This is a genomic window from Nonomuraea purpurea, from assembly GCF_042650645.1.
GTDB lineage: Bacteria > Actinomycetota > Actinomycetes > Streptosporangiales > Streptosporangiaceae > Nonomuraea > Nonomuraea purpurea.
The window spans coordinates 1-57,671 of record NZ_JBHSBI010000012.1 but is presented as its reverse complement, the minus strand read 5'-3'; the positions used below and the strand labels follow the sequence as shown (position 1 = coordinate 57,671).

Annotated in this window: 50 protein-coding genes and 1 pseudogene (1 of these 51 running past the window's edge); 16 read left to right on the top strand and 35 right to left on the bottom strand. The window is 69.2% G+C overall.

All coding sequences use genetic code 11. The features are described from left to right. The 6 genes in view from tkt to pgl are tightly spaced (at most 55 nt apart) and all read left to right on the top strand, a layout consistent with a single transcriptional unit that may run on beyond the window. Positions 1–1,492 carry the 3' portion of a transketolase gene (gene tkt, locus ACFOY2_RS23875; protein WP_379530300.1) on the top strand. 617 nt of this gene lie to the left of the window's left edge, so the window shows 1,492 of its 2,109 coding nt (coding positions 618–2,109); its start codon lies beyond the left edge, outside the window; the stop codon is at positions 1,490–1,492. Between the two features lie 5 nt (positions 1,493–1,497). Next, positions 1,498–2,589 (top strand): transaldolase, encoded by a 1,092-nt coding sequence (gene tal, locus ACFOY2_RS23870; protein WP_379530299.1) that lies wholly within the window; start codon positions 1,498–1,500, stop codon positions 2,587–2,589. Beyond that, the gene (locus ACFOY2_RS23865) at positions 2,589–4,202 is read left to right on the top strand and encodes a glucose-6-phosphate isomerase (protein ID WP_379530529.1); all 1,614 of its coding nucleotides are present in this window, start codon (positions 2,589–2,591) and stop codon (positions 4,200–4,202) included. Before tal ends, ACFOY2_RS23865 begins: the two co-directional genes overlap by 1 nt. Positions 4,203–4,257: 55 nt before the next feature. Next, positions 4,258–5,835: a glucose-6-phosphate dehydrogenase gene (zwf, locus tag ACFOY2_RS23860; protein ID WP_379530528.1), complete on the top strand. Its 1,578-nt coding sequence runs from the start codon at positions 4,258–4,260 to the stop codon at positions 5,833–5,835. Next, positions 5,835–6,749, top strand: a complete 915-nt coding sequence (locus tag ACFOY2_RS23855; RefSeq protein ID WP_379530298.1) for a glucose-6-phosphate dehydrogenase assembly protein OpcA — start codon at positions 5,835–5,837, stop codon at positions 6,747–6,749. Before zwf ends, ACFOY2_RS23855 begins: the two co-directional genes overlap by 1 nt. A 33-nt stretch (positions 6,750–6,782) precedes the next feature. Then, the gene (gene pgl / locus ACFOY2_RS23850; RefSeq protein ID WP_379530297.1) at positions 6,783–7,556 is read left to right on the top strand and encodes a 6-phosphogluconolactonase; all 774 of its coding nucleotides are present in this window, start codon (positions 6,783–6,785) and stop codon (positions 7,554–7,556) included. A gap of 292 nt (positions 7,557–7,848) precedes the next feature. On the opposite strand, the gene add is transcribed toward pgl, so the two are convergent. After that, positions 7,849–8,877, bottom strand: coding sequence for an adenosine deaminase (gene add, locus ACFOY2_RS23845; protein WP_379530296.1), 1,029 nt, complete (start codon positions 8,875–8,877; stop codon positions 7,849–7,851). Positions 8,878–8,976: 99 nt separating this feature from the next. Between add and ACFOY2_RS23840 the strand changes: the two genes are divergently transcribed. Further along, complete coding sequence (locus ACFOY2_RS23840; protein WP_379530295.1) at positions 8,977–9,708, top strand: class I SAM-dependent methyltransferase; 732 nt, start codon at positions 8,977–8,979, stop codon at positions 9,706–9,708. 86 nt (positions 9,709–9,794) lie between these two features. Here the strand turns inward: ACFOY2_RS23840 and ACFOY2_RS23835 are convergent, their stop codons facing one another. The 3 genes from ACFOY2_RS23835 to ACFOY2_RS23825 are packed head-to-tail and all read right to left on the bottom strand — an operon-like array spanning position 9,795 to position 12,080. Next, entirely contained in the window at positions 9,795–10,370 is a 576-nt protein-coding gene (locus tag ACFOY2_RS23835; RefSeq protein ID WP_379530294.1) for a TetR/AcrR family transcriptional regulator, read from the bottom strand. A gap of 11 nt (positions 10,371–10,381) precedes the next feature. Then, positions 10,382–11,254 carry an oxidoreductase gene (locus tag ACFOY2_RS23830; RefSeq protein ID WP_379530293.1) on the bottom strand — a complete coding sequence of 291 codons (873 nt, stop codon included), beginning with the start codon at positions 11,252–11,254 and terminating at the stop codon, positions 10,382–10,384. A gap of 40 nt (positions 11,255–11,294) precedes the next feature. After that, the gene (locus ACFOY2_RS23825) at positions 11,295–12,080 is read right to left on the bottom strand and encodes a hypothetical protein (RefSeq protein ID WP_379530292.1); all 786 of its coding nucleotides are present in this window, start codon (positions 12,078–12,080) and stop codon (positions 11,295–11,297) included. A 73-nt stretch (positions 12,081–12,153) separates the two neighbouring features. Between ACFOY2_RS23825 and ACFOY2_RS23820 the strand changes: the two are divergent. After that, a pseudogene (locus tag ACFOY2_RS23820) lies at positions 12,154–12,570 on the top strand (Clp protease N-terminal domain-containing protein); the annotation flags it as partial. Between the two features lie 180 nt (positions 12,571–12,750). On the opposite strand, the gene ACFOY2_RS23815 reads toward ACFOY2_RS23820, so the two are convergent. Next, complete coding sequence (locus ACFOY2_RS23815) at positions 12,751–13,779, bottom strand: GNAT family N-acetyltransferase (protein WP_379530291.1); 1,029 nt, start codon at positions 13,777–13,779, stop codon at positions 12,751–12,753. Positions 13,780–14,187: 408 nt separating this feature from the next. Between ACFOY2_RS23815 and ACFOY2_RS23810 the strand changes: the two genes are divergently transcribed. Next, positions 14,188–15,795: an amidohydrolase gene (locus ACFOY2_RS23810; RefSeq protein WP_379530290.1), complete on the top strand. Its 1,608-nt coding sequence runs from the start codon at positions 14,188–14,190 to the stop codon at positions 15,793–15,795. Positions 15,796–15,932: 137 nt separating this feature from the next. Here ACFOY2_RS23810 and ACFOY2_RS23805 read toward each other — a convergent pair whose 3' ends face one another. The 5 genes from ACFOY2_RS23805 to gap all read right to left on the bottom strand — a co-directional run bounded on the left by ACFOY2_RS23805 (position 15,933) and on the right by gap (position 19,951). Further along, the gene (locus ACFOY2_RS23805; protein ID WP_082310244.1) at positions 15,933–16,277 is read right to left on the bottom strand and encodes an RNA polymerase-binding protein RbpA; all 345 of its coding nucleotides are present in this window, start codon (positions 16,275–16,277) and stop codon (positions 15,933–15,935) included. A gap of 73 nt (positions 16,278–16,350) precedes the next feature. After that, the gene (gene secG / locus ACFOY2_RS23800) at positions 16,351–16,581 is read right to left on the bottom strand and encodes a preprotein translocase subunit SecG (RefSeq protein ID WP_360709283.1); all 231 of its coding nucleotides are present in this window, start codon (positions 16,579–16,581) and stop codon (positions 16,351–16,353) included. Positions 16,582–16,680: 99 nt separating this feature from the next. Continuing rightward, complete coding sequence (tpiA, locus tag ACFOY2_RS23795) at positions 16,681–17,463, bottom strand: triose-phosphate isomerase (RefSeq protein ID WP_379530289.1); 783 nt, start codon at positions 17,461–17,463, stop codon at positions 16,681–16,683. 84 nt (positions 17,464–17,547) lie between these two features. Next, a complete protein-coding gene (locus ACFOY2_RS23790; RefSeq protein ID WP_379530288.1) occupies positions 17,548–18,735 on the bottom strand; it encodes a phosphoglycerate kinase in 1,188 nt (395 codons plus the stop codon). A gap of 211 nt (positions 18,736–18,946) precedes the next feature. Beyond that, positions 18,947–19,951, bottom strand: a complete 1,005-nt coding sequence (gene gap, locus ACFOY2_RS23785; protein WP_379530287.1) for a type I glyceraldehyde-3-phosphate dehydrogenase — start codon at positions 19,949–19,951, stop codon at positions 18,947–18,949. A gap of 185 nt (positions 19,952–20,136) precedes the next feature. Between gap and ACFOY2_RS23780 the strand changes: the two genes are divergently transcribed. After that, positions 20,137–20,787 (top strand): hypothetical protein, encoded by a 651-nt coding sequence (locus ACFOY2_RS23780; protein WP_379530286.1) that lies wholly within the window; start codon positions 20,137–20,139, stop codon positions 20,785–20,787. A gap of 393 nt (positions 20,788–21,180) precedes the next feature. On the opposite strand, the gene whiA is transcribed toward ACFOY2_RS23780, so the two are convergent. Together whiA and ACFOY2_RS23770 are read right to left on the bottom strand one after the other, a co-directional pair. Continuing rightward, a complete protein-coding gene (whiA, locus tag ACFOY2_RS23775; protein WP_113703955.1) occupies positions 21,181–22,161 on the bottom strand; it encodes a DNA-binding protein WhiA in 981 nt (326 codons plus the stop codon). 71 nt (positions 22,162–22,232) lie between these two features. Then, on the bottom strand, positions 22,233–23,150 hold the full coding sequence (locus tag ACFOY2_RS23770) for a gluconeogenesis factor YvcK family protein (protein ID WP_379530527.1): 918 nt from the start codon (positions 23,148–23,150) through the stop codon (positions 22,233–22,235). Between the two features lie 132 nt (positions 23,151–23,282). Here ACFOY2_RS23770 and ACFOY2_RS23765 point away from each other — a divergent pair, with 132 nt between their 5' ends. Further along, complete coding sequence (locus ACFOY2_RS23765; RefSeq protein ID WP_379530285.1) at positions 23,283–23,699, top strand: hypothetical protein; 417 nt, start codon at positions 23,283–23,285, stop codon at positions 23,697–23,699. Between the two features lie 173 nt (positions 23,700–23,872). On the opposite strand, the gene rapZ is transcribed toward ACFOY2_RS23765, so the two are convergent. From rapZ to uvrA, 6 genes are all read right to left on the bottom strand, one after another. Then, complete coding sequence (gene rapZ / locus ACFOY2_RS23760; protein WP_357812348.1) at positions 23,873–24,739, bottom strand: RNase adapter RapZ; 867 nt, start codon at positions 24,737–24,739, stop codon at positions 23,873–23,875. A 389-nt stretch (positions 24,740–25,128) separates the two neighbouring features. Continuing rightward, on the bottom strand, positions 25,129–27,033 hold the full coding sequence (gene uvrC, locus ACFOY2_RS23755) for an excinuclease ABC subunit UvrC (protein ID WP_379530526.1): 1,905 nt from the start codon (positions 27,031–27,033) through the stop codon (positions 25,129–25,131). A gap of 441 nt (positions 27,034–27,474) precedes the next feature. After that, on the bottom strand, positions 27,475–27,900 hold the full coding sequence (locus ACFOY2_RS23750; RefSeq protein ID WP_379530284.1) for a Rieske (2Fe-2S) protein: 426 nt from the start codon (positions 27,898–27,900) through the stop codon (positions 27,475–27,477). Positions 27,901–27,945: 45 nt separating this feature from the next. Then, complete coding sequence (locus tag ACFOY2_RS23745) at positions 27,946–28,413, bottom strand: Rieske (2Fe-2S) protein (RefSeq protein ID WP_379530283.1); 468 nt, start codon at positions 28,411–28,413, stop codon at positions 27,946–27,948. 111 nt (positions 28,414–28,524) lie between these two features. After that, positions 28,525–28,929 (bottom strand): Rieske (2Fe-2S) protein, encoded by a 405-nt coding sequence (locus tag ACFOY2_RS23740; protein ID WP_379530282.1) that lies wholly within the window; start codon positions 28,927–28,929, stop codon positions 28,525–28,527. Positions 28,930–29,111: 182 nt separating this feature from the next. Next, on the bottom strand, positions 29,112–31,952 hold the full coding sequence (gene uvrA, locus ACFOY2_RS23735) for an excinuclease ABC subunit UvrA (RefSeq protein ID WP_379530281.1): 2,841 nt from the start codon (positions 31,950–31,952) through the stop codon (positions 29,112–29,114). Between the two features lie 218 nt (positions 31,953–32,170). On the opposite strand from uvrA, the gene ACFOY2_RS23730 reads away from it, so the two are divergent. Next, a complete protein-coding gene (locus tag ACFOY2_RS23730; protein WP_379530280.1) occupies positions 32,171–32,971 on the top strand; it encodes a maleylpyruvate isomerase family mycothiol-dependent enzyme in 801 nt (266 codons plus the stop codon). Then, positions 32,968–33,624 (top strand): MBL fold metallo-hydrolase, encoded by a 657-nt coding sequence (locus ACFOY2_RS23725; RefSeq protein ID WP_379530279.1) that lies wholly within the window; start codon positions 32,968–32,970, stop codon positions 33,622–33,624. Before ACFOY2_RS23730 ends, ACFOY2_RS23725 begins: the two co-directional genes overlap by 4 nt. A 413-nt stretch (positions 33,625–34,037) precedes the next feature. Here ACFOY2_RS23725 and pssA read toward each other — a convergent pair whose 3' ends face one another. From pssA to ACFOY2_RS23665, 12 genes are all read right to left on the bottom strand, one after another. Further along, a complete protein-coding gene (gene pssA / locus ACFOY2_RS23720; protein WP_357812333.1) occupies positions 34,038–34,871 on the bottom strand; it encodes a CDP-diacylglycerol--serine O-phosphatidyltransferase in 834 nt (277 codons plus the stop codon). After that, positions 34,858–35,505 carry a phosphatidylserine decarboxylase gene (locus ACFOY2_RS23715; RefSeq protein WP_379530278.1) on the bottom strand — a complete coding sequence of 216 codons (648 nt, stop codon included), beginning with the start codon at positions 35,503–35,505 and terminating at the stop codon, positions 34,858–34,860. The genes pssA and ACFOY2_RS23715 overlap by 14 nt, the downstream gene beginning before the upstream one ends. Positions 35,506–35,613: 108 nt before the next feature. Next, positions 35,614–36,597: a TerC family protein gene (locus tag ACFOY2_RS23710; protein WP_379530277.1), complete on the bottom strand. Its 984-nt coding sequence runs from the start codon at positions 36,595–36,597 to the stop codon at positions 35,614–35,616. A 175-nt stretch (positions 36,598–36,772) separates the two neighbouring features. Further along, complete coding sequence (locus ACFOY2_RS23705; protein ID WP_379530276.1) at positions 36,773–37,966, bottom strand: glycosyltransferase; 1,194 nt, start codon at positions 37,964–37,966, stop codon at positions 36,773–36,775. Positions 37,967–38,111: 145 nt separating this feature from the next. Next, a complete protein-coding gene (gene murJ / locus ACFOY2_RS23700; protein ID WP_379530275.1) occupies positions 38,112–39,704 on the bottom strand; it encodes a murein biosynthesis integral membrane protein MurJ in 1,593 nt (530 codons plus the stop codon). A 72-nt stretch (positions 39,705–39,776) separates the two neighbouring features. Continuing rightward, positions 39,777–40,652: a hypothetical protein gene (locus ACFOY2_RS23695; protein ID WP_379530274.1), complete on the bottom strand. Its 876-nt coding sequence runs from the start codon at positions 40,650–40,652 to the stop codon at positions 39,777–39,779. 1 nt (position 40,653) lies between these two features. Further along, positions 40,654–41,631, bottom strand: a complete 978-nt coding sequence (locus ACFOY2_RS23690; protein ID WP_379530273.1) for a copper transporter — start codon at positions 41,629–41,631, stop codon at positions 40,654–40,656. Then, positions 41,628–42,824, bottom strand: a complete 1,197-nt coding sequence (gene steA, locus ACFOY2_RS23685; protein WP_379530272.1) for a putative cytokinetic ring protein SteA — start codon at positions 42,822–42,824, stop codon at positions 41,628–41,630. Before steA ends, ACFOY2_RS23690 begins: the two co-directional genes overlap by 4 nt. A gap of 73 nt (positions 42,825–42,897) precedes the next feature. Further along, entirely contained in the window at positions 42,898–44,607 is a 1,710-nt protein-coding gene (recN, locus tag ACFOY2_RS23680; RefSeq protein ID WP_379530271.1) for a DNA repair protein RecN, read from the bottom strand. Between the two features lie 115 nt (positions 44,608–44,722). Beyond that, positions 44,723–45,622, bottom strand: coding sequence for an NAD kinase (locus ACFOY2_RS23675; RefSeq protein ID WP_357812316.1), 900 nt, complete (start codon positions 45,620–45,622; stop codon positions 44,723–44,725). Then, positions 45,619–46,431 (bottom strand): TlyA family RNA methyltransferase, encoded by an 813-nt coding sequence (locus ACFOY2_RS23670; RefSeq protein ID WP_379530270.1) that lies wholly within the window; start codon positions 46,429–46,431, stop codon positions 45,619–45,621. Before ACFOY2_RS23670 ends, ACFOY2_RS23675 begins: the two co-directional genes overlap by 4 nt. Next, a complete protein-coding gene (locus ACFOY2_RS23665) occupies positions 46,428–46,694 on the bottom strand; it encodes a hypothetical protein (protein WP_379530269.1) in 267 nt (88 codons plus the stop codon). The genes ACFOY2_RS23670 and ACFOY2_RS23665 overlap by 4 nt, the downstream gene beginning before the upstream one ends. 126 nt (positions 46,695–46,820) lie before the next feature. Between ACFOY2_RS23665 and ACFOY2_RS23660 the strand changes: the two genes are divergently transcribed. Next, positions 46,821–47,168, top strand: a complete 348-nt coding sequence (locus tag ACFOY2_RS23660; RefSeq protein WP_379530268.1) for an SCP2 sterol-binding domain-containing protein — start codon at positions 46,821–46,823, stop codon at positions 47,166–47,168. A 776-nt stretch (positions 47,169–47,944) separates the two neighbouring features. On the opposite strand, the gene ACFOY2_RS23655 is transcribed toward ACFOY2_RS23660, so the two are convergent. Further along, positions 47,945–48,916, bottom strand: a complete 972-nt coding sequence (locus tag ACFOY2_RS23655) for an HAD-IIA family hydrolase (RefSeq protein ID WP_379530267.1) — start codon at positions 48,914–48,916, stop codon at positions 47,945–47,947. Positions 48,917–49,161: 245 nt separating this feature from the next. Then, a complete protein-coding gene (locus ACFOY2_RS23650; protein WP_357812306.1) occupies positions 49,162–49,584 on the bottom strand; it encodes a tetratricopeptide repeat protein in 423 nt (140 codons plus the stop codon). A 119-nt stretch (positions 49,585–49,703) separates the two neighbouring features. On the opposite strand from ACFOY2_RS23650, the gene ACFOY2_RS23645 reads away from it, so the two are divergent. Further along, positions 49,704–51,524 carry a DUF1015 domain-containing protein gene (locus ACFOY2_RS23645; RefSeq protein WP_379530266.1) on the top strand — a complete coding sequence of 607 codons (1,821 nt, stop codon included), beginning with the start codon at positions 49,704–49,706 and terminating at the stop codon, positions 51,522–51,524. Between the two features lie 761 nt (positions 51,525–52,285). Here the strand turns inward: ACFOY2_RS23645 and ACFOY2_RS23640 are convergent. Then, positions 52,286–52,684 carry a single-stranded DNA-binding protein gene (locus ACFOY2_RS23640; protein WP_379530265.1) on the bottom strand — a complete coding sequence of 133 codons (399 nt, stop codon included), beginning with the start codon at positions 52,682–52,684 and terminating at the stop codon, positions 52,286–52,288. Between the two features lie 110 nt (positions 52,685–52,794). On the opposite strand from ACFOY2_RS23640, the gene ACFOY2_RS23635 reads away from it, so the two are divergent. Then, complete coding sequence (locus ACFOY2_RS23635) at positions 52,795–53,724, top strand: MBL fold metallo-hydrolase (RefSeq protein WP_379530264.1); 930 nt, start codon at positions 52,795–52,797, stop codon at positions 53,722–53,724. A 648-nt stretch (positions 53,725–54,372) separates the two neighbouring features. On the opposite strand, the gene ACFOY2_RS23630 is transcribed toward ACFOY2_RS23635, so the two are convergent. Together ACFOY2_RS23630 and ACFOY2_RS23625 are read right to left on the bottom strand one after the other, a co-directional pair. Beyond that, entirely contained in the window at positions 54,373–55,392 is a 1,020-nt protein-coding gene (locus ACFOY2_RS23630; RefSeq protein WP_379530263.1) for a hypothetical protein, read from the bottom strand. Between the two features lie 53 nt (positions 55,393–55,445). Next, on the bottom strand, positions 55,446–57,077 hold the full coding sequence (locus ACFOY2_RS23625) for a hypothetical protein (protein WP_379530262.1): 1,632 nt from the start codon (positions 57,075–57,077) through the stop codon (positions 55,446–55,448). Positions 57,078–57,671: the final 594 nt, after the last annotated feature.

Below are 57,671 nucleotides of genomic sequence, written 5' to 3'. Positions count from 1 at the left end.
CACCCTCATCGCCAAGTCCGAGGACGTGGTCAAGCGCTACGAGGCCTACGGCTGGCACACGCAGAGCGTCGACTGGACCGAGAACGGCGACTACGCCGAGGACGTCCAGGCCTTCTACGACGCCCTGCAGGCGGCCAAGGCCGAGACCGACCGGCCCTCGTTCATCCGGCTGCGCACGATCATCGGCTGGCCGGCGCCCAACAAGCAGAACACCGGCAAGATCCACGGCTCGGCCCTGGGCGAGGCCGAGGTCGCCGCCACCAAGGAGGTCCTGGGCTTCGACCCGGCCAAGACCTTCGACGTGCGGGCCGGGGTGCTGGAGCACGCCCGCGCCATCGCCCAGCGGGGCCGCGCCGAGCACGCCGAGTGGGAGAAGGGCTACGCCGAGTGGCGCCTGGCCAACCCCGAGCGCGCCGCCGAGTTCGACCGCATCTGCCAGCGCGAGCTGCCCAACGGCTGGGCCAGGGCGCTGCCGTCGTTCGAGACGGGCGCGTCGGTCTCGACCCGCAAGGCCTCGGGCGAGGTGCTCAGCGCGCTGGCGCCGGTGCTGCCCGAGCTGTGGGGCGGCTCGGCCGACCTGGCCGAGTCGAACAACACCACGATGAAGGGCGAGCCGTCCTTCATCCCCGAGGAATACCAGACCAAGGAGTTCCCCGGTAACCGCTACGGCCGCACGCTGCACTTCGGCATCCGCGAGCACGGCATGGGCGCCATTCTCAACGGCATCGCCCTGCACGGCGGCACCCGCCCGTACGGCGGCACGTTCCTGGTCTTCTCCGACTACATGCGGCCCGCGGTGCGCCTGGCGGCGCTGATGAAGCTGCCGGTCACCTACATCTGGACGCACGACTCCATCGGCCTGGGCGAGGACGGCCCCACCCACCAGCCGATCGAGCACCTGTGGGCGCTGCGCGCCATCCCCGGCCTCGACGTGGTCCGCCCGGCCGACGCCAACGAGACCGCCCACGCGTGGAAGGCCGTGCTCAAGCACACCGACCGTCCCGCCGCGCTCGCGCTGACCAGGCAGAACCTGCCGGTCTTCGAGGGCACCAGCGCCGAGGGCGTGGCCCGCGGCGGCTACGTCCTGCGCGAGGCGTCCGACGGCCAGCCCAAGGTCATCCTCATCGCCACCGGCAGCGAGGTCGAGATCGCGCTGGGCGGACGGGATCTGCTGGAGGCGAAGGGCATCCCGACGCGGGTCGTGTCGATGCCGTGTGTCGAGTGGTTCAAGGGGCAGGACACCGCGTATAGGCAGACGGTTCTGCCTTCGTCGATCCGGGCTCGGGTCGCCGTCGAGGCGGGAGTCGCGCTCGGCTGGCACGAGTTCGTCGGCGAATGCGGTGAGGTCGTCGGTCTCGAACACTTCGGTGCCTCGGCTCCGTACAAGACTTTGTACGAGCTTTTCGGGCTGACGGCGGAGCGGGTGGCTGCCGCGGCACACGCAAGCCTGGCCAAGCTGGGTCAGGAAAAGGGCGAGACGACGGGAAACTGAAGAAGATGAGTGAAATCCTGAAGAAGCTGTCCGGGCAGGGCGTCGCCATCTGGCTTGACGACATCAGCCGCGACCGCCTGCGCACCGGCAACCTGGAGCAGTTGATCCGGGACAAGTACGTCGTCGGCGTGACGTCCAATCCGACGATCTTCGCCAACGCGCTGGGCAAGGGCGACGCCTACAACGCCCAGTTGCACGACCTTGCCGTACGCGGCGTGGACGTGGGCGAGGCCGTGCGCGCGATCACGACCTACGACATCCGCTGGGCCGCCGACGTGCTGCGCCCGGTCTACGACGCCACCGACGGCGTGGACGGCCGTGTGTCGCTGGAGGTCGACCCGCGGCTGGCCCGCGAGAGCGAGAAGACGGTCGCCGAGGCGCGGGCGCTGTGGTGGATGGTCGACCGGCCCAACCTGTTCATCAAGATCCCGGCCACGGTCGAGGGGCTGCCCGCGATCACGCAGGCGCTGTCGGAGGGCATCAGCGTCAACGTCACGCTGATCTTCTCGCTCGAGCGCTACCGCGCGGTCATGGACGCCTGGCTGGCCGGCCTGGAGGCGGCGCAGGCCAAGGGCCTGGACCTGGCCACGATCGAGTCGGTGGCCTCGTTCTTCGTCAGCCGCGTCGACACCGAGATCGACCAGCGGCTGGACAAGGTCGGCAAGCCCGAGCTGAAGGGCAAGGCGGGCGTGGCCAACGCGCGCCTGGCGTACGCGGCCTACGAGGACGTGATGAACTCCGAGCGCTGGCAGCGCCTGCGCGCCGCGGGCGCCCGCCCGCAGCGGCCGCTGTGGGCCTCGACCGGCGTGAAGAACCCCGAATACTCCGACACGCTCTACGTCGACCAGCTCGTCGCCCCCGGCACCGTCAACACGATGCCGGAGAAGACGCTGGACTCGGTCGCCGACCACGCCAACATCACCGGCGACACCGTGCGCCCCTTCTACGAGGACGCCTGGAACACCATGGCCGCTCTCAAGGAGGCCGGCATCGACTACGACGACGTGGTCAAGGTGCTGGAGGAGGAGGGCGTGGAGAAGTTCGAGGCGTCCTGGAACGAGCTGCTCGAGAGCGTTCGGAAGAACCTGGTTCCGTGATGGAGGTCTCCTACCGCGAGGAGGGGGTGGCCTCGGCCGCCTCCTCCGTCGCGGGGCGCCTCGTCGCCGACGGCGTGCCCGCGCGGCTCGCCGGCGGCGACCCCACGCTGTGGGGTGAGGACGCCGAGGCGGAGGCGGCGGTCAGGCTCGGCTGGCTGACCCTGCCCCGCAGCTCGCGCGAGCTGCTGCCCGAGCTGGGCAACCTCGCCGACAAGGCCCGCGCGGAGGGCCTGAGCAACGTGGTCGTGGCCGGGATGGGCGGCTCGTCGCTGGCGGCGGAGGTCATCTGCAACACCGCCGACGTGCCGCTGACCGTGCTCGACACCTCCGATCCCGCCCAGGTGCGGCGGGCGCTGACCGACCGGCTCGACGCCACAGTCGTGGTCGTGGCCAGCAAGAGCGGCTCGACCGTCGAGACCGACTGCCACCTGCGGATCTACGAGCGGCTGTTCGCCGAGACGGGCCTCGACCCGGCCGAGCGCATCGTGGTCGTCACCGACCCCGGCTCGCCGCTGGAGCAGCTCGCGATCGACGACGGCTACCAGACGGTGTTGTCCATGCCCGACGTGGGCGGCCGCTATTCGGCGCTGTCGGCGTTCGGGCTGGTGCCCGCCGCGCTGGCGGGCGTCGACGTGGAGCGGCTGCTCGACGACGCCGAGGCGGTGCTGCCGCTGCTGTCGCGCGAGCGCGGCAACCCCGGGCTCGACCTGGGGGCCGCGCTCGGCGGCGCGGCGCTGGGCGGGCGCGACAAGCTGCTGCTCGAAGACCAGCTCTCCCCGCTCGTGGGGCTGTCCGACTGGATCGAGCAGCTCGTCGCCGAATCCACCGGCAAGCAGGGCAGGGGGATCCTGCCGGTTGTGGGCGCCGACCCCAACCGCACCGGTGACGAGCTGGTCGTCGCGATCGCCTCCGACGACGGCGACGTGCGCGTCGACGGGCCGCTGGGCGCGCAGTTCCTGGTGTGGGAGTACGCGGTCGCCGTCGCCGGGCTGCTGCTGGAGATCAACCCCTTCGACCAGCCGAACGTGGCCGAGTCGAAGGAGAACACCGCGGCCCTGCTGGCCCTGCCCGACCTGCCGACCGGCGCGCCGGCGTTCGTGGACGGGCCCGTCGAGGTGTACGGCGCGGCCACCGCGACGGACCTGCCAGGGCTGTTCGACGAACTGCTGCGCGCCATCCCCGCCGACGGCTACCTGTCGATCATGGCTTATCTGGACCGGCTCGCGGCCTTCGACGCCCCCGTGCCCGAAGGGGCCGACTTCGAGCAGATGACCGACGCGTGGATGATGGCCGATCCGGCGACGCTGCGGGCGCTGCTGGCGCTGCGCACCGACCGGCCGGTGACGTTCGGGTGGGGGCCGAGATTCCTGCACTCGACCGGGCAGTACCACAAGGGCGGGCCGCAGAACGGCGTGTTCCTGCAGATCACCGGGGCTGTGGCCGAGGACGTGGCGGTCCCGGGACGGCCCTACTCACTGGGCCGGCTCCAGCTCGCGCAGGCCCTCGGCGACCTGGGGGCGCTCGAAACCCGCGGGCGGCCGGCCGTACGCCTGCATTTGACCGATCGCGCGGCGGGAGTCGCGCATCTGCTCACAGCCGCACAGGAGGCTTGAGATGACAGACGATCCGGCGACGCCCGTGGAGGAGGCCGCCGCCTCCGTCGAACAGATGATGGCGGCCACCGTGGCCACCTCGGCCGCGGCCACCGCCACCACCGAGGAGGCGGTCGCCGCCAACCCGCTGCGCGATCCGCGTGACAAGCGGCTGCCGCGGGTGGCGGGACCGTGCGTGATGGTGTTGTTCGGCGTGACGGGTGACCTGGCCAAGCGCAAGTTGCTGCCCGCGATTTACGACCTGGGCAACCGAGGGCTGTTGCCGCCCGGCTTCTCGTTGGTCGGCTTCGCCCGGCGCGATTGGAAAGACCAGGATTTCGCCCAGTTGACGCATGACGCCGTCAAGGCGCACGCCAGGACGCCCTTCCGCGAAGAAGTATGGAAGCAGATCCGCGAGGGCATCCATTTCGTCCCGGGTGAGTTCAACGACGACGGGGCCTTCGACGCGCTCGCCATGGCCCTGGCCGAGATCGACGAGACCCGCGGCACGGGCGGAAACTACGCTTTCTACCTGTCGGTGCCGCCGAAGTTCTTCCCCGTGGTGGTCGAGCAGCTCAAGCGGACCGGGCTGGCCGACGCGCCCGAGGGGTCGTGGCGGCGGGTGGTCATCGAGAAGCCGTTCGGGCACGACCTGAAGTCGGCGCACGAACTGAACGAGATCACCACCTCGGCCTTCCCCGAGAGCTCGATCTTCCGGATCGACCACTACCTGGGCAAGGAGACCGTCCAGAACATCATGGCGCTGAGGTTCGCCAACAACCTCTATGAGCCCATCTGGAACCGCAGCTTCGTCGACCACGTGCAGATCACGATGGCCGAGGACATCGGCATCGGCGGGCGCGCCGGCTACTACGACGGCATCGGCGCCGCCCGCGACGTGATCCAGAACCACCTGCTCCAGCTCCTCGCGCTGGTGGCGATGGAGGACCCGACCTCCTTCGACGCCTCCGCGCTGCGGCGGGAGAAGGAGAAGGTGCTCAAGGCCGTGCGGCTGCCCGCCAACCTGGGCCTCTACACCGCGCGCGGCCAGTACGACGCCGGCTGGCAGGGCGGCGAGAAAGTGGTCGGCTACCTGCAGGAGGAGGGCATCTCGCGCGAGTCCAAGACCGAGACGTACGCGGCCATCAAGCTGGAGATCGCCAACCGCCGCTGGGCGGGCGTGCCCTTCTACCTGCGCACGGGCAAGCGGCTCGGCCGGCGGGTGACGGAGGTCGCGGTGGTCTTCCAGCGCGCGCCCCACCTGCCCTTCAGCAAGGACGACACCGAGATCCTCGGCCAGAACGCGCTGGTCGTCCGGGTCCAGCCCGACGAGGGCATCACGGTGCGCTTCGGCTCCAAGGTCCCGGGGACCGCCATGGAGGTGCGCGACGTGTCCATGGACTTCGCCTACGGCGAATCGTTCCTGGAGTCGTCGCCGGAGGCGTACGAGCGGCTGCTGCTCGACGTGATGATCGGCGACCCGCCGCTCTTCCCGCACCAGCGGGAGGTGGAGCTGTCGTGGACGATCCTCGACCCGATCGAGGAGTTCTGGTCCACGCAGGGACAGCCCGAGCCGTACGAGGCCGGCTCGTGGGGGCCGCCGTCGGCCGACGCGATGATGGCCCGCGACGGCCGCGTGTGGAGGAGGCTCTGATGACCACATTCATGTTGTCGGACACGACGGCGGGCAAGATCTCGGCGCAGTTCACGCACCTGCGCCACCAGATGGGCGCGCCCGCCATCGGCATGGTGCTGACGCTCGTCGTGGTCTGCGAGGAGCGCCACCAGTACGACGCGCTGCGCGCGGCCACCGAGGCGGCCCGTGAGCACCCCTCGCGCATCATCGTGGTGATCAACCGCGAGATCGAGGAGGCCATCAGGCTCGACGCCGAGCTGCGCATCGGCGAGTCCACGCCGGGCGAGGTCGTGGTGCTGCGGCTGTACGGCGAGCTGACCCAGCACGCCGACTCCGTGGTCAGCCCGCTGCTGCTGCCCGACACGCCGGTGGTCGTGTGGTGGCCCGGCGCGGCGCCCGACGTGCCGTCCAAGGACGCGATCGGCGCCCTGGCGCAGCGGCGCATCACCGACGCCAAGGGCTTCGACGACGGCGGCGTCAAGTCGCTGGTGATCCGGGCCAAGGGATACGCCAAGGGCGACACCGACCTGGCCTGGGCGCGGCTGACGCCGTGGCGCAGCCTGCTGGCGGCCGCGTTCGACCAGCCGGTGGGCAAGGTGCGCAAGGGAACCGTCGCGGGGGTCGCGGGCCACCCGAGCGCGCCGCTGCTGGCCGCCTGGCTGTCAGAGCGGCTGGGAGCGCCGATCAAGGTCGTGGACTCCGAAGGTCCCGGTCTGACGTCGGTGCGCCTGCAGGTCGGCGACGGCGAGCTGGTGGTCGAACGCACCGACGCGCGGCTGGCCACGCTCTCGCGTCCGGGGCAGCCCGACAGGAACGTGGCCCTGGCCCGGCGGCACACCTCGGAGCTGCTGGCCGAGGAGCTGCGCAGGCTCGACAGTGACGAGATCTACGAGGCGGCGGTCAAGCGGTTCGCCCGAACGTACAAGGGGTGACCTGAGACCGTCGTGGCTGAGAAACTGGTAACTGTGAACGTCCCCAACGTCGTCGTCCATCGCAATGCCGACATTCTGGCCAAGGCCGTCGCGGCGCGGATCATCACGCGCCTGGTCGACGTGCAGTCGGCCAAGGGGTCGGCGTCGATCGTGCTCACAGGCGGCACGGTCGGCATCGCCACCCTGGCGGCCATCGCCGCCACGCCCGCGCGTGACGCGGTCGACTGGCGACGGCTCGACATCTGGTGGGGGGACGAACGTTTCCTGCCCTCAGGGCATGAGGAACGCAACGAGACGGGGGCCCGTGCGGCCCTGCTCGACCACGTCGACGTGGCCCCCGAGCGGGTGCACGTCATGAAGGGACCCGACTCGGGGATGACGGCCGAGGAGTCCGCGGAGGCGTACGCCGCCGAACTCCGCGCCGCCTCCCGGCCCGAGGACCACGGCCCCGTGCCCAGCTTCGATGTGATGCTGCTCGGCATGGGGCCCGACTCCCACGTGGCCTCCCTGTTCCCCGGCATGCCCGCCCTGTACGACACGCGCTCGGTGGTGGCCGTGCACGGCACGCCGAAGCCGCCGCCGACCCGCGTCTCGCTCACCCTGCCCGCCATCCAGGCCTCGCGTGAGGTGTGGGTGGTGGCGGCCGGCGAGGAGAAGTCGGGGGCGGTCCGGCTGGCGCTGTCGGACGCCGGCCCCGTCCAGGTGCCCGCCGCCGGGGCCAGGGGGCGGCAGCGAACCCTGTTCCTGCTGGACCGGACGGCGGCAAGCAAGATCCCTCCGGGACTGGGCCGCATGGCCTCCCCCTGACCGACGACAACCAAGGCCGGGTGGACCACCCACCCGGCCTTCGTGAACGACCACGCCTGTCCTGCCACCAACCTGACCGCTCCCGGAACGACCCGGTGGACAGCGACTCCCGACACCCCCTGACCACTCCCAGGAACGGCCCGGTGAACGGCCACTCACCACTTAGCCCCGCCCCACGCGGCCAGCGACTCGCCACACCCCTGACCGCTCCCGGGAACCGCCCGGTGAACAGCGGCTCACCACACCCTGACCGCCCTTAGAACCACCCCACGCGGCCATGGTCAACGGCTCGTCACGTCGTTTGGTCGCGCCTGAGGAGTTCGTCGATCTCGTTCATGAGGGCCTTCTTGCGCTCCTCGGCCAGATAAGACGCCTGGACGCCGTTCCGCGCCAGTTGGGCCAGCTCCGGCCTGTCCAGCCCGAACACGTTCGCCGCCACCCGGTACTCATCGGCCAGCGTGGTCGCGAACATGGGCGGGTCGTCGCTGTTGAGCGTGATGTACAGCCCTTCCTCCAGCATCCGGGGCAGCGGATGGTCCTCGATGCGGGCGACCTGTCCCGTGCGGACGTTGGAGGTGGGGCAGACGTCCAGGGGCAGCCGGGTCTCGCGCAGGTGCGCCACCAGGCGGTCGTCGGCGAGGCAGTTGATGCCGTGCCCGATGCGCTCGGCGCCGTAGCCGTCGATGACCTCCCAGATGGTCTCGGGCCCGCTCATCTCGCCCGCGTGCGGAACGCTGTGCAGCCCGGCGGCGCGGGCGGCGGAGAAGGCGGAACGGAAGGCGTCCTGATATTTCGTGCGCTCTTGTTCTATGCCGCCGATACCGAAACCTACCAATGCGGCGGGAGGTTCCTGGAGGGCGTGCTCGACCGTGATCCTGGCGGCCTCTTCGCCGAACTCGCCGGCGATGTCGAAGATGTAGGCGATCTCCACCCCGTGTTCGGCGAGCGAGCGCCGGGCGGCCAGGTCGAGGGCCTCGGTGACCGCGCGCATGGGAAGGCCGACCACGTGGTGCGCGTACGGCGTCACCTGGAGTTCCACGTAGCGGGCCCCCTGCGGGGCGAGGTCACGCGCCAGGCCCAGGACGAGCGTGGCCACGTCCTCGGGCTCGCGTACCAGGCGGTTGACCGCCTGGTACACCCGGGCGAAGTGCGGAAAGTCGCGGAAGGTGTAGAAGCGGCGTAGTTCCTCCTCTGTGGCGGGGACCTCGCTGCCGGGGTGGCGGCGGGAAAGCTCCAGGACGGTGGGGACCGAGGCCGAGCCCACCAGGTGGACGTGGAGCTCGACCTTGGGGAGCGCGTCGATGAAGGCGTCAAGGGTCATGGCGACGACCTTAGAGGCGACATTTCCCCATTTAGTAGAGGTAAGGCCGAAATCTCACATGGAAATGTCACGTTCGACGGCTACGCTACGCTGGATCATGTGACCAACGCCGAAGCATACGACCGCGGCTTCGCCCAACTCAGTTCCCACACCGTCGGCCCCCTGCTCGTCCGGGCCTGCGCGCCCCGCCTGCTCGACGTGGGCTGCGGCACCGGCGTGGTGACGGCGGCGGCGCTCGCGTTAGGGGCCGAGGTCACGGCCGTGGACGCCGATCCCGGCATGCTGGAGTTGATCGCCCGTCGTCACCCGTACGCGCGGGTCCGGCAGGCCACGCTGCCCGAGTTGCCATTCGAGGACGAGCAATTCGACGCCATAGCGGGAAATTTCATCATCAATCATGTGTCAGACACGGCCGGAGCGCTCAAAGAGCTGCACCGCGTGCTGCGTCCGGGCGGAGCCATCGCGCTGACCTGGTGGAAGTCCGACGAGATGACCGCCACCAGCGTCTTCGCCGAGGCCATCGCCGCCGCCGGGGTCCCGTGCGAGCTTCCGGCACGGCCGTTCGAGGACGACCCGGGCCGCTTCACGGCGCTGCTCGCGGCGGCGGGGTTCGCCCACGCGGCCGTGGAGACCATGCGCTGGCGCCATCAGGTGGACCTGACCTCGTGGTGGACGAACGTCGTGCAGACGGCCGGGCCCAGATTCGCGGTCATCGGCAGGCAGCCGCCCGACGTCGTAGCGCGGATCAAGGACCACTACACGCGACTGGCCGCCCCGTACGCCTGCGAAGGCTTCCCTGTCTGCGCCTACCTGGCCCACGCCACCCGCTGACCAACCACCCACAACCCGGCACACCACCCGCCCCGCAAGCCAGCCACCCGCGCAACCCACAAGCCGACATGCCACCCGGAAACGGGTTAACCGGCCGCCCATGCCCTCAGGAGCGGCAGCAGTACGCCGTCCACGGACTCGCCGACGAACGTCTCGTCGAACGCCGGCCCGGTGAAGATCACGCGGTGCCACACCAGCGCCTGAGCGACCGCGAGAAGCCGCGCGGGGTCGGCTGGGGCCGGCAGTTCGCCGCGTGCCGCGGCCCGCTCCAGCAGCTCGCTCACCACGCCCAGGTCCTTGGTGGGCATGTGCGCGCGCAGCGTGCGCGCCAGCCCGTCGTCCGACACGAGCGTCGAAGTAAGCCCCATGATCAGCGCGTGCTTGCGCTCCAGCGTCCGGCACATCCCGCGCACGAAGGAGACCAGGTCGCCGCGGAGCGATCCGGTGTCATCGCCCACGACGGGGTCGGTGTCGAGGCGCCGGCAGATGACGTCGACCACCAGTTCCGGCTTGCCGGCCCAGCGGCGGTAGATGGTGGCCTTGCTGGCCCGGGCGCGCCTGGCGATCTGGTCGACCGACATGCGCTCGTAGCCGACCTCCGACAGCAGCTCCATCGTGGCGTCGAGAATGGCCCTGTCACGCTCGGGGTCGAGTGGAGCCACGAACACGCCCTTCAGTTGGCTTCGGCGATTGCCTCGAATCGTACGCCCGTCAGCTCGGCTGACACTTCCCAGAGCCGCTCGGCGAGCGCATCCGACCTGGCCGTCTTCGAGGGCGCCATGAGCTGGAGCTTGGGGCCGACCCATTCGCCGCCGTGAATGGCGGGCGAGGTCGCGGCATACAGCGAGGACAGGGCGCCGGCCTCGGGCGAGCGCATGAACAGGGACAGCAGCGGCTTGAGCGGCCCGACGTTGACGAAGTTCGTCGCGGTGGTGCCCGGGTTGGTGGCCACGCTGATCAGGTCGGCCCCGGCCTTCTCGGCCCGCCGCCGCAGCTCCAGCGTGAACAGCAGGTTGGCGAGCTTGGAGCGTGCGTACGCGCTCATCCGCCCGTAGCCGTGCGTCAGGCCGAGGTTGTCGAAGTCGATGCGTCCTGCTTTGTGCGCGTCGCTGGAGACGGTCACGACGCGGGCGCCGGGGGACTTCAGCAGGAGCGGCAGCAGCAGGCCCGTGAGCGCGAAGTGCCCCAGGTGGTTGGTGCCGAACTGCATCTCGAAGCCGTCCTTGGTCTCCTGCCTCGAGATCAGGCCGACGCCGGCGTTGTTGACCAGCAGGTCGAGCCGGTCCACACTCGCGGCGAACCGTCGTACGGAGGCCAGGTCGGCCAGGTCGAGCTGACCGAACTCCACCTGCGCCCCCGGCACCTCCCGCCGGATCTCCTCGACCGCGGCGCGACCCTTGTCGGGGTTGCGAGAGGCCACGATGACGCCGGCGCCGTGCCTGGCCAGCTCAAGCGCCGTGGGCAGGCCGATGCCGCTGTTGGCGCCGGTCACGATGGCCGACTTGCCGGTGAGATCGGGGATGTCGGCGGCGGTCCAGGATGTCATCACCACTCCATGGTGTACGAAACCGTTTCGTACAGTATATCTACCCCTCCAGCCGCCGCCGCGCGTGCCGCTCCTCGCGCCGCGCCACCTCCAGCCGCTGCCGGGTCTCGGCGAGCCGTTTGCGGGCCTTGGCCAGCTTCCGTTCCAGATCGGCCACCTTCTCCGCGCGCTCGTCGTGCTCCTTCGTGACCGCCTCCAGGGCCTGGCGCCACTCCTCGTGCGCCGCCTCGGCCTCCCGCCGCTCCTTCGCCCTGGCCTCCTCACGTGCTGCGGTCTCTTCGCGAGCTGCGGCTTTCTCACGCTCGGTGAGCTTTTCCCGCTCCGCGGCCTTGGCGCGCCTGGACGGGGGACGTTCGCGCAGGACGGGGGCGGGGGCGAAGCCGCTGTAGTTGAGCGGCTTGGCCAGGTTGCCGCGGCGCACCCGCGCTGCCGCGTCGGCGTCCACGACGGCGGCCTCCAGGGTCTGGTCCACCTCGGTGGCCGCGGCGGGCGACAGGTCGCCCCGCTGCCTGATGAGCCGCCCCAGGCGGCCGGTCACCTCGCCGCGCAGCCGGGTCAACTCGGCCAGCGCGCCGGCGTCCTGCTCGGCCCAGGCCGCGCGCAGCCGTTCCCCGACGTCGAGCAGTTCGGCCAGTTCCCCGGCGTGTTCGCGGGCGGCCCTGTTCACCGCCGAGGCGGAGACGGTGGGCTTGCGCAGTTTCGCGATGTCGCGCGAGAGCCGTGCGTCCCCCTCGTCCTTGGCCGCGCGGGCTTCGGCCGTGCGCGCGGCGGTGAACTCGGACGGCGGCAGCGCATAGAGCCTGTCGGCCACCTCGTCAAGATCCACACAGGACAAGTACCCCACATCTCCGCTTTTGTAGCGCATAGTGGAGACAGCCCCAGCCGAACGGAGGCCCCCGGTGTTCGAACGCTTCACCGACCGTGCGCGCAGGGTCGTCGTCCTCGCCCAGGAGGAAGCGCGGACGATGAACCACGACTACATCGGCTCGGAACACATATTGCTCGGCCTCATCCACGAGGGTGAGGGACTGGCCGCCCTGGTGCTCGACAGTTGCGGCGTGGAGCTCGAACACGTACGCGCCTTCGTCGAACGCGAAGTGGGGCAGGGTGACAAGGCGCCGAGCGGGCACATCCCGTTCACGCCGCGCGCCAAGAAGGTCCTGGAGCTGTCGCTGCGCGAGGCGCTGCAGCTACGGCACAACTACATCGGCACCGAGCACATCCTGCTCGGGCTGATCAGAGAGGGCGAGGGCCTGGCCGCCCAGGCGCTCGTGGACGCCGGCGCCGACCTGGCCGACGTACGCCAGCGTCTGCTCGACCGCGTCGGGCGCGGCCACAGGGAGCGGTCGAGTGAGATGCTCCTCGCCGGCGGCTCCATGCTGGGCGACCGGCTCACGCAGATCCAGGAGAGCCTGGAGCGCATCGAACGCCACCTGGGCATCCAGCGGCCCACCGGCAAGCCCAAGGACGAACGGGAACGGCCGGACGAAGAGGGCCTAGGCTGACACCATCGCGCCGACCGGCAGCCTGGCCTCGACCACGCCGGGGTCCTCGGTGTAGCCGAGCGTGGCGCCCAGCGAGATCAGCAGCCTGCGCATTTTCGCGTTGTCCGACAACATGGTGGCCCTGACCTCGGCGTACCCGAGATCACGCGCGGCCCGCACGAGCATCCTGGCCATCGCCGTGCCCAGACCGCGCCCCTGCCAGCGGTCCTCGACCAGGAAGGCCACCTCGGCGATGCCGGGGTCGGGGGTGAACATCAGGTTCGCCATGCCCACGACCTGCCCGTCGTGCCCGGCGACCAGTGAATGTCCCCTGTTCCTGTCGCACAGCTTGTCGAACGCGCGCGGCGGCAGCGTCGGCATGGAGGTGAAGTAGCGGAACCTGCGCGACTCGGGCGAGCACCTGTCGTGCAGGTCGCGGACGGCCTCGCGGTAGATCGAGGTGAGCGGGCGGATCGTGACCTCGACCCCGTCGGCGAGCTTGACGCCGCGCTCGGCGCCGCTCCCGCTCTGCTCGGTGGCCGGCTGGGCGAGGCGGGCGAAGGACGCCGCCCTGGCCGCCTCCGTCAGCGTGAACGGCAGGTCGGCGCGGCGCAGCCGGACCGCCCGCCTGGGGGCCACGGGCACGACGAGCTGGGTCGGGTCGGGAAGATCACTCACCGCTTCACCATAGATCCACCTGGCGTCGTCGGCGCGCAGCAGTTCGGCCAGCAGTTCGGGCAGGCGCCAGGGCATCGTACGCAGGCGGGAGGCCAGCAGCAGCGCCCTGGTGGGCTCGTCGGTCAGCTCGTGGGCGGTGGCGGGGACCACCTGGACGCAGCGCCCTCCTGCGGCTTCCAGGGCCTCGCGCACGGTCTCGGGGTTGGCGGGGATGTCGGTGACGAACTCGTCGACGGTGCCGTCGGTGTCGGACTGGACGCTCAGCCCGAGGATGTTGCCACCCCTCTCGGCCAGCGCCGAGGCGAGGGAGGCCAGCCGTCCCGGCCGCTCGTCCACGGTGGTGCGAATACGCAAGAATCCCATGCGTTCGAGCATGCCTGGCCGCTGTTACGCACCCGCTAACGACGTGTTTCATCGCGAAATGAACCCTTATATACGGAAATTTCCGATACACCCCCGCTCCTCACCGCCACCCCTGACCCCATCGCCACCTTCACCCCCAACCCTGGCGGCAACCCCGCGCTGTCCCCGCGGTAGACCCCGACCCGCCACCTCGTGCCACACCCACGCCTCTGCCGCTCCGCACGCGCCAAGGGACAGGACCGCCAAACAGGGGGTGGTAACGAATTTCGTCGTGAGATGCATCACCATGTCCGGATATAGCAGGATACGAGGCTACGAGCGGGCGTGTTCCGCTGATCCTGACCCGCTTCGCCGACCTGTCTCGTCACGGGACACTGACAACGACATGGATCGAGAAAGGCAGACGGCATGAACATCCTCTTCCGAGGTGGGCGCGTCTTCGCCCCCGAAGGCGTCCGGGCGGCGGCGGTGCTGGTGAGCGACGGCGTGATCAGTGCGGTGGGCCCGGAGGAGGAGCTGGCCCTCCGGGCGCCCGGCCACGAGAGCGTCGATCTGGACGGCGGCCTGCTGGTGCCGGGGTTCACGGACGCGCACCTGCACCCCATTCAGGCGGGCCTCGAACGGGCGAAGTGCGATCTGTCCGAGATATTCGGCCTGGACGCGTACATAGCCAAGATCAGCGACTATGCCACGAAAAATCCGTCCAAAGAGTGGATTGATGGCGGCGGCTGGGACATGTCCGCCTTCCCCGGCGGCCTCCCCCACCGCGACCAGCTCGACTTCCTCGACCGTCCCGCCTACCTCATCCAGCGCGACCACCACGCCGCCTGGGTCAACACCCGCGCCCTCGAACGCGCCGGCATCACCCGCGACACCCCCGACCCCGTCGACGGCCGCATCGAGCGCGACGGCGCGGGCGACCCGACCGGCGTGCTCCACGAGGGCGCGATGGACCTCGTGGGCCTGCTCACCCCCCGTCCCACGACCCAGGACCTCGAGGACGCGCTGGCGGACGCGCAGGCGTACCTGTTCTCCTTGGGCATCACGGGCTGGCAGGACGCCATTGTGGGCTCTTACGCGGGCTCGCAGGACCAGTTGCCCACCTATGTGGCGGCGGCCCGCTCAGGGCGGCTACGGGCGCGTGTGGTGGGCGCTCTGTGGTGGGACAGGACGCGCGGCCTGGACCAGATCGACGACCTGCTCGAACGCCGCTCCCGCGCCGAGGGGCTCGACCGCTTCCGCGCCACCTCCGTCAAGATCATGCAGGACGGCATCACCGAGAACTTCACCGCCGCCACCCTGGAGCCGTACTGCCTGTGCGGCGGCACGGGCCTGTCGTACGTGGACCCGGCCAAGCTCAAGGAGTACGTGGCCGAACTCGACAGGCACGGCTTCCAGGTGCACTTCCACGCCATCGGCGAACGCGCCGTACGCGAGGCCCTGGACAGCCTGGAGGGCACCGACCCCGCCAACCGCCACCACATGGCCCACCTGCAGATCATCGAGCCCTCCGACGTGCCGCGCTTCGCCCGCCTGGGCGTCACGGCCAACCTGCAGCCGCTCTGGGCGACCCACCACGCCCAGATGGACGAGTTGACGCTGCCCTACCTGGGCGAGCCGCGCTCGTCGTGGCAGTATCCGTTCGCCGACCTGCTGGCCAACGGCACCCGTTTCTGCGCGGGCAGCGACTGGCCGGTCTCCAGCGCCGACCCGCTGAAGGGCATGCACGTGGCCGTCAACCGCACAGAACCCGGCGACTCGGTCCACGCCGGCTACCCGACCGCGCAGACGCCGTTCCTGCCCGGCCAGCGCATCGACCTGACCACGGCCATGACCGCCTACACGGCCGGCTCGGCCTGGATCAACCGCTCCACCGCCGGCGCCATCGAGCCGGGCCGCCCCGCCGACCTGGCCGTCCTGGACCGCGACCCGTTCGAGCTGCCGGCGGGCGACATCTGGACGACGCGGGTGCGCATGACGTTCGTGGACGGCGCCCCCGTCTACGAACACCCCTAGCCGCCAACCGCGCCGTCCGGTTGAACCGGACACACCACAGGTCCCAGAACGGGCACCCCGAGCCCCGGAACAGCAGTCCCCGAGACGTTGAAGGGCCCCGGAGACAGGCTCCGGGGCCCTTCGGGGCACGCTTGCGACTACCAGGGGGACTTGTTGTTGCGCAGGCGCTCCAGTGCCTCCTCGAGGATCGCCTTGCCGTCCTTGTCGCTCCTGCGCTCCTTCACGTAAGCGAGGTGCGTCTTGTACGGCTCGTTCTTGGGCGGGGCAGGCGGAGCCTCCTCGTCCTGTCCGGCCGGGAGGCCGCAACGCGGGCAGTCCCACATCTCGGGGACCGCCGCGTCGCTGGCGAAGCTGGGGCGCGTCTCGTGCATGTTGGCACACCAGAACGAGACCCGCACTCTCGGAGCTGCCTCGCCGCGCTCGGCCTCCCCCATCGGGCCGGCGCCGACTCGGCTGCCACGGATCGCGTTGCCACTACCCACGGATGAACTCCTCGCTCGATCGCCCCGCGCGCAGGCACGGGGGGAGAATCACTGTCACGCGTTTACTTGTTGCTCAGGGCTTCATGAGCAGGCCGAGAGCGATGATGCAGACGAACCAGACCGTGCCCGTGATGACGGTCAGCCGGTCGAGGTTTCGCTCCACCACCGAGGAACCACCGAAGTTCGACGAGAACCCGCCGCCGAACATGTCAGATAGGCCACCACCCTTGCCCTTGTGGAGCAGCACGAGCAGGATCATGAGACCACTCGCCAGGATGAGGGCGATGGAGATTCCGATTTCCACGGTATGCCTGTTCCTTCAATGCTCTGTTACGCGTGACGATTCAAACTTGCCTCTTGAGGGTACGGCCTGGTGTCAAGTCGCACCCCCAGAACGGCTGAGTTAGCCTGGCATATCGGAGAAACGGCAGATCTTCGTGAACTCCGCGGCGTCGATGCTGGCACCGCCCACGAGCGCGCCGTCGACATCCGGCTGAGCCATGATCCCTGCGATATTCCCTGACTTGACCGAGCCACCGTAAAGGATACGGACCGCCGAGGCCACTTCGGTGTCATAGAGCTCAGCGAGTCTGACTCGCAAAGCCCCGCAGACCTCCTGGGCGTCCTCGGGGGTGGCCACCTCGCCGGTGCCGATCGCCCACACCGGCTCGTAGGCCACCACTATCGATTTTGCCTGTTCGGCGGTGATTTTGCGCAGCGCCCCGTCAAGTTGGCCGAGACTGTGCGCGATATGGGCGCCTTCTTGGCGTACTTCCAGGCCTTCGCCCACGCACAGGATCGGCGTGAGCGAGTGCCGGTAGGCGGCCCTCACCTTGGCGTTGACCAGGTCGTCTTCCTCGCGGTGGTACTGCCGCCGCTCGGAGTGGCCGATCACGGCATAGGTGCAGTTCAGCTTGGCCAGCATGGCGCCCGAGATCTCTCCGGTGTAGGCGCCGCCCTCGTGCTGCGACAGGTCCTGGGCGCCATACACGATCCTGAGCTTGTCGCCGTCGACGAGCGTCTGGACGCTGCGCAGGTCGGTGAAGGGCGGCAGGACCGCGACCTCGACCCGGTCGAAGTCCTTGTCGTTGAGCGCGAAGGCCAGCTTCTGGACCAGCGCGATGGCCTCGAGGTGGTTGAGGTTCATCTTCCAGTTGCCGGCGATGAGCGGCTTGCGGGTGCTCATCGGCCGCTCACCAGCCTCTCGTCCGCGCCGCGCAGCGCCTGCTCCATCGTCTTTCCGCCACATCGGGTCTGCTCCCGTGTCACCTCAGTCCTCCAGGGCCGCGAGTCCGGGGAGGGCCTTGCCCTCAAGGTATTCGAGACTGGCCCCGCCACCGGTGGAGATGTGCGAGAAGCCGTCCTCGGGAAGTTCCAGCCGGCGCACGGCCGCCGCCGAATCGCCGCCGCCGACCACGGTGAAGGCGTCGGAGGCGACCAGCGCCTCGGCCACCGCCCTGGTGCCGCCGGAGAACGCGTCGAACTCGAACACGCCCATGGGCCCGTTCCAGAAGACGGTCCTGGCGTCGGCCAGCTTCGAGGCGAACAGCTCGCGCGTCTTGGGCCCGATGTCGAGCCCCTCGCGGTCGGCCGGGATCGCCGTGGCGTCCACCACGTCGTGCTCGGCGTCGGACGCGAACGTGACCGCCGCCAGCACGTCGACGGGCAGGACGAGGTCGACGCCGCGCTGGGCGGCCTCGTTGAGGAAGCCGCGCACCTGGTCGAGCTGGTCGTCTTGGAGCAGCGACCTGCCCACCTCGTGGCCCTGGGCCTTCAGGAACGTATACGCCATCCCGCCGCCGATCAGCAGCCTGTCGACCTTGGTCAGCAGGTTGGCGATGACGCCGAGCTTGTCGGAGACCTTGGCGCCGCCCAGCACCACCACATACGGCCGCTCAGGACTCTTGGTCAGCTTCCTCAGCACGTCGACCTCGGCCACGACGAGCCCGCCCGCCGCGTGCGGCAGCAGCTCGGGCACGTCGTAGACGCTGGCGTGCTTGCGGTGCACCGCACCGAACCCGTCGCCCACGTAGAGCTCGGCCAGCCCGGCCAGCTTCCGCGCGAACTCGCCCCGCACGGCGTCGTCCTTGGACTCCTCGCCCGGCTCGAACCGGAGGTTCTCCAGCAGGGCGACCTGGCCCTCCTGGAGCGATTCGACCGTGCTCCGCGCGCTGTCGCCCACCACGTCGGCGGCGAACGCCACGTCCTGGCCGAGCAGCTCGCCGAGCCGCACGGCGACCGGCTTGAGCGAGTACTTCTGGTCGACCTTGCCCTTGGGCCGGCCCAGGTGGGCGCAGACGACGACCTGCGCGCCCCGGTCGACCAGGGTCTTGATCGTCGGCACCGACGCCCGGATGCGGCCGTCGTCGGTGATCGTCTCCCCGTCGAGGGGGACGTTCAGGTCGGCGCGCACGAGCACGCGCCGCCCCTTCACGTCGAGATCGTCGAGCGTGCGCATGCTCATGCTCCCGCTGTCTTCATGGCCTCACTCCGTGAGGCGAGCTCGGTAGCCATCTGCCGCCGCCTTCCCCGCTGCGGTCGCCGCTGTGATCGCCGCGTTCCCGCCGCTCCGCCAGACGACGGCAGTGCTGTGTTCATGGCCTCCACTCCATGGAGGCGGGCTCGCTCGTCCGACGCCCCCACGCCTGCGGGCGCGGGGGCGGCCGGCGTCAGAGGTCGCGGCCGACCAGCTCGATCAGGTCGGCGAGGCGGTTGGAGTAGCCCCACTCGTTGTCGTACCAGCCGACGACCTTGACCTGGTTGCCGATGACCTTGGTCAGCCCGGCGTCGAAGATGCAGGAGGCCGGGTCGGTGACGATGTCGGAGGAGACGATCTCGTCCTCGGTGTAGGTGAGGATGCCCTTGAGCGGCCCCTCGGCGGCGGCCTTGACCGCGGCGTTGACCTCCTCGACGGTGACGTCGCGGCTGAGGTCGACGGTGAGGTCGGTGGCCGAGCCGGTGGGGATCGGCACGCGCATGGCGAAGCCGTCGAGCTTGCCCTTGAGTTCGGGCAGCACCAGGCCGATGGCCTTGGCCGCGCCGGTGGAGGTGGGCACCACGTTGAGCGCGGCGGCGCGGGCGCGGCGCAGGTCCTTGTGCGGGCCGTCCTGCAGGTTCTGGTCCTGCGTGTAGGCGTGGATGGTGGTCATCAGACCCTTCTCGATGGTGAAGGCGTCGTGGATGACCTTGGCCATCGGGGCCAGGCAGTTGGTGGTGCAGGAGGCGTTGGAGATGATCGTGTGCTTGGCCGGGTCGTAGGCGCTGTCGTTGACGCCCATGACGACCGTCACGTCCTCGTTCTTCGCCGGGGCGGAGATGATGACCTTCTTCGCGCCGTTGTCGGCGTGCGCCTTGGCCTTGGTGGCGTCGGTGAACAGGCCCGTGGACTCCAGGACCACGTCGACGCCGAGGTCGCCCCAGGGCAGCTTGCCCGGGTCGCGCTCCTCGAACACCTTGATCGCCTTGCCGTCGACGGTGATCTCGTCGCTCGTGGCCTTCACCTCATACGGCAGGCGGCCCAGGATGCTGTCGTACTTCAGCAGATGCGCGAGCGTCGCGTTGTCGGTCAGATCGTTGACCGCGACGATCTCGATGTCCTTGCCGCTGGCGGCGACAGCGCGCCAGAAGTTGCGACCGATGCGGCCGAAGCCGTTGACGCCTACGCGGATGCTCACGGGAACCGATCTCCTCGAAACCAGATGGCGGGCTGAAACCTCAACCACGAACCTTATCGGACCCAAATTGGTTTAGACCACTGCAGCCCCCGTGCCGTGAATCGCAGTTCGGGCGACACCTTTTGCGAGGTTCGAGTAAAGTGCCCGACTCATCGGAGTAAATTCGTGATTCTCTGGGGGCTGAGATGTCACATAACAGGTCAGGGCTACTGGCCGGGCTGATCACCGGACTCCTGGCGGCGCTCATCTGCGCGGCCGCGCTAGGGGTGGCCATCCTCTTCCAGCTGCGCATGCCCGCGGCCATCACGACGTTCGGCAACGGTTTCCCCCTCTTGCTGGCCGTGTCGCTCGCGATGGCCGCCCTGGTCTCCTTCGCCATCAGCGTGGTGCGCCCGCGCAGCTTCGTCCTGATCCCCGTCGCGGCCATCTACGCCGGCGGGGCGGTGATGGCCGGCCAGATCCTCGGGATCTCGATCATGAAGGGCGTGGGGCTGCGCACGCCACCCGGCGAGGAGAGCCCCGCCGACCTCACCGTCGTCACCCTCGACAACTTCCTGACAGGCCTCCCCTACGCGCCGTCCCTGTACCAGGACGTGCTGGCGAAGACGTGGACGACCTGGCTCTGCATCGCCGTGGCGACCCTGGCCGCCCTCATCCTGGTCACCCTCCGGGTGCTCCGGGTACGCCGCAGGCAGCGCGCCGCAGCCGAGGCGGCCCAAGCGGAGGAGAAGCAGGCGAAGGAACCCGAGTACCGGGCCCCCTTCGAACCCGCCCAGGCCCCAACCCCAAAACCAACAACCGACCTCTTCACCCCCCGCAACCCCACAGGAGACTAACCGCGCGCCCGCCCCGATCCGGCCGCCAATCCCTCACGGACCCTAACGCACACCGAAGCCACACACAGCGGCCCACCGCTGGGATCACCTGTGCCAGAACGCCCTGAGGCCCCTCCGGCCCAGCCGAGAGAGGGCCGTCACCGCAGGTGCCGAACCCCCAACGGCCCCACCCAATCGCCCCTCCGGCCGGGCCCCGGCCATCGAACCAATGTTCGCGGCCAGGGCCGAGCCGAACCACGGAGCCGAGCCAACGTTGCGCTCGTCACGGCGAGAAGCCGTGAGCCTTCACGACCGGCCATGACAGACGGAAACCAACGTCGGCGCGTGCGGTGACGTTGGCTCCGCCGTACAAGATGGAACGGGAAAGCCCCACACGGCGAGCACCACAAGCCGTCAGGGGGCGAGCATGTCGACGGTGAGGTTCGCTTCGGTGTTGGGGATCCCCAGGTCGGAGGCGCGTTTGTCGGCCATGGCGAGCAGCCGTCGGATGCGGCCCGCGATGGCGTCCTTGGTCAGCGGCGGATCGGCGATCTGCCCCAGTTCCTCCAGAGATGCCTGCTTGTGCTCCACCCGCAGCCGCCCCGCCACCACCAGATGGTCAGGCGCCTCGTCCCCGAGAATCTCCAGCGCCCGCTGCACCCGCGCCCCCGCCGCCACCGCGGCCCGCGCGGAGCGGCGCAGGTTGGCGTCGTCGAAGTTGGCCAGCCGGTTGGCGGTGGCCCGCACCTCGCGCCGCATCCGCCGCTCTTCCCAGGCGAGCACGCTGTCGTGCGCCCCGAGCCGGGTGAGCAGCGCGCTGATGGCGTCGCCGTCGCGCACCACGACCCGGTCCACGCCGCGCACCTCGCGCGCCTTGGCGTGGATCTTCAGCCGCCGCGCCGACCCGACCAGGGCCAGCGCCGCCTCCGGCCCCGGGCAGGTGACCTCGAGCGACATCGAACGCCCCGGCTCGGTCAGCGACCCGTGCGCCAGGAACGCGCCGCGCCAGGCGGCCTCCGCGTCGCAGGAGGCCCCCGCCACCACCTGGCGGGGCAGCCCGCGTACGGGACGGCCGTGGTTGTCGATCAGGCCCGTCTGGCGGGCCAGCGCCTCACCGTCGCGGTAGACGCGCACCACGTAGCGCGAGCCCTTGCGCAGCCCGGCGGGCGCCAGCACGAGCACCTCGGCCTTGTGGCCGAACACCTCCCCGATGTCCTTGATCAGCCGCCGCGCGGTGGCGTTGGTGTCGAGTTCGGCCTCGATGACGATCCGCCCGCCCACCAGGTGCAGGCCGCTGGCGAACCGCAGCAGCGTCGAAACCTCCGCCTTGCGGCAGCACGGCTTCAGCACCGGCAGGCGGCTCAGCTCGTCTTTCACCACACCTGTCATCGCCATGCGTTAGTCCTCTCCCCCAGTCAGACCGGCTCTCGTCAGTCTCTCGCACCTTCGCGCCACGCCGACCAGGATCAACGCTTCTGGAGGAAAATCTCGTCAAGGACGGAGGCAAGACGTCGTGGGTCATGCCTCGGCGAGCCGTCAGCGGCGGCCACATCGGACAGGACGAGCCGCGCGCCGAGCGCCGCGGCGGCCTTCTTCAGCGCGTCGTGGTCGTCCACCACTCCTGTGTCGGCGAGTACGACATCGATCGCCAAATCGGGCGCGTGCTGCCGGAGCACCTCCAAGTGCTGCTGAGGGGAGAAGTCGTCGGTCTCACCCGGCTGGGGGGCCAGGTTGAGGGTTACCAGCCGCTTGGCTCTGGTCTTGTGCAGCGCCCTGGCCAGTTCGGGCACTTTCAGGTGCGGCAGCACGCTGGTGAACCACGAGCCGGGCCCGAACACCACCCAGTCGCCCTCCAGCACCGCCGCGATCGCCTCCGGCCGGGCGGGCGGGTCCTCGGGCACCAGCGAGATGGCCTGCACGCGTCCGGGCGTCAGCGCGCACGCCACCTGTCCTCTTACGGTCGATCTGACGCCGTCGAGCTCCACCTCGGCCACGATGTCGAGCGGCACAGAGGCCATCGGCAGCACCCTGCCGTGCGCGCCCAGCAGCCGCCCGACCCAGTCGAGCCCGGCCACGGGGTCGCCGAGCAGTTCCCACAGGGCTACGATCAGCAGGTTGCCGACGGCGTGCCCGTGCAGCTCGCCCTCGCTCCTGAAGCGGTGCTGCACGACCTCGCTCCAGGTGCTGCCCCACTCGTCGTCACCGCACAGCGCGGCCAGCGCCATACGCAGGTCGCCAGGGGGGAGCACGCCGAGCTCGCGCCGCAGCCGTCCGCTGGAGCCGCCGTCGTCGGCGACGGTCACCACGGCGGTCAGCCGATCGGTCACCATCCGTAAGGCCGACAGGGACGCGAACAACCCATGCCCGCCGCCCAGCGCCACCACCCGCGGCCCGGTCCCCTGGAATCCGACGCTCGGGTACGCCGCTTGTTCCGCCGGCGCCGACCCGCCATCGAGCCCGTCTCCGGCCGCCTCTGACGACGTCGCCCAAGCCGAGCCCGCACCGAAGCCATCATCGTGGCTCAACCTGACATCAACCCGCTCCCGGCCCGACCCGGCCTCGATCTGGCCGTGCGCCGACCCGGCACCGGCCCGTTCACTGTCCGGCCCGGCGTCACGCTGGTCACGCCCCAAGCCGTCACTCCGCTCGCGGCTCAACTCAGCATCAACCCGGCCATCCTCCAACCCACCATCATCGCGGACACGCCCCATTTCGGGACCGGGCCGCTCAAGCCCCAGCCCCCCGGCATGCCCCGCATCAAGATCAGGCGGCCCAAGCCCCGAACCGACGTCATCCCGACCATCTCCGACACCGGAGTCACGGACACGCCCCGAGCCGGCGTCACCCCGACCATCTCCGACACCGGAGTCACGGACACGCCCCGAGCCGGCGTCACCCCGGACGCGACCGACATCAGGCCGATCATGGCCTGAGCCGACGTCAGCCCGATCATGGACTCGCCCGGCATCGGGCCGATCACGGCCCGAGCCGACGTCAGCCCGATCAGGAACGGCGGAGCGCGACCGGTCTGCCGGGCTCGGGGCGTCGACGCCCGGACCAGCCGCTATCGGGTCAGGCAAGGCCGCTTCCGCGAAGCCGTCATCCGTCACTCCCGCCCCACATCCCGGTGACTCACCTGGACCTCCATCCCGCGGTCACGCAGGCGGGCGGCGACCTGCTCCGCCATGGCCACGCTGCGGTGCTTGCCTCCGGTGCACCCGACCGCGAGCGTGGCGTAGCTCTTGCCCTCGCGCGTGTATCCGGCCGCGATGACCTGCAGGACCTCCTCGTAGGCGTCCAGGAACTCCTTGGCCCCCGGCTGGCCCAGCACGTAGTCGCGCACCGGAGCCTCCAGCCCGTTCATCGGCCGCAGTTCGGGCACCCAGTGCGGGTTGGGCAGGAACCGGCAGTCGACGACGAGATCGGCATCGACCGGCAGCCCGTATTTGAACCCGAACGACACCACGTTGACCCGCAGCCCCGGCCGATCCTCCCCGCCGAAGTACGCGACGATCTTGTTGCGCAGTTCGTGGACGTTGTGCGACGAGGTGTCGATCACCAGGTCGGCGTTGGCCCGAACCTCACGCAGGATCCCCCGTTCCCTGGTGATGCCGTCGACCAGCCGCCCCTCGCCCTGCAGCGGGTGCGGCCTGCGCACGTTCTCGAACCTGCGCACCAGCTCCTCGTCGCTGGCTTCCAGGAACACCACCCGCACCCGTACGCCGCGGCCTTCGAGCTCCTCGATGGCCGCGTTGAGGTCGGTGGTGAACGCCAGGCTGCGCACGTCGACGACGGCCGCAACCTTGTCGGCGGCCAGCTTGACCTTGCCCGCCTCCTCCGCCATGGCGAACAGCAGCCCCGGCGGCAGATTGTCGATCACGAACCAGCCAAGGTCTTCAAGCGCCTTGGCCGCTGTGCTGCGTCCCGCCCCGGACATGCCGGTGACGATGACGAACGCCGGCTCGGTGCTCATCGTCCCACTCCGTCCGCAGGTCCGGTTTCGAAGATCTTCATGTCAGCGCCCTCCCCGCCCAGCGCCTTCCCTTGGTCGTCGTCCAAGATCCCAACACCCCGTTCCATCGGTACGGGCCACCGACGCGCCATCGGCCACTGACCCGGCACACCCGTAACCACCCGCCGACGGCCGGCAGCCCCCTCGACCCCCGGCCCCCGCCGACGACCGGCACCCGTGCCCCTCGGCGATCGGCGCGTGAACCACGCCACCCCATCGGAGCCCGAGCACCCCACAACCATGAGCACCCCGAGCCCCACGCCCAGCGCCGCGACCATCCCCGGCGCCGATCGCATCCCCCGCTCGTCCTGCCACGCCCCCGGCCATGGCGCCTGGGCATCCTGGCGGGATCACGGTGACTCTCCCTTCAGCGTGGACACGATGACCTCGGCGATGGACGGGCCGATGCCGGGAACCTCGCAGATCTCGGCGGCAGTGGCCTCGCGTAGCTTCTTCACGGATCCGAAGTGTTTGAGCAGCGCCTGCCTGCGCGCCGGCCCGAGACCGGGCACGTCGTCGAGCACGCTCTCCTTCACCGCCTTGGACCTCTTCGAACGATGGTAGGTGATGGCGAACCGGTGTGCCTCGTCACGCACTCGTTGCAGCAGGTAGAGACCTTCGCTTGAACGAGGCATGATCACCGGCTGATCGTCGCCTGGCAGCCACACCTCCTCCAGCCGCTTGGCCAGCCCGCACACGGACACGTCGTCGATGCCGAGCTCGTCGAGCGCCCGCTGGGCGGCCGCCGCCTGGGGCCCGGCGCCGTCGACGACGACCAGGTTGGGCGGGTAGGCGAACTTGCGCGGTTTGCCGGTCTCGGGGTCGATGGGCCCTCGGCCGTCGTCGTCCTCGGCGGTCAGCTCGCCGGTCGCCGAGCGTTCCTCCAGGTAGCGGCGGAACCGCCGCATGATCACCTCGTAGATCGAGGCGACGTCGCCCTCTTTGGTCTTGACGGCGAAGCGCCGGTATTCGCTCTTGCGCGGCAGGCCGTCCTCGAACACCACCATCGAGGCCACGACGTTCTCGCCCTGCAGGTGAGAGACGTCGTAGCACTCGACGCGCAGCGGCGCCTGGTCGAGGTCGAGCGCGTCGGCGATCTCCTGCAGCGCCTTGCTGCGCATGGTCAGGTCACCGGCCCGGCGGATCTTGTGCTGGGCCAGCGACTCCTTGGCGTTGCGTTCAACGGTCTCCATCAGCGACTTCTTGTCGCCACGCTGCGGCACACGCACCTCGACGCGGGTGCGGCGCTGCTCGGTGAGCAACTCGGCGACCGCCTCGCTGTCTGGCGGCAGAGCCGGCACGAGCACTTCGCGGGGCATCGTTTCCGGGCTCGCCTCGGCATACATCTGCAGGAGGAACTGCTCGACCAGCTCGCCCGGCGAGGTCTCCTCGACCTTGTCGACCACCCACCCGCGCTGGCCCCTGATGCGGCCGCCGCGCACGTAGAAGACCTGAACGGCGGCTTCGAGCGGATCCTCGGCCAGCGCGATCACGTCGGCGTCGGTGGCCTCGCCCAGCACGACCGCCTGCTTCTCCAGGGCCCGCTGCAACGCCTGGATGTCGTCTCGGAGCCGGGCGGCGCGCTCATACTCCTGCTCGTCCGCGGCCTCGCGCATCTCCTTCTCCAGCCGCTTGATGAAGCGGCTGGTGTTGCCGGCCATGAAGTCGCAGAAGTCTTCCGCCAGCCGGCGGTGCTCCTCGGGGGTGACCCGGCCGACGCAGGGCGCCGAGCACTTGTCGATGTAGCCGAGCAGGCACGGCCGCCCGATCTGCCCGGCCCGCTTGAACACTCCCGCGCTGCACGTGCGTACGGGGAAGACCCGCAGCAGCAGATCGACGGTCTCGCGAATGGCCCAGGCGTGCGAATAGGGCCCGAAATACCGCGTGCCCTTGCGCTTGGCGCCCCGCATGACCTGCACACGCGGGAAGTCCTCGCCCATGGTGACGGCGAGGTAGGGATAGGATTTGTCGTCGCGGTACTTGACGTTGAAGCGCGGGTCGAACTCCTTGATCCAGGAGTATTCGAGCTGCAGCGCCTCGACCTCGGTGCCGACGACCGTCCAGTCGACGTCGGCGGCGGCCTTGAGCATCGACTGGGTGCGCGGGTGGAGCGCGGTGAAGTCGGCGAAGTAGGAGTTGAGCCGCTGGCGCAGGCTCTTGGCCTTGCCCACGTAGATCACACGGCCGTGCGCGTCCCTGAACCGATAGACCCCCGGCGACTCGGGGATCGAACCCGGTTGGGGCCGGAAACTCAAGGTGCTGCCCGCTGATCTCGCCACACTCAAAGCCTAGTAGCCCACACCGACAAGCTCGCCCGCCGTGCCAACGCACCCGGCACCGACACGGCGACCGCACTGACATACCCAGCCCACCGAAAACCACGGGGCCAGCCCACCAAGAACCACCAGGCCGGCCCACCAGGAACCACCAGGCCGGCCCACCAGGAACCACCAAGCCGGCCCACCGGAAACCACCGAGCCGGCCCACGTTGCGCTCCGTAACGGTGGCGCGCCACTGACCGGTCAGCGGCCGTTTCCTGGACAGAGGCGAGCCAGCGGCGGCGGGTGGTGGCCACGGCAGCGCGTAAAGAAGCAAGGGCATTCACGCCCAACGGCGCGGAACGGCCGGACACGGCACAGCCCGGAACCACCAGCCCCCACCACGCCCGAAACCACCCCGGCTGCGGACCGTCGGGGCTAGGCGAGTGTGATCTGGTCTCCGTCGACCTTGATCTTCTGCGCGGGCAGTGGCTTGTCGGCCGGCCCGTCCGTCACCGCGCCGTCGGCGATGCCGAACTTGCTGTTGTGGCACGGGCAGACAATCACTCCGTTCTCGACGCTGCCGACCGTGCACCCGTTGTGCGTGCACACCGCGCTGAACGCCTTGAACTGCCCGGAAGTGGGCTGAGTGACCACGATCTTCTGGTCCTTGAAGATCGTCCCGCCACCGACGGGAATGTCGGCGGTCTTGGCCAGCATCCCACCGGCCGGCGTGCCGGATTCTGTGCCACCCGAGGTCTGTGCGGTGTCGCTGCCGCCGCCGCACGCGCTGATCGCCAGGGCCAGGCCACCGGCACCAACGCCGGCGAACACGGTACGACGGCTTCGAAGGTCATCTCCCATGGGCTCACCCAACCGCACGTAGGTGAGAAAATCATGAGACGCGGCCTATGCAAGCCGAATCTTGTCCCCGTCCACCGTGATCTGTTTCTCTTCGAGCGGCGAACTCGCGGGCCCACCCGCCACGGAGCCGTCGTCGATCTTGAACTTGCTGCCATGGCACGGGCAGTTGATCGTCTTGTTGGAGACGGTGGCGACCAGGCAGCCCTGATGGGTGCAGACCGCCGTGAACGCCTTGAACTCACCCGCGGTCGGCTGCGTCACCACGATCTTCTCCTTCTCGAAGACCTTGCCACCGCCCTCAGGGATGTCGGCGGTGGCGGCGAGCGCCTTGGCTTCCGACGATCCGGCCTCTTCCTCCTTCTCCGCAGGGGCCTCGGACGACGGCTCCTGCGAAGGCGGCTCGGCGCTGGCTTCCGTCGTCGGCACGCTGTAGCTCGCACACGCCGTCAGGACCGCCGCGAGCCCGGCGCCGCCTGCGCCGAGAAACATCGTGCGGCGCGTCGTTTCCGTCATTATGTGTCCTCCCAGATTGGTTCTCCTTCAGGTACGGCCAGCGCCCTCGCGCCGGTTCAGCGTGCCCGAGCCCAATCCGGGTTATTACGCACAATTACCGGTTCTGCTCGTTCAGACCACCACGATGCCGTCGCCCTCGACCTTGATCTTGAACGAGGCCAGTGGCGCGGTGGCGGGCCCCTTGGTGGCCTGGCCGCTGTCGGCGGCGAACTCGCTGCCGTGGCAGGCGCACCTGATGACGTTCTCCTTGGGGGTGCTGACCGCACAGCCCTTGTGGGTGCAGATCGAGCTGAACGCCATGAAAACGCCCTGCGTGGGCTGCGTCACCACGACCTTCAGGTCCTCGATCAGCTTGCCCCCGCCCACGGGGACGTCGGCGGTCTTGGCGATGACCTTGCCCTTGAGACTCGGCTGGGCCTTGGCGTCGCCCGAGCCGCATCCCGCGAGCGCCAGCCCGCAGGCCGCGACCCCGGCCGCCCCCAGCATCTCGCGCCGCCCGACCCCGTTTTCCGGCATGGCTGCGCCCCGCCCCTCAACCGTCATCGTTTTGCCGACCCTCCGCGTCGCCGCCGACCCCCTGCAGGTCAGGCCGTGAACCGAGTACCAACCTTATTGACGGCACCCCTCGGTCCGGTCAGCGGGTGGTCAGCGGCCCCCACACCATTCGGCGCGGGGGCCGCAAGCTCACGCGCAAGCCCTCAGAACTCCAGGATCTTCCGCAGGAACCGCCCGGTGTGGCTCTCGTCCACCAGCGCGATCTCCTCCGGCGTCCCGGACGCCACCAGGGTCCCCCCGCGGGATCCGCCCTCGGGCCCCATGTCGATGATCCAGTCGGCCGTCTTGATGACGTCGAGGTTGTGCTCGATGACGATCACCGTGTTGCCGCCGTCGACCAGCCGTCCGAGCACTCCCAGCAGCCGCCGGATGTCCTCGAAGTGCAGGCCGGTCGTGGGCTCGTCGAGCACGTAGATCGTCCGCCCGGTCTGCCGCCGCTGCAGTTCGGAGGCGAGCTTGACGCGCTGCGCCTCACCACCGGACAGCGTGGTGGCCGGCTGTCCGAGCCGGACGTAGCCGAGCCCCACGTCGTTGAGCGTCTGCAGGTGACGCTTGATCGCGGGAATCGCCTCGAAGAAGCCCAGCGCCTCTTCGATCGGCATGTCGAGGACCTCGGAGATCGTCTTGCCCTTGTAGTGGACCTCCAGCGTCTCCCGGTTGTAGCGGGCCCCGTGGCAGACCTCGCAGGGGACGTAGACGTCCGGCAGGAAGTTCATCTCGATCTTGATGGTGCCGTCGCCCGAGCACGCCTCGCAGCGCCCGCCCTTGACGTTGAAGCTGAAGCGCCCCGGCTGGTAGCCGCGCACCTTGGCCTCCGTCGTGGCCGCGAACAGCTTGCGGATGTGGTCGAACACGCCGGTGTAGGTGGCGGGGTTGGAGCGCGGGGTGCGCCCGATCGGCGACTGGTCGACGTGGACGACCTTGTCGACCTGGTCCATGCCGTTGATCCGGGCGTGCCGCCCCGGCACCGTGCGCGCCCCGTTGAGCTCTTTGGCCAGCGCGTTGTAGAGGATGTCGTTGACCAGCGTCGACTTGCCGGACCCCGACACGCCGGTCACCGCCGTGAACACGCCGAGCGGGAACTCGATGTCGACGCCCTTGAGGTTGTGCTCGCGCGCGCCCTTGACCGTGATCTGCCGCTTCTTCTCGCGCTTGCGGCGTTTGGCGGGGATGGGGATGCTCTTGCGTCCGGACAGATACTGCCCGGTCAGCGACCCCTCGCTGGTCAGGAGGTCCTGGACGGTACCGGACACGACGACCTGGCCGCCGTGCTCGCCCGCGCCGGGGCCGATGTCGACCACCCAGTCGGCGGCCGCGATCGTGTCCTCGTCGTGCTCGACCACGATCAGGGTGTTGCCCATGTCGCGCAGCCTGACCAGGGTCTCCAGCAGCCGGATGTTGTCACGCTGGTGCAGCCCGATGGACGGCTCGTCCAGGACGTAGAGAACGCCGACCAGGCCGGAGCCGATCTGCGTGGCCAGCCGGATGCGCTGCGCCTCGCCGCCGGCCAGGGTCGCCGCGGCCCGGTCCATGGTCAGGTAGTCGAGGCCCACGTCGAGCAGGAACCCCAGGCGGGCGTTGATCTCCTTGACGACCTGCTCGGCGATCTGCATGTCGCGGTCGGACAGCTTGAGCCCGCCGAGGAACTTCGCGCACTCGCCGATCGACATGGACGAGACCTCGGCGATCGACCTGTCGGCCACCGTCACCGCCAGGGTGACCGGCTTGAGCCTGGCCCCCTTGCAGGCGGGACACGGGATCTCCCGCATGTAGCCCTCGAACCGCTCGCGGCTGGCGTCGCTCTCGGCCTCGGCGTGCCGGCGCTGCACCCAGGGGATGACCGGCGTGAAGGTGGTGTAGTAGGAGCGCTTCCTGCCGAAACGGTTGGCGTAGCTGACGTGCACCTGCTCGTCGTGGCCGTACAGCAGCGCTTTCTGCGCCTTTTTCGACAACTTCTCCCACGGGGAGTCGAGGGAGAAGCCGATCGTGTTGCCGAGCGCCTCGATCAGCCGGACGAAGTAGTCGCTGGTGTGGCCGCCGGACCAGGGGTGGATCGCGCCCTCGCGGAGCGTGCGCTCCGGATCGGGCACCACCAGCTCGGGGTCCACCTCCATTTTCGTGCCCAGGCCCGTGCACTCGGGGCAGGCGCCGAACGGGGAGTTGAAGGAGAACGAGCGCGGCTCCAGCTCCTCGAACGACAGGTCGTCGTAGGGGCAGTAAAGATGCTCGGAGTAGAAGCGCTCACGGTTGGGGTCGTCCTCTGGAAGATCGACGAACTCCAGCGTGATCGTGCCGCCGGACAGCTGCAACGCCGTCTCGACCGAGTCGGTGAGCCTGCGCCGCGCCGACTCCTTGACCGACAGGCGGTCGACGATGACCTCGATGTCGTGCTTTTCGTACTTCTTCAGCGTCGGCGGCTCCTCCAGCCGCACGATGGTGCCGTCGACCCTGGCCCGGGCGAAACCCTTGGTCTGCAGCTCACGGAACAGCTCACCGTACTCGCCCTTGCGGCCCCTGATGACCGGGGCGAGCACCTGGAAGCGGGTGCCCTCTTCAAGGTCCATCACGCGGTCGACGATCTGCTGCGGCGACTGCCTGGCGATCGGACGCGCGCACACCGGGCAGTGCGGCTTGCCGATGCGCGCCCACAGCAGTCGCAGGTAGTCGTAGACCTCGGTGATCGTGCCGACGGTCGAGCGGGGGTTCTTGCTGGTGGCCTTCTGGTCGATCGACACCGCGGGCGACAGGCCCTCGATGAAGTCGACGTCGGGCTTGTCCATCTGCCCGAGAAACTGGCGGGCGTACGCCGACAGGGACTCGACGTAGCGCCGCTGGCCCTCAGCGAAGATCGTGTCGAAGGCCAGGCTCGACTTGCCCGAGCCGGAAAGGCCGGTGAAGACGATCAGCGCGTCTCGCGGCAGGTCCAGCGAGACGTCCTTGAGGTTGTGTTCTCGTGCTCCACGCACGATCAGGCGGTCTGCCACGGTGATCCCGGAAGTCGAAAGGCGGATAGGTCCACGGGGGATGGTAGACGGGGGCTCCGACAATTTCGGCGACCCGCTACCCGGCCCCCGAAAATCCGTCCCTCACAGGTTACGGCCATCTCCCGTCCAGGCAGGATGCCTTTAGCACTCAACCCGTTGACCTGCCGTTCTATGCCCCCGCCAGTCCAGGGACACCCTAAATGATGAAAAATCCAGACATGTCCGTCCTGCCTGCGCTGCAGGCCGAGCTGGCCTCGGCCACCAACCGCCTCCTGGCCACCGCCGCCACCCTCTCCGACGCCGACCTCGCCGTCCCGTCCCTGCTTCCCGGCTGGACCAGGGGCCACGTCCTCGCCCACGTCGCCCAGGGCGCCGCCTCCCACGTCAACCTCCTGACCTGGGCGAAGACCGGCGTCAGAACCCCACAGTACGCCTCCATGGCGGCCAGGAGCGCCGCGATCGAGGCCGCGGCCGTCCACTCAGCCGCCCGGCACCTCACCGATCTGGAGGCCGGCGCCGCCCGGCTGGCCGCGGCCATCCGCGACCTGCCCGATCATGCCTGGTCCGCGTCCGTGGAGGGCATGCGCCCGCCGCCCCATCCCGCCTGGTACGCGCTCATACGCCGCCTGCGCGAGATCGGCGTCCACCACGTGGACCTCGACGCCGGATACGGCCCCGCCGACTGGCCGGAGCCGTTCGTCCTGCGCGAACTCCACGACACCTTCGCCTGCTGGCCTCGTGGCCGCGGCCCACTGAGCGAGGTCGTGATCAAGCGGACCTCCGGCCAAACCCTCACCAGATGGGGCGACCTGGGCACCGGCCCCGCCGTCGAGGGCACGCCGTGCGACATGCTGGCCTGGCTGAGCGGCAGGTCGCACGGCGAGGGCGTTAATCTGGTGACCATGGGCCGGTCGTTCACGCAGATCTCCGGCGGCGCAGGGCTTCCAGAGCCGCCGCCGTGGCTGACGATGCCGGCTCCCGCTGATCTGCCCACGACGCCCCCGAAGGACTATCCATGACCTACACAGGTGACGTCCAGGTCGGCGGTCCCGCCGACGTGCGTGAGCTGCCCGCGCTCACGATCTGCAAACTCGCCGTCGGCCCGTACGACAACAACGCCTATCTGCTGCGTTCCACCGAAACCGGCCAGGGCCTGCTCATCGACGCGGCCGCCGACTCCGACCGTCTGCTGGCCCTGATCTCCGACGAGCCGGTCGGCGCGATCGTCACGACGCACCAGCACGGCGACCACTGGCAGGCCCTCGAACAGGTGGCCAAGGTCACGGGCGCGCAGGTCGTCGCCCACCCGCTCGACGCGCCCGCCCTCCCGCTCCCGGCCGACCGCACGGTCGAGCACGGCGACACGATCGAGTTCGGCGGCATCACGCTGGAGGTCATCCACCTGCGCGGTCACACGCCCGGCTCGATCGCCCTGCTGTATGACGGCGGCGAGGCGGGCCACCACCTGTTCACCGGCGACTCCCTGTTCCCCGGCGGCGTCGGCAACACCTGGAAGGACCCGGAGCGCTTCGCCCAGCTCTACAACGACGTCGTCGAACGCGTCTTCAACCGCCTGCCCGACGAGACGTGGGTGTACCCGGGCCACGGCAAGGACACCACCCTGGGTGCCGAACGCCCGTCCCTCTCCGATTGGAAGGCCCGCGGCTGGTAGGAACACCCGCCGCACTCGCATCCAGCGTCCCGCGCCGAGACGCCGTCCGGCCGTATCCGAGCGCCCCTGCGCTGCGCTCGAACCCGGCATTTCACGCCGCCGGCGCCTCTGCGGCACGCTGGACCGCCACACACTCCCACCCAGCGCGCCTGCTCCTATGTCCGCGCGCTCAAACGTCCCAACCCAGCCGACTTCAGCCCAGAAGAGGGCGATGCGTGCCCGGATCAACGGTCCCGGCCGGCATGAGCGTCTCGGGATCGCCGACGCGCAACGCGGGCGGGGACGCTCTGAGGCTGACCGTCAACCCGCGTTGCTCCAACTCCGTGGCCGGCGCCGAGAAAGTACCTGCGCGTGTGTTCGCGCGACCCGGCCGACATGGCTTCATCAAAGCCGAAGAAAGATGAAAAATCCCATCAATTGCTGATGCTGCTGATGCGTTCGGCTTCGCGCCGCTGCTCGCGCTTGTAGAACAGCACCCGCAGCGGAATCGCCGCCACCAGCGCGATCTGCATGGTCGCACCGATCTTGATCGGCAGGTCGCCGCCTTCAGGCCAGGCGACCCAGAAGGTCAGGAACGCCACGTTCACCAAGATCCAGCCGAGCACGACCGCGGCGAGTTGCCCCTTCGGCTTGGGGTACTCGATGCGGCTGACCATCAGCCACGCCACGCCGAGCACGGCCAGCAACGACCAGATGCTGGGCTGGAACAGCAGCACGATGGAGATCACCGTCATGGCGCCCATGGGAATGGGCAGGCCCATGAAGTCGCCGCTCTTGGTCTTGACGCAGGCGAACCTGGCCAGCCGGACGACCCCCGCCACCAGCACGGCGGCGGCCGCGGACACCACGGCGGGGAACGGTACCTGATCGGTGAACCCGCCCCAGATCACGACCATGAACGCGGGCGCGAACCCGAAGCTGATGACATCGGCCAGATTGTCGAGTTCGGCGCCCATCGCGGACGCGCGGAAGCGCCGCGCGACGAGGCCGTCGAACAGATCGCACGTCGCGCCGATGAGCAACAGCACGATGGCGGTAGCGAAATAACTGGGCGCCGGTGTGAACCGGCCACCGTCGACCTGCAACTGCTGGATGGCGGAGTACGCCAGGACGCACACCGCGAGAAAGCCGCAGACCGCGTTGCCCAGCGAGAGCGAGTCGGCGGCCGACAGACGGAAGGCCTTGCCGACGGGACCCCGAGGCTCTTCCTCGTCCGCCTGCCAACTGCCGGCGTCAGCCGCGGTCAATTCTGGTCACCCCCGCAACCATCTTCTCCCCCACGGACACCGCGGGAGAAATCCCTTCCGGAAGGTAGAGATCGACCCGCGAACCGAACCTGATGAGCCCGATCCGCTCAGCCTGCTCAACCTTCGCGCCAGAGCTTATGTACGGCACGATCCTGCGCGCCACCGCGCCCGCGATCTGCACCATCTCGATGTCGCCCAGCGCGGTCTCGAAATGCCACACCACGCGTTCGTTCTGATCGCTGTCCTTGTTGAACGCCGGCAGGAACCCACCTGGCACATGCTGCACGGATGCGACATTTCCCGCAAGGGGGGCACGGTTGACGTGGACGTTCAGCGGGCTCATGAAGATCGCGACCCTGGTGCGGCCGTCACGCCAGGGGTCGATGCTCTGCACCACACCGTCGGCGGGCGACAGGATGCGCCCCTCACCAGGGGTGCGGTCGGGGTCGCGAAAGAACCAGAGCATTCCTCCGGTGAGCGCGCTCAGCGGCACCGCCGCGAGCGCCCATCGCCGGTCCCGGCGCGTCAGCAGCGCCGTGGCGGCCGCAGCGGCCGCCGTCGGGAGAAACCAGGGGGTGACCCCGCGCGCGAGCTTGAACCCCGCGCGACTCGCCTTAGCAGAATCGTCTGACACGTACAACCTTTGATGGTGACTGGACTGGGCGCTTTGCCATGATGTTACAGAACGAGTAACTATGACACGGCACAACTACACAAGCAAAGCGCCTCGAAGCCCTTTTCGCTAGACCTGCTCCGGGTGGGCTTGCTCGCCCTGGCGCGCGTCGATGCGGGCCTTGACCAGGCTGGCCACGGTGGTGATGACCATCGTCGCGCCGATGACCGAGAGCGACACCCAGATGGGAATTTCGGGCGCCCAAGAGACATGGCTGGCATGCAATGCCTCCAATATCAGCTTAACCCCGATGAACCCTAGGATGAACGCCAAACCATAGCTGATGTAGACGAGCCGCTGCAGCAGCCCGCCCAGCAGGAAGTACAGCTGACGCAGCCCCATCAGCGCAAACGCGTTAGCCGTGAAGACGATGAACGGATCCTTGGTGAGTCCGAAGATCGCGGGGATCGAGTCGAGAGCGAACAACAAGTCGGTGCTCCCGATCGCGACCATCACGATGAGCATCGGGGTCACCATGCGCTTGCCGTCGATCTTGACGGTGACCTTCGAGCCGACGTACCCCTCGGTGGTGGGGAACGCCTTGCGCACCCACCTCAGCAGCACGTTCTCGTTGAACTCCTCTTCATCGCCCTTCATGTGCTGGCGGATGAGGTTGACGGCCGTGTAGATGAGGAAGGCGCCGAAAACGTAGAACAGCCAACTGAACCGCTCGAGCGCCGCGGCGCCGAGCGCGATGAAGATGCCGCGCATGACCAGCGCGAGCAGGATGCCGACGAGCAGCACCTTGTGCTGGTACGCCCGTGGCACGGCGAACCTGCTCATGATGATGAAGAAAATGAAGAGGTTGTCGACGCTCAGGCTGTATTCGGTGATGTAGCCGGCGAAGAACTCTCCCGCCTTGCCACCGCCGAGGGTCACCCACAAGACCACGCCGAACACCATGGCCAGGGCGACGTAGAACGTCACCCAGTATCCGGCCTGCCGCATGGAGAACTCTCGGGCTTCTCCACGATCGACAATCCACAAGTCAATGGCCAGAACAACAATGAGACCGCCGATCACGGCGATCCAGGCCCAGGCGGGTACGCCCACTAAAACCCTCCGGCATGCAGCATTCAGCGCCGGAGGTCTCTCCCGCCCGCGCAAAGCCGCGGACCGGCAGCCCCGGGGGCCCCGTGGATTGGGGCGGCACCGTGATGACGAGGCTGTCGCGAAGGGATACTCCCCTCCCTAACCCACGCAGTATATGAGAATGCCTTGACCCGGCCTAATCACCCTTGGGGTTCCAGACGCCGTACGCCTCGGCCACACTGTCCACGACGTCGTCGTCACCGGGCATCCGCGCCCCCCTCCGGGCAGCCGCCGCAGTCAGTCTTTCCGCAGTTCCAGGCGCTGTGAGCAGCTCCTGGACGGCCCTGCGCAACCCCGCTACGTCCCCATACGGAACCAGAATCCCGCCATCTCCCAAAATTTCTGGAATCCCACCTACATCGCTGGCAATGGCCGGTCTTCCCGCCATGAGGGCCTCCCGAAGGGTGAGCGGCTGCCCCTCCCACCGGCTCGGCATCACCAGCGCAACGGCGGCCCCCAGCAGGTCGGGCACGTCGCGCCGATTGCCCAGCAGGAGCACCGGCAGCCCTTCCGCCGTGATCCTGCGCTCCAGCTCGCCGCGGAGCGGGCCCTCGCCGGCCACGACGAACAACGGCTGCCCGTCCCAGGGCCCGGCGGCCACGTCGAGCAGCGTGTCGAGCCCCTTCTGCTGGGCGAGCCTGGCGACGGTCAGGAAGATGGGCCGCTCACCGGCCTCCAATTCCTGCCGGACCTCCTCGGGCGTGCGCTTCGGCGGCCCGGGGGCGGGCGCGGCCACCACGGCGCCTCGCACGTCCGGGGCGCCCAGGTGCCGCATCCGATCGCCGAGGTCGGGCGAGACGACGAGCACCTGGTCGGCCCGCCCGGCCACGATCCGCTCCAGCACCCCGTAGACGGCCCCGACGAACCCACCGGCGGTCAGGGCGTTGTGCAGCGTGACCACCAGCCGGGACCCCTCACGCGGCCGACGTCCGGTGGCGATCGCTCGCCACGGAACACGCAAGGCCCTGGCGATCGCCTGCGCTGGGACACGCAGACCCGGCACGGCCGTGGCGAGCGCTCGCCCGCCGCCGCGCATGCCCAGGGCGGCCAGCGCCCCGGCCCGCAGCCCGTGGGCGTGCACGACGTCGGCGTGCCGGGTCAGCCGCCGGATCGCCAGGACCGCACGCAGGTCGTTGACGGGATGCGGCCGGTCGGAGACGGCCACCTCGGCGAAGCGCGCCCCCGCCCCGGTGAACGCGAACGCCTCCTCGACGCTGCGCGGGCCCACGACGAGCACGCGATGCCCGCGCTGTACCAGCCCCTCCACCAGCATCAGGACATGCCGCCCCGTGCCGCCGGACGTGGTGCCCAGCACGAAAGCCACCCGCACGATCCGCTCCTCCTTCAGAAACCCTCACCACGAACGCTCGCCACCGCAGTCTCTCCGACCGGCAGTTCCTCGCCACGAGCTCGCCACCCAGCCTCTCCGACCGGCGGTTCCTCACCAGCGAGCCATCTCAACCGGGTCGGCAAGCTCAACCCCCGCCCCGCCGCAGCAGCCCGGCCACCGCGCCCGCGTCGTCCCGATCAACCACGGCCAAGGCCGCCGCCCCCACCACCAGCGCCACCAGGGCGGCCAGCACGGCGGCCCCCAGGTTCGCCCACATCCCGCTCGCGCCGAGCCACCCGACCACACCGGCTCCCGCCAGGTACCCCAGCAGCCCGCCGGTCACCGCCGCCCCCGTGGCCCGAAGCAGCCCGGCCGCTGCCGCACGCCCCCGGACGCGCACCACGGAGCCGAGCAGCAACGCCCCGCCCACGCTCATCCCGACGCTCATCCCGAGCGCCATCCCGCCGATCTTCCAGCCGTCGGGCAGCACCAGCACGAAGACGGTCTGCGCCGCCATGACGACCAGCCAGCCCACCACGGTGCCGGTGGCGGCGGCCCGGCCGCGCCCGGCGGCGTACAGGACGCGGCTCAGGTGCGCGATGAGCCCGTATCCCACCAATCCGGGCGCGAACAGCGCGACAGCGATGGCCATCTGGTCTGCGGGGACCTGGCTGTTGCCCCAGAGGAACACGATGGACCCGGGCCCGGCCGCCGCCGCCAGCACCCCGGCGGCCAGCCCGGACACCAGCACGACGGCCCGCGTGGTGCGCGCCGCCAGCGCGGAGAAGGCCTCCGAATCGGCGGCCTGCGCCGACAGCCGGGGGAAGGCGCTGGTGGCGATGGGCACGGCCAGCACGGCGTACGGCACCAGGTAGATCGCCCACGCGTAGTTGTAGACGGTGATGGCCGCGTTGCCGATCAGGTTGTTGGACAGCACCAACACCATGATCATGGCGGCCTGCTGCGCCAGCAGCGCCGCGATCCCGGCCGTCGCCAGCCGCCGCACCTGCCCGGCCACGCCGTCGGGGAAGCGCAGGGTCGGCCGCCAGCGCAGCCCCAGCCGGGCCGTGGGCCCGATCACGGTCAGCACCAGGAACAACACCCCCAGGCTCGTGCCCACCGACAGCGCCAACTCGGCCGGGCCCGGCAGGTCGGCGGGGTTCCTCTCTCCGCCGCTGAGCGGCACGAACAGCAGGTAGGCCACGATGACCACGATGCTGGACACCAGGGGCGCGACCGCGGGCCCGGCGAACCGATTGTGCGACTGGAGCACGCCGTAGAGCACCACGGCGACGCCGTACAGGGGGATCTGGGGGGCGAAGACGACCAGCATCCGGGTGGCGACCGCGATCACCGAGCCCGCATCGGGGCAGTCCTTGATGGTCTCGCCGAAGAACAGCCCGATGACCGGCCCCGCGAACAGCGCGGTGAGTACGCCCAGCGGCACCAGCACCACGACCACCCACGTCAGCAGCGCCGAACTGATCCAGCCCGCCCGCGCGCGGCCCGCCCCCGCGAGCACGGGGACGACCATCCCGGCCAGCGCCCCGCCGACCACGACCTCGAAGATGATGTTGGGGATCTGGTTGGCCGTCATGTAGGCCGTGGACAGGCAGTTCGTCCCGACGGTCTGGGCGAAGGCGTACTGCTTGGCGAACCCGGTGACGCGCGCCAGCACGGTGATCGCGCCGATGAGCATGGCACCGCCCGCCACGCCCCGCGCGGTCACCACGCCCATCCGGCCTCCCCGGCCACGCACCCGGTCACGCGGACATCATGGCAGGCCACACCCACAATCGCGCGCGACGGATCACACGGAGTCGGCCGGACGGCGGCCGAGCATGTCGAGGCGGTTGAGCACGGGGTTGGCCGCGATGACCTTGGTGAAGCTGACCTTCTCGGCGGCCGCCGTGAGGGCCACGACGGTGCCGAGCACGGCGTACCGGCCCGGCCTGCCGAGCTTGGTGACGGCGGCGAGCCCGAGCAGGGCGCCCAGGGAGTTGGCGCCGGCGTCGCCGAGCATGGCGCGCTCGCCGAGGTCGTCGGGCAGCAGCGCCGCGGCGGCCCCCAGCGGAACGGCGGCCAGCGCCGCGGCGGCGGGAGAGCCGCGCAGGAGCGTGGCGGCCAGCAGCGGCCCGCCGGTCAGCAGCCCGACCTTGATGGCCCGGCCGGGACGCAGGTCGAAGAGGTTGGCGAGGTTCGCGGCGCCGGCGATGGCGGCGCCGTTGACCAGGGTGTCGACGGGCCCTTGGGAGACGAGGGCGGCGGCGCCGAGGCCGGTGGCGCCGATGCCGAGGATCTTGACGGCGCCGCTGGTGACCTCGCCGCGGGTGAGCGCGGTCAGGTGGCCCTTGAAGCCCTTGGAGGAGGTGGTGCCGTACAGGTCGTCGTAGGCGCCGAGCGCGCCGCTGCCGACACCCGCGACCAGCGCGGCCAGGCGCAGCCGGCCCGGCAGGCCGGGCGTGAGCGCGGCCGCGGCGCTGGAACCCGCCACGAACGCGGGCCCTTCGAGCAGGGTGATGGGCTCGCCGCGATGGTTCTTACGCGTCCAGCGGCCACCCAGGTCGGCAGGCCGGTTCCGGGTGAAAGCGGCGTAGGCGGCGCGCGCCGCCACGGCGCCGATCGCGGCTCCGGCGAGGGCGGAGAGAATGCTAACGCGCGCAGCGGACAGCAGGCCACGGGCCATGTCAGCTCCCTGACTGGGTGGTGGGTGACGGGGTCGCGGACGGCACCGCGGGCATCGGGGCCGAGGCTCCCTTGCCGATGCCGTACTGGCCGGCGCGACCGCTCAGTTGCTCCCGGAGAGAAAGGACGATGACGACGCGGCCCCCCGGCATATCCGCGTTGTCCACGGTGGAGACCCGCTTGGAGATCTCGCTGTCGTCGCGTACGGCGGTGACGGCCTCGCCGGGAAGACCGGTGGTGGCGGCGGCCCCGACCATCACCGTGCCCTTGCCCGCGGCGTCGAGCCCGTCGGCCACCGAGGCGAGCGCGCCGGCCTGGGCCTCGGCGTTCTCCCCTTCGTAGGGCCGCTCCGGCGCGAACATCACGGCGAGCGTGGCCCGCTTGTCCACCTCGCCCTCGGCGCTCAGCAGCCCGCCGGTCTCGAAGGTGCTGATGACGTCGGCCGTGGCGGGGTTGGGAGTGTTGGCCTGGGCCGGGTCGTTGGTGATGAGGGACGCGGCCAGCAGCGCGCCGGCTCGGTCCCAGCTCGTGGCCGTGGGCTGGAACACCATGCTGGCGGGTTTGAGCTGGTTGACCAGGCCGTCGATCACGCCCTTGCCCTTGGGGTCGAGGAACTTCTCGGTCAGCGTGACCTGCCCGGACACCTCCGCGCCGGCCTGGTCGAGCACCTGCTTGGCAGCATCTCGGACGGTGGCGTTGGCCCCGGGCGCGTCAATCAGGAGCACGCGCTGGCCGGTCAGGTCGCCCGCCACGAGATCGGGCGTCATGGCGGTGACGAGGGCGTCGTTGCCGGCCTCGCGGCCCTCCAACGCGTCGATCTGCACCCGCAGTTCGTCCTTCGTCTTGGTGAGCGCGGCGGTCATCTCCTGCGCCGATCTGACCGCCGGGTCCTGCAGCAGTGTGGTGCCCAGCACGATCCCCACCGCGAGGGCGAGGAAGATCGCGACGATGGAGACGAGGTGGTAACGAAAATCGATCACGAGAAGAGTCCGACCAGCCAGAAGATGAACGCATTCCAGACGTCTTGCAGTCCGTTCAGCCAGGTCTGGCCGAGCGGCGAGAGGGAGAGCGACACCCCCATGGTGATCAACGCGGTGATCACCAGGAGAAGGAGCTGGGAGGTGCTGATGCGGCTGCGGTAGAGCCTGCTCACGCCCTTGGCGTCGATGAGCTTGCTGCCGATGATCAGGCGGGTGAGGAAGGTGCTGGCCATCCCCGGACGCCCCTTGTCGAGGAACTCCTCCAGCGTACCGTGGGTGCCGACCGCGACGATGAGCTCGGCGCCCTTGTCGTCGGCGAGGATCATCGCGATGTCCTCGCTGGTGCCGGTGGCGGGGAAGATCACCGCCTCGCGGCCGAGCTGGTGCACGCGCTCCAGGCCCGGCGCCCTGCCGTCGCGATAGGCGTGGACGACGAGCTCGGCGCCGCAGGTCAGGGCCTTGCTGGAGACCGAGTCGAAGTCGCCGACGATCACGTCGGGCAGGTAGCCGGCCTCCAGCAGCGCGTCGGCCCCGCCGTCGACGCCGATGAGAACCGGCCGGTATTCGCGGATGTAGGGGCGAAGGGTGGCGATGTCTTCCTTGTAGTGATATCCGCGCACCACAATGAGGGCATGCCTGCCCTCGATGGGGGTGCGGATCTCAGGCACGCCGACTCCGTCGATGAGGAGCTTGCCCTCGCCGCGAACGTACTCCATCGTGTTGACGGCGAAAGCCTCGATCTGCACGGACAGCCCGGCGCGGGCCTCGGCCATCGCGGCCTCGACGGCCTCCGGGGTCTGGGTGTCGCCCTTGCCCACCACGTCGTCGTCGAGGTAGACGACCCCGTCGCAGAGCCGGACCACGTCGCCGTCCTTGACGCGCTCGAACAACTCGCGGTTTACGTTGTCGACGAACGGGACGCCGGCTTCCAGCAGGATCTGCGGCCCCAGGTTGGGATAGCGGCCACTGATCCCGCAGGCGACGTTCACCACGGCGGCCGCACCGCATGCGACGAGCGCCTCCGCGCTGACCCGGTCAACGTCAACATGGTCGATAATCGCTATTTCCCCGGGCTTGAGGCGCTTGGTAAGCCTCTTCGTACGCCGGTCGATTCTCGCCACTGCCGTCACACCGGAAAGGTCTCCGACCTTCCTGCCACGGAGGCCCGGCATTTTGCTCCCCGGAACCTTCATCAAGACCATCCTGCCAGAGCCGAACAGCACACAGGCCACGCATTACGCGGCGTGTCCGCTATGTCACCCAGGATCACCTGTCGGCTGCCGCCAGACCCAGCAGTTCCTCGGCGTGCGCCCGGCCCAGTTCGGAGTCCTCCAGCCCGGCCAGCATGCGCGACAGCTCGCGTACCCGGCCCTCGTGGTTGAGCGTCACGACGCCGCTGCGCACGACGCTGCCGTCGCTCGCCTTCTCCACCACCAGATGCTGGTCGGCGAACGCGGCCACCTGCGGCAGGTGGGTGACGACGATGACCTGCGCGGTACGCGCGAGCCTGGCGAGCCTGCGCCCGATCTCGACCGCGGCCTTGCCGCCGACACCCGCGTCGACCTCGTCGAAGACGAAGGTCGGCACCGGATCAGCGCCGGCGAAGACCACCTCGATCGCGAGCATCACCCGGCTCAGCTCGCCTCCTGAGGCGCCCTTGTTGAGCGGCAGCGGCGGCGCGGCGGGATGCGCGGCCATCCGCAGCTCCACCTCGTCGCGGCCCTCCGGCCCGAACTCCTCGCTCTGGGTGAGCTCGACCACGACTCTGGCGTGGGGCATGGCCAGCGCCGTCAGCTCCTCTGTCACGGCCTGGCCGAACCGCTCGGCGGCGGCCTCGCGCACGCCGGTGAGCTCGGCGGCCAGCTCGGTGAGCCGGGCGGTCAGCTCCTCGTACTCGCCGTTGAGCTCCCCGATGCGCTCGTCGTCGCCCTCGAGCTCGGCCAGCCGGGCGGCCGAGCGCTGCGCCCAGGCCAGGACGCCGGCGCTGTCCTCGCCGTACTTCCTGATCAGACCGGACAAAATTGAACGACGTTCCTGCACCGCCGCCAGCCGCGCGGGGTCGGCCTCGATCGACTCGGCGTAGGCCGCCAGCTCGGTGGCCACGTCGGAGATCAGGTAGCCGGCCTCGGCCAGCCGTTCGGCCACGCCGGCGAGCTGGGTGTCGAAGTCGCGTACGGCCTCCACGGCCGAGCGTGCCTCGCCGAGCAGCGAGATCACGTCGTGGGGGCCGCCCGCGGCCTCCATGGGGTCACCGAGCAGCGCCGTGTGCGCGGTGGTCGCGGCGCTGCGCAACGCGTCGGCGTGCGAGAGCCGCTCCTCCTCGCCGCGCAGCTCGGCGTCCTCGCCCGGCTTGGGTTCGACCTTCTCGATCTCCTCCAGGCCGAAGCGGAGCATGTCGGCCTCCTGCTGCCGCTCCCTGGCCTGGGTGGTCAGCTCCTCCAGCAGCGCGCCGACCTGCTTGTGCCGTTTGTACGCCTGTGTGTACGACCGTAGTGGCTTGACCAGCTTGTTCCCGGCATACCGGTCGAGCGCGGCCCGCTGCCTGGCCGGCTGGAGCAGCCGCTGCTGGTCCATCTGCCCGTGGACGGCCACCAGGTCGTCGGCGAGGTACGTCAGGGTGCCGACGGGCACCGTGCGCCCGCCCAGCCAAGCCCTGGAGCGCCCCTCGGCGGAGACGGTGCGCGAGATGATCAGCTCACCGTCCTCGACCTGGCCGCCGATGTCCTCGACCTGCTGGGCCACCCGTCCGGCCGCCTCAACGACCAGTGTGCCCTCCACGGAGGCCCGCTCCGCTCCCGGTCGGATGCGCGAGGGATCGGCTCTGCCGCCGAACAGCAACCCGAGCCCCGTGACGACCATCGTCTTACCCGCGCCCGTCTCGCCGGTGACCACGTTGAAGCCCGGCGAAAGCTCGAGGACGGCCTCGTCGATGACGCCAAGCCCCTGGATGCGGACCTCCTCGACCCTTGGTCGCACTGCCCACTCCCGTTCACTGCCGTGTCTGGTCGGTCACACGGATCCGTATCCGAACGCCTGTTCGCTCGGACGCCGCCGTGCCCACGTGATCCTACGCGGTCTGCCCTCTATTCACTCAGGGTCGCACCCTCCCGCGCCAGCCCTGAACAGGAAGCTCGAACTTGGCGACCAGCCTGTCGGTGAAGGGCGCGCCGGTGCTCTCCACGCCGTGCAGGCGCGCTAGGCGTACGGGCTCGGAGCCCCTGCGGACCTCCACCCGCGTGCCCGAAGGCAGCTCGAAACGGCGGCGTCCGTCGCACCACAGAACGCCGCCCGGTGTGTCGGGCAGGATCTCGACGGCCAGCGTGGAACGCGGCGAGACCATCAGCGGCCTGGCGAACAGCGCGTGCGCGCTGATGGGCACCATGAGCAGCGCCTCCACCTCGGGCCAGACGACGGGCCCTCCGGCCGAGAACGCGTACGCGGTCGAGCCGGTCGGCGTGGCGCAGATCACACCGTCGCATCCCCACCGCGACAGCGGCCGGCCGTCGATCTCGGCGACGACCTCGAGCATGCGCTCCTGCTTTTCGACGGTGGCCTCGTTGAGCGCCCAGGTGTCGGCGAGCACGCGGCCGTTCTGCCTGGCCAGAACGTCGATCGTCATACGCTCCTCGACGTCGTAGCGGCCGGCCACGATGCTGTCGACCGCGGCGGAAAGATCGTCGACCTCCGCCTCCGCCAGGAACCCGACATGCCCGAGATTGACCCCGAGCAGCGGCGTTCCGGCCGGCCTGGCCAGCTCGGCGGCGCGCAGCAGTGTCCCGTCGCCGCCGAGCACGATCATGACCTCGGCGTCCTTGACGGCGCTCGGGTCACTCGGCACGGACTCGGCCCGGCCGCAGCCGATCTCCTCGGCCTCCGAGTCGAGCACCCTGACGTTGATGCCGGCGGCGATCAGCCGGTTGATGACCTGGCGAGCGCTTTCGACGGCGGCGTCACGCCCGGTGTGTACGGCGACCAGCACGGTCCGATTCATTGCGGCCCTTCCGCCACGGCACGCTGGATCTCGGCGTCGAGGCCGGCCACTGGCGGCTCGCCCTCGCCCTTGCCCAGCCAGAGCAGATATTCCACATTTCCCGACGGTCCCGGCAGCGGGCTGGCGGTCACACCGCGCACGCTCAACCCCAACTCCCCGGCCTTGGCCGCGGCGTCGCGCACGGAACGCGCCCGCAGCTCCGGATCCCGTACGACGCCGCCCGCGCCCACGAGATCCTTGCCCACCTCGAACTGCGGTTTGACGAGCAGCACGAAGTCGGCCCGAGGCGCGGCCACCTCGGCCAACGCCGGCAGCACCAGCCGCAGCGAGATGAACGACAGGTCGCCCACCACCAGCGTGGGCGCCTCGCCGACCATCTCCGGCGTCAGGTCGCGGACGTTGAGGCGTTCCATGACCGTGACCCGTTCGTCGGTGCGCAGCGACCAGGCGAGCTGGCCGTAGCCGACGTCGACGGCGAGCACATGGGCGGCGCCGTGACGCAGCAGCACGTCGGTGAACCCGCCCGTGGAGGCGCCCGCGTCAAGGCAGCGACGGCCCTCCACCGACAGGTTCTCGAACGCCTCCAGCGCGCCGAGCAGTTTGTGCGCTCCTCGCGAAACGTAGTCGGGCCCCTCTTCCGAGGCGGCCACGACGATGGCCGAGGCGGTGTCCACCTGCGTGGCGGACTTGCTGGCCTGCCGGCCGCCGACAGAGACCCGGCCGGCGTCGATGAGCTGGGCGGCCTGCTCGCGCGACCTGGCCAGGCCCCTGCGCACCAGCTCGCTGTCGAGGCGGATCCTCCGGCTCACGGGCGGCCCATGGCCTGAGCGGCGTGTTCTGGGGCGCTCTTCTGGTCGGGTCCCGCAACGCTCTGGTCATGCTGGACGACGCCCCGGTCGCCCTCTGCGGCGCTCGGGTCGTCCACGGCGTGCGAGAGCGTGCTCTCCAGCCCCGCGAACGCCTCGTCGAAGACCGCCACGTGCGCGCTCACCGGCAGCTCGCCGAGCCGGCCGAGGTCGGCCACGATGGCGTCGACCCGCTCGTCGCCGGTCTCCCCCGGCAGCTCACTCATGACTCGACGGTAACGCCTCCCGGGAGCGGCCGGGACCTTGGCAGGCGTGTCACGCGTTGAAGCTCATACGGGGGTGCTACTGATGTGGAACGCTACGGTCCGCAAAGGGAAGAAAGGATGCGCATCATGGCAAGCGTCGAGGAGTGCCGGGCGGCACTGGCCAAGCTCGTCGCCCAGTTCGACGAGATCGACGAGGAGGACCGTGCCAAGCACGTGGTCGAGCGCACGGTCAGTTGCCGGGTCCCCGACCTCGACGTGACCTTCTACGGCCGGCTGCACCATGACGGGCTCGATCCCTTCACCGAGCGGCCACCGTCGGGCGGCAAACCGGCCGACGTCAAGCTCACGATCGCGAGCGACGACCTGATCGCGCTGGTGGACGGGGAACTGGATCTGGCACGGGCGCTGCTCGGGGGGCGGGTGAAGATCGACGCGAGCTTCGGCGACCTGCTGCGACTACGCAGGCTGATCTGACACCTTGCTCCCCGATTGGCGTCATTCGGCGATGGGCGAACCAAAAAACCGATCACCAACGCCACGCACCCGGACCGTGCCTCCAACGCCCACCTGACCACCCGACGACCTGCCCCAGCGATCGTTCCCGGCGAGCTCAGCTGACGACCGACGAGATGACCGTCCACGCTGCCACGGCCAAACGGAAGGGGCAACGTGCAAACCCCACTGGAGCAGCCTCAACCCCCGCACCCACCACCAAACCACCCCACAGAAGCCGACCTCCCCCACCCCCGGCCTCCCCACACAACACCAGCCCCAGACAACCCCCACCACTCACGGAAACGCCCAGACAACCCCATTCACAACATCAACACCAAACAACCCCGATCACCCCACAGAAACCCCAGACAACCCCACCGCCTCACATTTCCCCAGCCAACCGCGCCACCCACCCCCTCCACACGCCCAGTGCAAGCCGAACCCCACCCCGGGAAGCCAAAACGGGACCCCTACCGACCCACCTTGCCAAGCACGCCGCCTACCTCGGCTCAAATGACCGGAGCGAACTCAACGCCCACCTCCCTGTAGAAGTGAGCCCACCTTCCCCGGAAGTGAGCCCTCCTTCCCTCCGGAAGCAGAGACACACCGCCGTCCGTCGAGGAAGCAGCACTCGGCCGCCAGACACTCTCGCCACCGCTGCCCCCACCCAGCGAGTGCACCCGCCCCAACTGAGCCCGGCCTTCAGCCCACCGGAGCAGCCGGAGCGACACCGAGCCCGGGGCGATTCACACCGCCTATCGAAGGCGATCAAGGACCGGCTTGACCACATCCTCCTCAAGCCGCCCCTCCCCGGCAACGGCCCAGGCGGCATCGCAGGCGGCCCGCAGTCCGTCGATTCGGCTGCCATCCCCGTCGAGCCGCAGCACCGCGTCGTCCCACCAGGCCCGCCATCCCCCGCAAACACCATCCCGCACCTCGGGATAGGGAAGAAGCAACGCCCCCAAATCCTCCCCGATGTACGTAGGCCGATGCCGCGGCCCCGCCGTCAACACATCGACCGCCGAAGCCACCCCGGTCAACACCAGCAGACTGTCGACCCCCGCATTCGTGGCCCCCTCGATGTCAGTGTCCAGTCGATCCCCCACGACCAGCGGCCGCCGCGCCCCCGTGCGGATCATCGACTCCCGATGCAACGGCGGATCAGGCTTGCCCGCATAAACCGGCTCAACCCCTGTCGCCGTTGCGATAACCCGCACCATCGCCCCATTCCCTGGCAATTCCCCCCGCCGGGTGGGCATCGTGGTGTCACCGTTGGAGGCCACGAACAGCGCCCCCTGCCGTACCGCCAACGCCCCTTCGGACAGCAGCCCGTACGACACCCCGGGCGCGATCCCCTGCACCACCGCCACAGGCGACTCAACAGCCGTCGATACCGGACGAAGCCCTCGATCCCGTACAGCCAACCGCAACCCAGACCCACCGACCACGAGCACGTTCGACCCAGGCGGCACCCTCTCAGCCACCAACCGCGCAGCGGCCTGCGCCGACGTCACCACGTCGGCGGCACTGGCGGGCGCCCCCAGCTCACGCAGATGCGACGCGATGGCAGCCGGAGTACGGGAGGCGTTGTTCGTCACGTACGCCAGCCGCACCCCACGCCGCCCCGCCTCCTCCAACGCGGCCGGAGCCCCAGGCACCGCATGGCTGCCCAGGTAGACCACGCCATCGAGGTCGAGCAGCAGGGTGTCATACCCGTCGATCAGCACAGCGCCTCTTCCCGTTGACTCTCACGCCGCGTGAGACTTTAGCGTCGCCCCCAAACCCACCCACAGAGAGGACGGCCAAGTCCGCCGAACTCAACCTCACCCCGAAGAACGCCCCAGACCGTCCGGCGATGCCACCCCGGACACCCACCTGACCGAGACCAAGCAACGCTGTGGCAACACCCAGACCCGGACGAACTCAACGCGCCACCCATCATCATTCACAAAGCAGGCCGGTTGACTTCCCCCTACATTTCCCGGCGAGCCCGCAGGGTAGCGCGCACACTGTTCAAAGCCGACACGTAATTCCCCTCATCAGGTCGCATGGCCACCGCTATGGCCAACGGCTCCTGAGCCCCCTCGATATCCCCGGTCCGCCACAACGACAACCCCAGCCCAAAATAGGCATAATCCTCAGCCGGATTAGCGTCCACGATCTGTCGAAAACTCACCGCCGCCTCGGCATACTGCCGGGAGTTGAACTGCGCCCGAGCCAGCGCCTCCAGGATGCTCCTCGATTCGGGCTCGGCCGCCGCAGCCCGCTCAAGCAAGGCCGCCGCAGCCGCCGGACTGCCCTCCTTCAGCAACTTCACCCCACGCTGGTACCAGTCATAAACACCACCCCCTGGAGTGCCCGGCATCTCATCGTTGACATTTCCGTCCTGAGCCATGCGTGAGGACTCCTTCATAGCTAAACGGCGACGACGCCACGCCCTGCCACGGGACGAGCACGACTACAACCATGGGGTGACTTCCGGGAGGAGCGGGCATTTATGGGAGCATGCCCGGTATGGGGACTCCTGAACTGCCGGTGCCGGATGGGTTGGTGCTCCGACCCTTTCGCGGCGTACGTTTCACTGTCGAAGATCCCGCCAAGGTGACCTCCCCACCCTACGATCTGATCTCCGATGCCGACGTGGACGCCCTGCTGGACTCCCACCCGAACAACGTCGTCCGCCTCATCCTTCCCTACTCCTCCCAGAGCAACTCCTCCACCGCGAAACCGAACGCAGAAACCCCCTCTGGGACACACTCCCCACGGGTCGAGACACCGCTCGAAACCCGTTACACCAAAGCACGCGACACACTGCGAGCCTGGCTCGACTCGGGTGTGCTCGTGCCAGACGACGTCCCGGCGCTCTACGTCTACGAACAGAGCGGACCGAACGTCCTGCAACGCGGCCTGATCGGCGACGTTGGCCTGGTCGACCCAGGCCAGGGCATCATCCTTCCCCACGAAGACGTCGTGCCCGGCCCCATCGCCGACCGCCTCGCCCTCATGAGCACCACTCAGGCCAACCTCGAACCCATCTTCCTCCTGTACGACGGCGACAACGGCACGGCCACTCGCCTGGTGAACGAGGTGGCCGCCAAACGACGTCCCCTCATAACCGCCCAGACGGAAGACGGTCTCACGCACCGCATATGGGCGATCACAGACACGACGGAAATCGCCGCGATCAACGCCGACCTTCATCCGCGCCAAGCACTGATCGCCGACGGTCACCACCGCTACGCGACGTACCGCGTCCTCCAACGTCAAGAACGCGCCGCACACCGACAAGAGCAGCAGCCCCCCGCTCCTCCCCCCTCCGACTCAAAGGAACCCTCAAACTCCAAGGCCCCGACAACCCCAGCAAACCTCCCCAGCACGCCGAAGCTCACCGGCCCAAGCGAACTCCTCAGCACAAAGGCTGCCGACGGCTCAGGAGAACCCTCCAACACGCAGGAACCAACACCTCCAGACCAACTCGCCAGCACACAACAACCCTCGCCCCCAGAAGAACCTGCCAACGCGCAGAAACCCATCAGCCTGAAAGGGCCTTCAAGCACCGAGAGACCAACCAGCCCAAGAGAAGCTTCAAGCCCGCAGAAGGGAAGCAGCTCAACAGAACCATCAAGCGAAAAGGCGCCAAACGGAACAAGTCACATAGCTCCGAAGGCCGAAGTACCAAGCCCAACACCAACGCCAACGCCTGCACCCACACCTGCCTCCGCGGCTTCACCCGCACCCACACCTGCACCTGCACCTGCGTCCGCGATCGGGCCATGGGACTTTGGGCTGGCCCTGCTCGTCGACTCCACCGCGTACCCGCCCGACCTCAAGGCCATCCACCGAGTGATCCCCGGCCTCCCCCTAGCCGAAGCAACAACCAAGGCGAGGGCTGCGTGGCGCGTGGACGACTACGACGACCTGGCACAGGGCCTGGCCGCATTGGAAGAGGCCCAGGAGCCGGCGTTCCTGCTCGCCGGAACAGGCGGCTCTCACTTGCTCACCCAGCCCGACCCGGTACAGCTCGCCCAAGCCATGCCAACGGACCACTCCGACCGCTGGAACTCCCTGAACACCTCCATCCTCACGGAGTTCGTGCTTCCAAAGCTGTGGAACATGCGCGACGACGAACAAGCCGTACGCATCGTCCACCACGACACGAAGGCCGCAACGCAGTTGGCCATCCAGACCGGCGGCACCGCCGTAATCCTCAAGCCCCTGTCGCCAGCGAACGTGTTTGCCATAGCCGCAGGCGGCGAACGTGTCCCCCGCAAATCCACCTCCTTCGGCCCAAAACCCAGAACCGGCCTAGTCCTCCGCACATTCGCAATCGACTGAGCCAACCACGCGCACCTGGCCTCCGACGGTCTCCCCGGTTCGGAAAATGCCCGCCAATTCGCCAGATGGCAGGCCAAATCCTCGGGAATGGCACCGCATCTCAAAAACGCACGAAAACACGCTTCTGTACGCGGACGGCAGTGGCGTCCCGTCAAGCAGTGCGGTTCCCAACCCGCTTGCTCTCATCCGACCCGCTTGGCCCACTCGACCCGCTTGGTCTCATCCGACCCGCTTGGTCTCATCCGACCCGCTTGGTCATTCGAAGCGCTTGGTCATTCGAAGCGCTTGGTCTCATCCGACCCGATTGGCATCATCCGACCGATTGACGCATTCGAACCGCTTGGCCTCATACGGCCCGGCAAGCATGCGGCCCCACTAAACCCGGCCCCACTAAAATCGTCGACCCACCACTCAGCAGGACGTCACCTCCCGCGGTGGTGCCCCAGCGAGTGGTGGGTTGACGCAATCAGCGGCAGATTGCTTACCGGGCTGGGCGCGGCCAAGCAGGCGCGAGACCACGCCGCTCCGCGGGCACCACCCCATCTGGTGGAGTTCCCTGTGGGCGAGGAAGCTTCGCCCACAGGGAATCACCCGCTCGCCGGGGCCATTCGTGCAGGTCGGAGAAGGCGTCTTCTCCGGCAAGCTCTTGTTCCATGGCGAGCGGCGGACGGGCGCTTAGGCCGGGCGGTGGGGTAACGGCCAGCGCAGGGGTGTTCGGTCGGGCGGGATCCGCGCTGGATTGCTTGCGTGGGCGGGTGGGATCAGCATGCGGGCTCCAAGTACGCCACCTGGCGGGGGACCAGGGTGGCGAGAGGCCGGGCGGGGGTGTCGGGGGTGGAGGGCTCGGATTCGTTGAATGGTTTGGCGCTGCTCACCTCCACCTCGTACCTCCAGATCTTGGCCGCTGAAGGGCCGAAGACGCGGCAGCGGAACGCTCCTGTCACCTCCATGTACTCGCGGGGCTTGAGGATGCGGACCATGGCGGCCGTCTCCGGGTCGAAGGTGACGCACGGGATGCTGTCGGTCATGGTGGCGCCGCGTCTGTGCTGACGGCGGCGGACGATGATGCGCCACTTCGTCGCGGTGTCGCCGCTCGGCAGGTCGAATTCCTCAACCGTTCCTGACAACCGCCCCACCAGCAAGACCTCGTTTCGGTCCACTGTCGTCCTCCTATCGGTGCTCTGGTGGAGATCACTCTCTACGATGAGAGGGAGGCCGGATCGGCTGGAACGCCGTTCTGGGGATAACGGCTGGACGCTCGGGAGCCCCTGTGGACAACATCACCGCGCTAGGCGGCGACGTCTATGAAATCGACACCAAGATGGCTGGATACTCGGGCATCACGGCCGGTTATCTGATTTTGGGTGATCGACCATGCCTGGTGGAGACGGGCACCTCGACTTCGGCGCCAGTAGTGCGTGACGCGCTCGCATCGCTCGGTGTGGGCCCGGAGGATCTGGCGACCGTCGTCGTGACACACATTCACCTCGATCACGCCGGCGGTGTGGGGGACATCGCCAGGTTCTTCCCATCAGCGCAGATCGTCGTACACGAGAAGGGCGCACGTCACCTGGCCGACCCGACACGGTTGATGGCAAGTGCGCGGATGGTGTGGGGTGACAAGCTTGACTCACTTTTCGGTGAGCTGTCCCCCACTGAGGCGGAACGCATCGTCGCGCTCGGCGATACCGGAGCCATCGACCTGGGCAACGGGCGCACGCTGAACAGCCACTACTCACCAGGGCATGCGAAACATCACGTTGGCCTGATCGACTCCGCCACGGGTGATCTGTACGTCGGGGACGCAGCCGGGGTTTACCTGCCAGAGACAGGCGACCTGCGTCCCGCGACACCTCCGCCGGACTTCGACCTGCAGACAGCACTCGACTCAATCGCGCTGTTCGAGGCGTTGGGGCCACAACGGCTGCTGTTCAGCCACTACGGGCCGGTAAAGGCGGTTCAGGAGACGCTCGAACGGTCGGCGGAAGAGCTCCGGGTCTGGGTTGATCTCACGCGGCAAGCCCATTCTGAGGGGATGGACCTGGATCATGCCGTCGCCATGGTCAGGGACCGCACCAAGGAACGCTACTCCGCGCTCAAATCCGAAGGTGATGAGCGAGCCGAGCAGTTCGAGCTGCTGAGTGGGGCCCCGTCGAACGTGGCGGGGATCCTGCATTGGCTCAACCGCGTCTCTCCATGAAAGCCCAGTCCACCCCTGATGTGACGCCCTGACATCAGCCCTCTGCCCTCAGCCCTGCCATGCCAGGCCCTCTGACGTCGGGCCCCGTAGCGTCGGGTTCGCGGCGTCCGACCTCTGGCGTCAGACCCTGAGCGAACGAACGCGCTGGGCGCGGCATACGCCTGACACGAGGGAATGCCCAACGCAGGCAAACGCGCGGGCACGAGCGAACGCGCAGAACGAGAAAACGCGCAGCGCAGGCGAACACGCGGGGCACGAGCGAACGCCCAACGCAGGTAAACACGCGGGGCAGAGAGGGCAGCGCGGGCGAACGCGCGGAGCCACGGGATAACGCGCGGCACGAGCGAGCGACTTGATGCGGTCGACGCTGCCGTGGCCGGGGCCTAGCCGGTTTTGATGGGGCGACCGCTCCAATGCGGCAGGCGTTCTGAAGGGACGGCCGCGATTAGGCTGCGGACGTTCTCGTGACAGGCACCCAAAGCGACAGCCAGGCCGGGATACGTCGGCCTTCTCTTACGCGACGGAATACCCGGGTGGGTGCGACGGGTCGTACCCGTGCCAAGGACGGTCTACGACTCCGGCGAACGTGCCCCAGAACGAAGACGAGCTCCGCCGTACCGGATTGTCACGGTACGGCGGAGCTCGCTATCAGTTGTCGGTCTTGGGCTTGCTGCCCTCAGCCCGCTCGTTGGGCTCGTCTTCCGAAGTGTTGTCACCGAAGTCCGGCTCAATGAAGGCCGGCGTGATGCTCGGGGTGTCGGACTGCGCCACAGCCTCAGAAGCCGCTGCCGGCTGGTCGGCGACGGCGTCCAGAACGTCACCAGAGTCGGGACCGGCTTCGGCGCCGGCACCACGGACATCACCGGAACCGACCCCAGAGCCACCTTCGGCAGCACCACGGACACCACCGGAACCGACCCCAGAACCGGCTCCGACAGCACCACGGACATCACCGGAGTCAGGCTCAGAGCCGCCTCCGGCAGCACCATGCACGCCATCGGAGTCGGGCTCGACAGCGGTGCGCTGGGCGTCAGCGGATTCGAAGGCAGGCTCGGCGGCGGTGTCCTGAGTGTTGTCGAGGACGTTCGTCTGCTCCCGCTCGCCCTTCACCGTCTGCACCGGCTCGTCCGCCAGGAGGTCTGCGGCCTCGGCGAGAGCCTCGGTCTCGTCCGCCTCGTCCTCGTCGGCCTCGGCATCCTCGAGATCGGCCTCGTCCGATCCAGCCTCGGTCTTGCTGGAGTTTTGCAGCCGGCTCTCGGGGAGGTCCTCGTCGAGGGACTCCTCTTCGTAGTCCTCCTCCAGGTCCTCGATGACGGCTCCGGTCAGCTCGGCGTACCGCTCTGCGGCGTCCGTCTCTCCGTCGTCGTCGAACGCCATCGCCCGGCCGAACCAGTCGGTCGCCGCCTCCTGGTGTCCGGCATCGGCCAACGCGTCCGCGTATGCGAACGCCAGCCGCGCCGACCAGGGCTTCGGCTGCGGGTCGCGCAGTTCGGGCAGGCGCTGCAGGGTGATCACGGCGGCGTCGTGCTGACCGAGATCACGGCGGGCGCCGGATTCGACGATGGTCAGCTCGATGCGCCCGGCCCGGTCGAGGCGTTCGGCCTCAGGCGAACGTACGAGGTCAATCGCTCTCTCCGGACGGCCGAGGCCACGCTCGCAGTCGGCCATGACCGGCAGGTACGCCTCAGAACCCGTCATCCTCCTGGCCGCCCGCAAATCGCTCAGCGCCTCGGAGAAATGCCCCGCGCGGTAGGCGACGATGCCCGCGGCCTCGCGTACGACCCCGATGCGAGCCGCGAACCTGCGAGCCACCTTCGTGTGCTCATGCGCCCGATCGGGATCATCGTCCTCAAGTGCCCGCTCGGCGGCCACCATGTGCCGGCCGACGAGGTCCGCGAGGTCGCCCGGCAGAGAGCGCAGCTCCTCGAGGACTTCCTTGTCGAGCTCGTCAACCGTGATGTCCGGAGCGACCTCGGGCAGCTTCTCACGCTGAGGGGCCTCGGCCTCCTGGTCGGGCCTGCCGTACCTGGCGCGGGTCCCCGATGCTGGCTGCTCCTCACGGCTGTCCCTGGAGAACGGGCGGGAGTCCCGCTGACCGCCCTGGCCGCGCGAACCGTAGCCACCGCCCTCGCCGCGCGAACCGTATCCGGCGCCTTCACGACGCGGCCCCTCTCGGAACCCGCCCTCACGACGCGGCCCCTCCCGGAAGCCTTCACGACGATCATCCCGGGAACCACGGTCACGGAATCCGCCATCACGACGGGGACCGCGGTCGCCGTACTCGCCCTCGCGACGGGGACCTCCGCGGTCGTCACGGAAGCCGCTCTCGCGCCTGGGGCCACGGTCACCGTACGAACCCTCACGCCGTTCACCGTAACCACCCTCGCGACGCGGACCGCGATCACCGAATCCGCCCTCACGACGGGGGCCCCGGTCACCGTACGAACCCTCACGCCGTTCGCCGTGACCACCCTCACGGCGAGGACCACGGTCATCCCGGTCGCGGAACGGACGACGCTCGCCACCCTCACGCCGCGGACCGCCCCGATCATCACGGAACCCGCCTTCGCGACGCGGACCGCGATCACTGAACCCGCCCTCACGACGGGGGCCACGGTCACCGAACCCGCCCTCACGCCTGGGGCCACGGTCACCGTACGAACCCTCACGCCGTTCACCGTAACCACCCTCGCGACGCGGACCGCGATCACCGAATCCGCCCTCACGACGGGGGCCCCGGTCACCGCCCTCACGGCGAGGACCCCGATCATCCCGATCGCGGAACCCACCATCACGACGCGGACCGCGATCACCGAACCCGCCCTCACGACGGGGGCCACGGTCACCGAATCCGCCCTCACGACGGGGGCCACGGTCACCGAATCCGCCCTCACGACGGGGGCCCCGGTCACCGTACGAACCCTCACGCCGTTCGCCGTAACCACCCTCACGGCGAGGACCACGGTCATCCCGGTCGCGGAACGGACGACGCTCGCCACCCTCACGCCGCGGACCGCCCCGATCATCACGGAACCCGCCTTCGCGCCGCGGACCGCGATCACTGAACCCGCCCTCACGACGCGAGGAGGATCCACCATCACGGCGAGGACCACGATCATCCCGATCGCGGAACCCACCATCACGACGCGGACCCCGGTCACCGAATCCGCCCTCACGACGGGGGCCACGGTCACCGTACGAACCCTCACGCCGTTCACCGTAACCGCCCTCGCGACGGGGACCACGGTCATCCCGATCACGGAACGAACGACGTTCATCACCGTCACGCCGCGAACCACCGCGATCGTCTCGATCCCGGTATCCCTCGTCCCGACGCGGTCCTCTGTCATCACGGTTGTAGGAGCGCGACCTGTCCTCGGATCGGAACGGACGGCCGCCTCCGGAGTCTCGCTCACGCGAGCCGTACCCGCCGCTCCTGCCACCCTCGCTGGAGCGCCTGTCCTCGTGGTCGCCGCGCCCGCGCTGTCCGCCGTCCGATCCGTTATCTCTGTTCACTTCTGGTCCATTTCGTTGGCTCACTCAGCGGACTCACAACGACGGTCCACCGTGGCTGGTCGCCGCCCGCCCACGGGCCTTACGCGACGAAGGCCACCAGTGGAGGTGGCCCGGTTCCACCAGCCTAGCAAGCCAGAGTACGTCCTGAGCCCAGCACAACTCGATGGTCGACTGGTCCATGAATGCACGTTCGGCCGGCCAGACTGCTCACGATGCCACTGTCTCATTCCGAAAACGGGAATGTATCGGTGGTGGGCGGCTGGGCTCGCTCCGCGAAGGATCGCAGAGGCCCAGCGCGCCGATCGAGGCGGTCACGCCTGTTCGGGAAAATAAGAAGGGCCCTCAGCCAGTACGGCCGAGGGCCCTTCTTTTAAAGATTGTCCGGCGGCGACCTACTCTCCCACACCCTCCCGAGTGCAGTACCATCGGCG

Coding starts and splice junctions, on each gene's coding strand:
- tal (WP_379530299.1), top strand. CDS start 1,498: ATGAGTGAAATCCTGAAGAAGCTGTCCGGGCAGGGCGTCGCCATCTGG.
- ACFOY2_RS23865 (WP_379530529.1), top strand. CDS start 2,589: ATGGAGGTCTCCTACCGCGAGGAGGGGGTGGCCTCGGCCGCCTCCTCC.
- zwf (WP_379530528.1), top strand. CDS start 4,258: ATGATGGCGGCCACCGTGGCCACCTCGGCCGCGGCCACCGCCACCACC.
- ACFOY2_RS23855 (WP_379530298.1), top strand. CDS start 5,835: ATGACCACATTCATGTTGTCGGACACGACGGCGGGCAAGATCTCGGCG.
- add (WP_379530296.1), bottom strand. CDS start 8,877: ATGACCCTTGACGCCTTCATCGACGCGCTCCCCAAGGTCGAGCTCCAC.
- ACFOY2_RS23830 (WP_379530293.1), bottom strand. CDS start 11,254: ATGACATCCTGGACCGCCGCCGACATCCCCGATCTCACCGGCAAGTCG.
- ACFOY2_RS23815 (WP_379530291.1), bottom strand. CDS start 13,779: ATGGGATTCTTGCGTATTCGCACCACCGTGGACGAGCGGCCGGGACGG.
- ACFOY2_RS23810 (WP_379530290.1), top strand. CDS start 14,188: ATGAACATCCTCTTCCGAGGTGGGCGCGTCTTCGCCCCCGAAGGCGTC.
- tpiA (WP_379530289.1), bottom strand. CDS start 17,463: ATGAGCACCCGCAAGCCGCTCATCGCCGGCAACTGGAAGATGAACCTC.
- ACFOY2_RS23790 (WP_379530288.1), bottom strand. CDS start 18,735: ATGCGCACGCTCGACGATCTCGACGTGAAGGGGCGGCGCGTGCTCGTG.
- ACFOY2_RS23780 (WP_379530286.1), top strand. CDS start 20,137: ATGTCACATAACAGGTCAGGGCTACTGGCCGGGCTGATCACCGGACTC.
- whiA (WP_113703955.1), bottom strand. CDS start 22,161: ATGGCGATGACAGGTGTGGTGAAAGACGAGCTGAGCCGCCTGCCGGTG.
- rapZ (WP_357812348.1), bottom strand. CDS start 24,739: ATGAGCACCGAGCCGGCGTTCGTCATCGTCACCGGCATGTCCGGGGCG.
- ACFOY2_RS23750 (WP_379530284.1), bottom strand. CDS start 27,900: ATGGGAGATGACCTTCGAAGCCGTCGTACCGTGTTCGCCGGCGTTGGT.
- ACFOY2_RS23745 (WP_379530283.1), bottom strand. CDS start 28,413: ATGACGGAAACGACGCGCCGCACGATGTTTCTCGGCGCAGGCGGCGCC.
- ACFOY2_RS23740 (WP_379530282.1), bottom strand. CDS start 28,929: ATGCCGGAAAACGGGGTCGGGCGGCGCGAGATGCTGGGGGCGGCCGGG.
- ACFOY2_RS23730 (WP_379530280.1), top strand. CDS start 32,171: ATGTCCGTCCTGCCTGCGCTGCAGGCCGAGCTGGCCTCGGCCACCAAC.
- ACFOY2_RS23725 (WP_379530279.1), top strand. CDS start 32,968: ATGACCTACACAGGTGACGTCCAGGTCGGCGGTCCCGCCGACGTGCGT.
- murJ (WP_379530275.1), bottom strand. CDS start 39,704: ATGGGCGTGGTGACCGCGCGGGGCGTGGCGGGCGGTGCCATGCTCATC.
- ACFOY2_RS23695 (WP_379530274.1), bottom strand. CDS start 40,652: ATGGCCCGTGGCCTGCTGTCCGCTGCGCGCGTTAGCATTCTCTCCGCC.
- steA (WP_379530272.1), bottom strand. CDS start 42,824: ATGAAGGTTCCGGGGAGCAAAATGCCGGGCCTCCGTGGCAGGAAGGTC.
- ACFOY2_RS23675 (WP_357812316.1), bottom strand. CDS start 45,622: ATGAATCGGACCGTGCTGGTCGCCGTACACACCGGGCGTGACGCCGCC.
- ACFOY2_RS23665 (WP_379530269.1), bottom strand. CDS start 46,694: ATGAGTGAGCTGCCGGGGGAGACCGGCGACGAGCGGGTCGACGCCATC.
- ACFOY2_RS23660 (WP_379530268.1), top strand. CDS start 46,821: ATGGCAAGCGTCGAGGAGTGCCGGGCGGCACTGGCCAAGCTCGTCGCC.
- ACFOY2_RS23650 (WP_357812306.1), bottom strand. CDS start 49,584: ATGGCTCAGGACGGAAATGTCAACGATGAGATGCCGGGCACTCCAGGG.
- ACFOY2_RS23645 (WP_379530266.1), top strand. CDS start 49,704: ATGGGGACTCCTGAACTGCCGGTGCCGGATGGGTTGGTGCTCCGACCC.
- ACFOY2_RS23630 (WP_379530263.1), bottom strand. CDS start 55,392: ATGGCCGACTGCGAGCGTGGCCTCGGCCGTCCGGAGAGAGCGATTGAC.